Source organism: Ornithinimicrobium panacihumi, from assembly GCF_052073805.1.
Classification (GTDB): Bacteria; Actinomycetota; Actinomycetes; order Actinomycetales; family Dermatophilaceae; genus Ornithinicoccus; species Ornithinicoccus panacihumi.
On sequence record NZ_JBQGWG010000021.1, the window covers coordinates 1 to 56,136 of the forward strand.

The following is a 56,136-nucleotide window of genomic DNA, read 5'->3' on the forward strand; positions in this document are numbered from 1 at the left end:
TGAAGCGCCCCAGGTTTGATGCCGCTTCCTTTCGAGTCCGGAAGGATGCATGTCATGCCGAAGAAGATCGATCCCGAGCTGAAGGCTCGGGCTGTGCGGTTGGTGCTGGAGCACCGCAACGAGTACCCGACGATGACCGCGGCCGTGCTGGCGGTCTCCCGGCAGGAAGGAGTGGGCAAGGAATCGTTGCGGCGGTGGGTCGCCCAGGCCGAGATCGATGCCGGCGACCGGCCAGGGACCACCACGGCCGAGCAGGCGGAGATCAAGAAGCTGAAGGCCGAGAACCGGCGGCTGCGTGAGGACGTGGCCATCCTGAAGGCGGCCACGAGTTTCTTCGTGGGGGAGCTCGACCCCCGGAACCGATGATCATGGCGTTCATCGACGCCCAGCGCGCCCAGGGGCACGCGGTCGAGTCGATCTGCCGGGTCCTGCGCGAGCAGGGCCTGCAGGTCGCCGCGCGCACCTACCGGGCCTGGAAGAACAACTCCCGCCAGCCCTCGGCCCGCACGCACACCGATGCTCTGGTGATGGACCTGGTGCGCGACCTGGCCTGGACCACCAACACCCGCACCGGCGCCCGTCAGCTAGCCCCGGAAGGGCTGTACGGGCGACGCAAGATGACCGCGCTGGTCCGCCGCAGCGGCCTGCCCGACGCCTCGGCCGGGGCGGTCGACCGGGCGATGCGCGCCCTGGGCCTGTCCGGCCTCCGCCGCGACAAGGGCATCCGGACCACGATCCCCACCAAGGACGGGCGGCGCGCTGGCGACCTGTTGGATCGCGACTTCACCGCCACCTGCCCGAACCAGACCTGGGTGATGGACTTCACCTACGTCCGGGCCTGGACCGGGTGGGTGTACGTCGCGTTCGTCCTGGACGTCTTCGCCCAGCGGATCGTGGCCTGGCACGCTGCCACGACCAAGGAGGTCGACCTGGTGATGACCCCGCTGCGGATGGCGATCTGGCAGCGTGACCACGACGGGCACCCCGTCGCACCCGGCCTGATCTGCCACGCGGACGCCGGGTCGCAGTACACCTCGCTGCGATTCACCGAGCACCTGGCCCTGGAAGGCCTGCGACCCTCCATCGGCTCGGTCGGTGATGCGTTCGACAACGCCTTGATGGAGAGCGCCATCGGCCTGTACAAGACCGAGTGCATCCGCACCACCGTCTTCTGCGACGGGCCCTACAAGACCATCGCGGACGTCGAGTACGCCACCGCTGCCTGGGTCGACTGGTACAACCAGCGACGCCTCCACGGCAGCCTTGGCATGATGTCCCCAGTGGAGTACGAGAACGCCCACTACGCGACCCTCAACCGAGAGCCGCAACCCGTATAGGAGCGGCACAGAACCTGGGGCGCTTCATACCGACCTGGATGTGGGCAGAGACCCCTTCGGCAAACACCGTGGGGCCCATAACGCAGTCGGCCTCCGCAGGCGGCTACACCGTCACGGCGACCGGCCGCGTCGAGCGGTTCGTGTGGGACATGGGGGACGGGACCACCGTGGTCTGCACCACCCCAGGCACCCCGTACGAGGACCGCTTCGGTGACATGGACAGCCCGGACTGCGGGCACCGGTACACCGAACAGGGGCACCACCCGGTCTCGGCCACCTCGTACTGGGTCATCACCTGGGCAGGCATGGGCCAGTCAGGAACTATCGAGATGGACCTGGTCCGGGACGGGCAGATCGTGATGGGGGAGGCCCAGGTGCTGAGCCAGTAGGGCAGGAACGTTCGGGGAGGGGCCTCGAGCGGCGAAGCAAAGATCGGGGAGAGACGCCAATGGCGAAGAAGTTCGACACCACGGATGGCCCAGGCGGGGCCGTCGGGTCCTTGCCGCCTAACACCACACCGCCCAAAGCCGAGCCGACCGCGGTTGCGGCGCCGCCGAAGCTGCGCCGCCGGCCGTTGCTGGCCCTGGCAGGACTTGGGCTGGTGGTGATGGGGGCACTGCTGGCGGTGTGGGTGTACCTGTCCAACACCGATGCCACGAGTGCGGTGGCGGTGCGGGACACGGTGATGCGGGGGGAGACGATCAGCGCAGCGGACCTGCTGACGGTCCAGGTGACCCCGGACCCGGCCCTGGCGCTGGTGCCGGCCGCCGATCTGGACTCCTTCGTCGGCCAGCGTGCCGTCCGCGACTTGTCCGCCGGGGCGCTGCTGACCCCCGATGCGGCCGCCGAGCAGGTCGTGCCCGGGGCTGGTGAGTCCGTGGTGGGTCTGGCGCTGACGTCCGGGCTGATGCCCGGGGAACCCTTGATGGTGGGGGACCGGGTGCGGGTGGTGGCCATACCCGGCCAGGCCGGGGACCCGGCGGCGTTCGAGTCCGCGGACACCGTGTTCGGGGCCGAGGTGGTCGGCGTGGCTGCTTCGGTGGATTCGCCGCAGACGGTGGTGTCGGTCCTGGTCCCTGAACGGGACGCGGCACGGATCGCGCAGTGGGCCTCCGCGGGGCGGGCAGCGTTGGTGCTGGACAGCCGGGAGGGCGACTGAGATGGCGGTCATCACGCTGACGTCGGCCTCCGGTTCTCCGGGGGTGACGACGACCGCCCTGGGGTGGGCGCTGTCCCGTGGACGGCCCACCGTGCTGGTGGACGCCGACCCCACCGGCGGTGCGTCCATGCTGGCCGGGTACCTACGCGGACAGATGGTGCCCCCGGACGCGCTGCTGGAGCTGTGGAGGGCCCAGCAGCAGGGCCGGCTGCGGTCGGCGCTGCCGTCGCTGACCATGTCCCTGCCCGACTCCCAGGTGGGGCTTCTGCCCGGCACCCGCTCGCACGCCCAGGCGCGGGGGCTGGTCGGCCTGTGGGAGCCATTGCTGGCGGCGCTGAAGGCGTTGGAGGGCACGGGGCAGGACGTCATCGTCGACGTGGGGCGTCTGGGCCTGGCCGGGTCGCCCACGCCGTTGCTGTACGGGGCGGACCTGGCCCTGGTCGCGTGCCGGGCCGACCTGGTGTCGTTGTCCGCCCTGCGGTCGTGGCTGGCCACCCTGCACACCGAGCTCGAGGAGGTCGGTGGGACGACGTCGCTGGGCGTGGTGCTCATCGGCCCCGGTCGGCCCTACAGCGAGGCCGAGGTCGGCAAGGTCCTGGCCCCGGTGTGCGGCGGCCGGTCCCCGGTCCTGGCGTCCGTGGCCTGGGACCCCAAGGCCGCTGCCGCGTTCTCCGCCGGCGCCCAGGTGCGCCGGCTGGGCTCGAGCAAGCTCGTGGCCAGCCTGCGGAACCTCGACGACGCCGCGCGGAAACGGATCGCGAGCAACACCCACGACCTGAGCGAGGTGCGGGCATGAGCATCGAGAACTACGCCGAGCCGCCCGAGGGGACAGCCAGCTCCGACCCGACCGGACTGCCACTGTTCACCACCCCGCCCACCACGGAGAGCGCCCCCGGATCGTCCCGTGGCCGTCGACGCGGGGGATTCACCCTGAACCAGGGCACGGGCGAACATTCCAGTCCAGCCTCGGCACGTGGTGCTGCCTCCCAGCCCGAGCCGGGTCGGGGCGACAACGTCGTGCCGCTGCAGAACCGGGACGCGGGTCGGGCGGGCCGGCACGGGTGGTCCCAGGACGGCCTGGACTGGGAGCTGGTGGCCAGCCTGCGGCAGCAGACCGCGGACCGCCTGTCACAGGAAGGGACCCCGACCGGGGAGGAGGACAGGGGCGCCCAGCAGGAACGGGGACGGGCGATCATCACCGAACTGCTGGGTCAGGAGGCCACAGAGCGGCTCCGGGCCGGGGAGACCGCCTGGGACGCCGACGTGCAGAACGCCCTGTCTCGGGCGGTGTTCGATGCGGTGTTCGGGCTGGGCCGCCTGCAGCCGCTGGTCGATGACCCGCAGGTGGAGAACATCATGATCTTCGGCCACGACCAGGTCACCGTCGAGCTCACCGGCGGACGACAGGTCATGGCGGCGCCGGTGGCCGACTCCGACCAGGAGCTGGTGGACTTCCTGTCGTTCGTGGCCTCCCGCTCGGAGGTGAACGCCCGCCCGTTCTCCCCCTCCCACCCCGAGCTGCACCTGCGCCTCGACGGTGGTGCCCGGCTCGCGGCGCAGGCGTGGGTGACGCCGCGACCGCAGGTGGTGATCCGCCGCCACCGGTTGACCCAGGTGTCCCTGCAGGACCTGGTCGACCTGGGCGCGTTGACCCCGGTCGCCGCCTCGTTCCTGGCCGCGGTGGTCCGCTCGGGCCGCTCGGTCGTGGTCTCCGGCGCCCAGGGCGCGGGCAAGACCACGATGGTGAGGGCGCTGTGCAACGAGATCCCCAGGTATGAGGTCATCGGCACCTTCGAGACCGAGCACGAGCTGCACCTGCACCAGATGCCCGACCGGCACCCCTACGTCTTCGCCTGGGAGGCCCGGCCCGGGTCCGGCGAGGTCGGCCCCGACGGGTCACGGGCAGGGGAGTACACCCTGGACCAGGCGCTGCACGGCAGCTTCCGGATGAACCTGAACCGGCAGATCGTCGGTGAGGTCCGCGGCCCGGAGGCCGCGGCGATGCTCAAGGCCATGCAGTCGGGATCGGGGTCCATCTCCACCACGCACGCGGCCCACGCGGTCGGTGCGGTGGAGAAGCTGGTCACCTGCGTCATGGAGTCGGGGCAGCACGCGACCCACGACTTCGCCCTGCGTGCGGTCGCCTCCGGTGTCGACGTCGTCGTCCACGTCACCAAAGAGACCCTGCCGGCCGACGACGGGAGCGCGCAGGTGTCCCGTTTCGTCTCCGAGATCATCGCCGTCGCCCTGGGGGAGAAGCAGACCGGGTACGGGGTCACGCACGTGTTCAAGGCCGACCCCGGGTCGCCGACCGCCCGTCCGCACGTCCTGCCGGACGACTACCGAGCCCTGGCCCGGTTCGGCTTCGACCTGGCTGCGTTCGCCCAGGAGCAGGAAGGGACCGGGGTATGAGCACCGTGCTCGTCGCTGTCGCCGGCGCCCTGGTCGCCGGTGGCCTGCTCGCCCTGGGAGCCGGGCTGGCGGCCCGGCCGGTCCCCCCGGCCCGGCCACGGCGGGCCAGCACCCGGCGTGCCCGGCTGAGTCCACGCACCCGGATGCTGGCAGGCGTCGGTCTGGGCATCGGGGCCCTGGTGGCGGTGCTGACCGGGTGGGTGATCGCCCTGGTCATCGCCCCGCTGGCCCTGGCCGGTATCCCGGTGCTGCTGGCCGCGCCCCCCGCGCAGCGGGAGGTGGCGCGGTTGGAGGCGATGGAGGAGTGGGTGCGCACCGTGGCGGGCACCCTGGGCGCAGGGGTCGGGCTGGAGCAGGCGCTGCTGCGCTCCTTGCGCTCCACCCCTGAGCCGATCAAACCGGAGGTGACCCGCCTGGCAGGCCGGTTGCGTGCCCGGTGGGCCACCGAGGACGCGCTGCGGGCCTTCGCCGACGACCTGGACGACCCGACCGGGGACCTGATCGCCGCCAACCTCGCACTGGGGGCCCGCCGCCGCGGCGGCGGCCTGGCCACCGTGCTGGGTGCGCTGGCGCAGTCCGTGGGTGAGGACGTGCGCGCCCGGCGCGAGATCGAGTCCGACCGGGCCAAGCCGCGCGCCAACGCGCGCCTGATCACCGGCATCACCCTGTCGATGCTGGTCTTCCTGTCCCTGTCCGGGAACTACATCGCCCCCTACGGGACCCCCATCGGGCAGGTGCTGCTGGGCACCTTCCTGGCCATGTACGTCGGGATGCTGATCTGGCTGCGCACGATGGCCCGCGGCAAGCCGATGCCGCGCTTCATCGGCACCTCCGTGCGGGAGCGTGCGGCATGACCGCGCTACAGCTGCTGCTGGCCGCCGGCGGGCTCGTCGGCGCCGGGCTGGCCCTGGTGCTGTTCCAGCTGGCCCCGTCCCACCCCGACCTGGGACAGGCGCTGGCCCAGCTCTCCCCGGCCGGTGCCCGGGAGGCCCAGAACGCGGCCCGGGCGCTCACCCAACCCCGAGTCAAGGGCAGCGACGACGTCCGCGACGTGCTGGGTGCCTGGGGTGCCCGGCACCTGCCGGCCAGCCTGTGGGGCAGGGTGGCACCGGCCGACCTGGCCGTGCTGGGGATGACCCCGGCGCGGTTCTACGGCGAGAAGATCCTGTACGCCTTCATCGGCCTGGTCGCCGGCCCGCTCCTGTCTGCCGCGGCCATGTTCTCCTTCTCCTTCCCGGTGTACGTCCCGGTCCTGGCCACGCTGGCCCTGGCGGCGACGCTGTGGTTCATCCCGACCTACAACGTGGTCACCGACGCCCGCGACGCCCGGGTCGAGTTCGCCCGTTTCCTGGGCGCGTTCGTCGACCTGGTCGCTCTGGAGATGGCCTCCGGGTCAGGCCCGCGGCAGGCGATGGAGGCCGCGGCCGCGGTCGGCGACTCCTGGGTGTTTCGTCGGATGCGGGAGGAGCTGGCACGCACCCGCTGGTCGGGGGTCACCCCCTGGGACGCGCTGCGGCACCTGGGCAACGAGATCGACATGCCCGACCTGCACGAGCTGGCCGACATCATGCGCCTGTCCGGTGAGGACGGCGGACGCGTCTACCCCCAGCTGAGAGCCCGCGCGACCAGCATGCGCTCGGCGATCCTGTTCGCGCAACGGACCCGCGCCAACGAGGTCAGCGAACGCATGACCCTGCCGATGACCCTGCTGGGGCTCATCTTCCTGCTCATCCTCATCACCCCCCAGATGCTGCGCATGGTGGGGAGCTGATCGACACGACACGGACCAACCCGAGCCCGGCCCGACACCACACCAACCCAACGAATCCGCACCGGTATGAAGGGGAGAGCCCATGAAGAAGTCCAGCATCAACTACAGCGTCCAAGTCGCGAGCTACCCGCAGCGACTGCGCCAGGAAATCAGTAACCGCGGTGAGCGGGGGTCGTTTTCGGTGGAGGCGGTCGTCATCGCCCTGGGCCTGTTCGCCCTCGCCATGACGATCGTCGCCCTGCTGACCGCCTGGGCCACCGGCAAGCTGGCCGGCCTGAGCTGATGACCCACCGGCTCGCACCTTGGCCCCGGGGAGTGGCGCGTGTTCTGCGTGCCACGCCCCGGGACCGTGGTTCGAGCTCGGTGGAGGTCGTCGTCCTGCTGCCGCTGGTCTTCCTGCTGCTGTTCGGCATGGTGCAGGGCGGCCTGTGGTTCCACGCCCGCGCGGTCGCCCTGGGCGCGGCCACCGAGGGCGCCCGCGTCGCCGCAGCGGAGAGCTCATCGGCCCGCGCCGGGATCTCCGCAGCCACCTCGTTCATCGCCGACGCCGGCACCGGCGTCGTGCTCAACCCCGCCGTCACAGGGTCGCGGTCGGCCACCACCGCGACAGTGACCGTCACCGGGCAGGCGCAGAGCCTCATCCCCTTCCTGAACCCCTCGGTCGTCCAGTCCGCGAGCTTCCCGACCGAGAGGATCACCGGAAGCTCTCGTGGGTTCGGCATCTCGGAAGGCTGGTACGCCGGGCACTTCGCGGGTGGATGGTGAGCGTGGGTATGCAACCAAGCCTGGGTTCGCCGACTGGCAGCTGCCCAGGCCTCCGCGGAGTTGTCCGAGGTCGACCCGCACGTGGGCACGTTGAGCAGGAGGGATGGTCGCGACAGCAGGGCGCAGGTCGTTGGCGGAACGGCCGGGCTCAGTGGCATGGACAGGATGCGCGAACACCTCACCACCGAACTAACGAGCCCGATGCCAGGAGGATCAGAGGGATGAGCGTTTGGGACCTCTTCGCGTACATCGTGTTTGGTCTGGTCTTGTGCCTGGCCCTGTTCGGGTTGTGCCTGACTGCTCACCAGGCCGGCGTGTCCGCAGAGCTGCGGTGGCGGCTGCACCGTTGGTGGTGGGACCGCCGCCACGGGCGTGGTTCCTATGACCTCGTCGCCGAAGCGCGCGCTGTCCGACTTCGGGACGCGTGGGTGGTCGAGATGGAGCCCACATGGAATCCCCACAATCCGGGACGTGAGAACTTCGAGCGGTGGGAGAGGATCGTGGAAGCCTGGAACAAGATGGAGCCCACGTGGGAAGGCACCCCTGAGGACGTCGAGCGGTGGGAGCACACCCGGCGCGAAGCGGCCCTGCGCGCAAGCACCCGGGAAGAGGGTGAATGTGATGAGCGTGCGGAACCGCACCGACCGTGACCAGAGTTCAGAAGCCGTGCTGGCTGCGATCGGCATTCCCGCCTTCATGCTCTTCGTGGCCTTCCTGACGGTCGCTGGCCGGCTCCAGCTCGCGATCGCTCATCAGGCAGTGGAGTTGACTGCTGTGCCGGAACCGATGGGGTTAGGGACATGATCCGCGCGCGCAGGGCCGGGTTCGACCGGGGGTCGGTCTCGGTGGAGATGGTGATCCTGGGCCCGGTCCTGCTGTTCTTCGTCCTGGCCGTGTTCTTCGCCGGCCGGTATGCCCTGGCCCAGCAGTCCGTCCAGGCCGCGGCAGCCGAGGCGGCCCGGGCCGCCTCGATCGCCCGGTCAGCCGGGGAGGCGTCCGGTTCCGCGACCGGGGCAGCGTCGGCGTCGTTGGCCAACCAGGACGTGCGCTGCGTCACCCAGTCGGTGTCGGTGGACACCAGCGCCTTCGCGCAGGACCCCGGCACACCCGGGCTGGTCACCGCGACCGTGTCGTGCCAGGTCGACATGTCCGATCTGGCATTCCCAGGAATCCCTGGCAACCGAACCCTGGAGGCCACGATGTCTTCCCCGATCGACACCTACCGCTCGAGGCAGGGGTGAACGCGATGACCACGAACAGGGTGAGGGCTGGCCTGCGGGAGCAGACAGAGCGCGGTTCAGTGGGGGTGTTCGTCATCGTCATCGCGGCCTCGTTCCTGATCATGGTCGGGCTTGCGGTGGACGTCTCCGGGCACCTGCACGCCATGCAGGAGGCCCGCGCGACCGCCCGTGAGGCCGCCCGGGTCGGGGGCCAGCAGGTGCAGACGCCCACCGGGGTCCGTGGTCTGGGGGCGGTGGCCGACCCCGGCCAGGCCGCGGCGGCCGCGCAGGCCTACCTGGCCAGCGCCGGGATCGCCGGCTCGGCGTCCGTGACCGGCCCGGCCAGCATCAGCGTCAATGTCACCTCGGTCTACCCGACCAAGTTCCTGTCGATCGTCGGCGTGCCCAGCCTGAGTGCCACCGGCACGGCGCAGGCACGGATCACCCGGTCCGTGGGAGGAGTGGAGCAATGAGAGTCCGTCAACGCCTTCTCGGCCTGGGCGCACTGGTTGTCCTGGCCGGCATCCTGGTGGGACTGCCTGCGCTGTTGCTGGCCCTGGGCGGGAATCCGCTGCCGGAGACCCTCCCCAGCCTGGAGGAGGTCCGGAACGCCCTGTTGAGCCCCGACGACGGCACCCTGGCCCTGACCGGGGCAAAGCTGCTCGGCTGGGTGGTCTGGGCTGCCCTGAGCCTCAGCATCGTCGTCGAGGCCGTCTCGGCGCTGCGCGGCGTCCGAGCTCCGAGGCTGCCGGCCCTGTCCCTGCCCCAGTCCGGCATGCGACCCCTGGTTGTGGCCGCGCTGGCCCTGTTCATCGCCGCCCCCGGCGGGGTCGTTCCCGCGGCCACGGCGGCCCCCGGCCCGGTCAACGCGCCGGCGGTGGCGGCCACTGCCCCGGTGACGGCCGGGGTCGGCACGGCCCCCGCCCCGGTCACGGCGACTCCTGCAGTGACCACCGAGCAGGAGTCCACGAGACCCTACGTGGTGCGCCCTGGGGACACGCTCTGGTCCATCGCTGCCCAGCACCTGGGGTCCGGGCACGACTACCACCGCATCGTCGACCGCAACCCCGAGCGCCTTGCCGGTGGCGCCGACTGGGTCACCCCCGGCATGGTGCTGCAGCTTCCCGCGACCGGGGCCGGGGCAGGCACCGGCGAGCAGGCCGGCCAGGAGCAGGAGGTGGTCGTCGAGACTGGCGACACCCTCAGCGGCCTGGCCGCCGAGCACCTGGGGCAGGCCGACCGGTGGCCAGAGATCTTCGAGGCCTCCACCGGCACCGTCCAGCCGGACGGGCGACGCCTGAGCGACCCCGACCTGATCTATCCCGGGTGGCGCCTGGACCTGCCCGACATGGCCGGGGGCCAGGAGCAGGAACGGCCGGCGCCGACCACCGCGGGTGCACGGACTACCGCCGACGTCGGCACCGCCCTGGGGGCCCAGCCAGACACCCCTGACGACGCAGCCGAGCCGGAGCAGCCCGCCGTGGCGAGCCCGGCGGGTGGTGCGGCCGCCCGGTCGGGCATCACCCTGGGTGCAGCCGCGGGCGACACGTCGATCGCCGACGCCGCCGCACAGGCCGAGACTGACACCGGTGGAGATGTCGGTCGTGGCGTCGGTGGGGACGCTGCGGGGCATGGCAGAGACGCTGGGGGAGACGGCAGAGACGATGTTGCAGGCGGTGAGGAGGACACCCCTCCGGCGTGGCTGCTGGAGGGGATCGTCGGGTCCGGGGCCCTTCTGGGAGGGGCGCTGTTCCTCGCGCTGATCGTGCGCCACCGTTCCCGGTTCCGGACCCGCCGCCCCGGCCGGGCACTCGCCCCGCCGGACCCGGTCCTGGCCCCCGTGGAGAAGACGATCCAGACCCGCGGCCGGTCGGCGGCTCTCACCCTGGGGCAGCTGGACCAGGCGATGCGCCGCCTCGGTGCGGCCTGCGCCGCGACCGGAACCCCCGTCCCTCCCGTGGCGGCCGTTCAGCTGGCCCGTGACGGCCTGTGGCTGCACTTCCGGCACCCGGCCGACCTGGACGCCCCGTGGCAGGACAGCGGGGACGGGCAGCGCTGGCTCCTGCCCGCCGGCACCGCGGTCGAAGAGATAGGCCCGCTGGAGCAGGACGCTCCGGCACCGTTCCCGCTGCTGGTCTCGATCGGCGCCGGGGACGACGGGTCGGCGTGTCTGCTGAACCTGGAGGACCTGGAGGTGGCCCTGACCGGGCAGACCGAGTACGTGGACGACCTGGCCCGCTACCTGGCCGCGGAGGTCGCGGTGAACCCGTGGTCGGCCGGGGTACGGCTGGACTGCGTCGGCATCGCCTCCGAGGTCGCCCCGATGAACCCGGCCCGGGTGCGCGTCGCGGACGCCGGCGCCGTCGAGGAGCTGGTCGCCGAGGTCGTCGGCGTGATCGACCGGGTGGGGGAGGGCGACGTGCCCACCGCCCGGGTCCGCCAGGACGGTGAGGACACCTGGCCGGCCCGGCTGGTCCTGCTCGCCACCGACATTGCGGCGCCGGCGGCCACCGACCAGCTTCGCCAGCTGCTGGCCCAGCACGCCGGGAGCACGGGCGCCTCCGTGGTCGTCCGAAGTGGCACCCCCACCGCCACCGCGATGCGCATCGAGGCCACCGCCGACGGGCGGGTCCGCATCCCGGCCGCGGGTCTGGACCTGGTCGGTGTCGGCCTGACCGCCGACGAGGCGGCCGGGTGCGCCGCGCTGCTGGCGCAGTCGGACGCCGAACCGGACGTGCCGATGCCAGCCGCCCACCACGGAGAGGGGAACAGCCACGAGGAGGGGTGGCGCGACTGGACCGACCAGGCCGGCGCACTCCGCCCTGAGCACGCGACCAGCCGGGTCACGGTCGAGGAGGAGGAGACGGTGACGCTGCTGCCCGAGGAGGATGAGGTCTACGAGCAGCAGGCGGCCACCACCGCAGGAGACCTTTCGACGTTGGCCCCCCGCGTGGAGCCCGACGTCGCCCGGCAGGTCCTCGACGCCGACCCCACCCTGGACGGCGACCTGGCTGCGTGGTGGGACCCCGACGAGCGCGTCCCCCGGCTCACCCTGCTGGGCCCGGTCAGTGCCAGGACGTGGGGCAGACCGTTGGGCGAGCGCAAGGCCTACGTGACCGAGATGCTGGCCTACCTGGCGCTGCACCCGAACGGGGTCACCACCGGTCAGGTCGCCGACGCGTTCGGGATCAGCGAGGCCAAGGCCCGCGACTACATCGCCCGCTGCCGTGAGTGGCTCGGCACCGACCCGGCCACGGGGCAGCTGCACATCCCGCACGCCGCTGTCGCCCCCGCCGCCCACGCCCGGGGCGTGAACGTCTACCAGGTGCTCGGCCTGCTGGTCGACGTCGACCTGTTCCGTCGCCTCCGTGTCCGCGCGACCGCACGTGGCGGTACGGCGGGGATCGATGACCTCAAGGCTGCGCTGCGTCTGGTCCAGGGGCGCCCCTTCGACCAGCTGCGCCGCGGAGGCTGGGGCTGGCTGGTCGAGGGGGACCGGCTCGACCACCACATGACCTGCGCCGTGGTGGACGTCGCCCACGTAGTCGCCACCCACGACCTGGGGGCGGGGGACCTGGCCGGGGCACGCGCGGCCGCCGAGATCGCCTTCCTCGCCGCCCCGGAGGAGGAGATCCCCACCCTGGACCTGGTCGCGGTCACCGCACGGGAGGGCGACACCGCCGGGGCGGTCCGGCTGCTGCAGGCCGACGTCTGCAACCGCGCCGACGACCCCGACCTGCCCCCGGGCGACCTGCCCGACCGGACCCGGCGGATCCTGGACAGGCACGACTGGCTGCAGGACCGCAGACAGGTCGGCTAGCCCGCGCCCCAGGGACAGCCACGCCCACGCGACTCTCCCGAAGGAGCCACCCCCCTCTCGCGCGGGGTTGCTCCTCCGGTGACCTCGACCTCGCCGCCTGATTGCTGGTAGCCCCCACGTCTGGCCTCCGGCTCGGGGGTGGGTAGGCGTTCCGTCGTCTGGGACAACCAGACCCGGAGAGTCACCGGCGCTACACCGGCAGCCGCTGCCACGTCCCGGGGTGACGCGCCGGCGGCGATCGCCACCCTGGCCCGGGCGACCACGACCTCCCTGGCTTCCTCGAGCTGCTCCCCAGCCTCGACCAGCCGGGCGAGAGCCTGCTCGGCCCGGGCACGGTCCTGCCGCCACGCCTCCACCACGACATGACCCCGTCGGGACTCAGCGTGCCGGTGCGATGGTGGACACGCGACCGCCGGACAGCCGGGCCGCCCGGGCGACGTCCTGGCTGGGGACCCCGGCGCGGACCGCGGCACGGACGGCAGCGTCCCTGGCCTCTCGCGCGGCCTCGTGCTCCTCCGCGGCCCGGGCCAGCCTCGCGGCAGCGTCCTCGACCGCCTCCAACTTGACCCGTTCGTGCCGTGCGGTGGCCCCATGTCCATGCCCGTCAGCATATCCACCGGGCCTCCGGCGCACCCCGACCAAGGATGTCCACCCCGTTAACGCACCGGGTCGCACTCCACGTCCGGCCGGGTCCGCGAGAGGCCGCGGGAGGTCCGGGCGTCGACACGCCCCTGGGCACGCGGTACCGCGCGGCGACCGACGGCCGAACGGGACGGCAACACCGGCGGTCCCCTGTGGGACAACAGGCCAGACATGGTCAAGCGTTCTGACAGGGTCAATGTGGGGGCGTTTGGGGACGCACCCTGACCTGCGGTTCTGTGGCGCCCCTACCTGCCGGGGCGGGCCGGATGTACGTGTTTGGGGGCGGAACCGGGAGCGTTCATTCGCGACCTTCTCCTCGTGAGGACACGAGGAGAGGAGCTCGAGATGAGCCTGGCGAGGCAGCTTGGACTGGAGCAAGCGGACGGGAACCTGCTGGTATCCGCGTGTGCCCGATGGCAGGAGTGGCAGAGGGCCCACCCGGTGCTGGAGGTGTGTGACGCCCTTCCCGAGCTGCCGGGGTGGGTCCGGCAGGCGGGGCCGCAGGAGGCGAACGAGGTCCTGCTGGCCCTGGCTGAGCTCGGGGCGGCCGACGGCGGCGACGACCCGGTCGCGACGGCGGCGTTGCTGTGGCTGCTCCTGCCTGGCGCGGTCGGGGTCGCGCACGCCCTGCGGTCCGTGAGCGATCAGATCGACGAGCTCGTGGCCGGCCAGCTGTGGATCTGCGCCCGGACCGTGAGCTGGGCCAAGGGCGTCGCGGTCGCGGCGACGGTCCTGATGAACACCCGCCGGGAGGTGCTGAACGAGCTGGGCCTGTCGAAGGAGGCGCGGGCCGCCGGCTACGAGGTCCCGACGGCCGACCTGGCCTACCTGTGCGGGCGGTGGTCCTTTGCGACACCGGTCGGCACCGGCACCTCGCAGGACTCCGCAGCCGGCGAGGACGCCGCTCTGCTGCGCGGTCTGCTGGAGGACGCCATCGCCGTCGGCGTGGTGACCGGCGATGACGCCCACCTTCTGCTGCGCCTGGCGCAGGCCGCGGACACCCGGCGCGGTGGCCGGGGGCTCGGGGGCCTGCTGGCCCGTTCCACGTCCACCGACGTGGCCCGGGAGTGGGGCGTGTCCCGGGCGTCGGTGACCCGCCGCGCTGACCGTGCCCTCCGCGCGCTGCGCCAGACCTACGCCCGAGAGGGACGCGCCGCGTGAGACCCAGAACGAACCGCCGCGCTTTAGGAGTTGTGATGACCGAACCTGAGGGTGAGGCCGACGTCGAGCGGCTCCTCCAGCTGTCCACGGACGGGCCGTACCGCCTGGCCGACCTGCTGGACGCCTGCGTGGAGCACCTGCGCGCGGTGGAGTCAGCCCGGGCCGCGCTGCGGCATCTACCCCCCGAGCAGGTCCGGGCGGCCATCACCCGCCGACGTCAGCTCCTCGGGGACGGTGACAAGCCGTGACCGTGGTCAGCGTCGCCGAGCTGCGACGCGCCTGGCACGCCGTCCAGGACGGCCGGTTCCGACCCGGGTCCACCGACCTGCCGCCGCGCCGCACCGACGAGCAGGACGACGCCGGTGACGACACCAGTTGGACGCCCGGTGCGCCGGTGCTGCCGGTGTTGGGCTGCCACGGCTGCGCCGGGGCGACGACGGTTGCGGTCGCCATAGCGACCGTACTGGCGCAACCGGTGCGGGTGGTCGAGGCCAGTCGGGCCGGAACGAGCGGCCTGACCGGGTTCGCCACCGCCGAGCTGGGGGAGACCGGGTCGGGCTGGGTTCGTGGCCACCGCGACCTGCTGGTACTGGACCGGTTGCTGGACGGGTGCGCCTCACCCGACCAGGTCCCGGTCCCAGACCCCGACCCTGACCTCGACCCGCAGGACGGGCCGTTGCTGAACGTGCTCGACGCCGGATGGCCGACGGGCACCCTGGTGCGGTCCGCCGGCTGGCTCCGCTCAAGCGTGCTGGACGCCGAGGCGGTGGTGCTTGTGACCACGGCCACCGTCCCCGGCCTGCGCCGGCTCGAGGGGGTCCTGCACGAGCTCGACGCGCTCCCCGCAGGGGTGGCTGTGGCCGTCCAGGGCCCGAGACGTCGACGGTGGCCCCGCGAGGTGGCCTCCTGCATCGGCCAGCGGACCAGGTCCCTCCTCGAAGAGGGCCTGGTCGAGGTACCCCACGACCCGGGGCTGGCCGTCCGCGGCCTGGACACCTCACCCCTGCCCGGGGGCGTGCTGAGCGCCGCCACCACGATCACCCAGCTCCTGCAGCTGGCCGGCAGTTCTATCCACCACCAGAAGGGAAACCCCCAGCATGTTCACTGACGTCTCCGATGCCGGTCTGCAGGCCGCCACGTTCGTCGCCGCCGTCTGCCCCCAGGCGCCCCCGGGCGCGCAGACGCACGTCGACAACATCCTCGGCTACGTCCTGTGGGGCGTGGGCATCCTGTTCTTCCTCGGCGTCATCATCGCGGTGGCAGCGATCGCCGGCGGACGCATGTTCGGCATGCCGCACGCCAGCACCGGCGGCATCATCGGCCTCGTCATCGTCTTCATCGCCGTGATCGCCTACCTGATCCTGCCGGGGATCCTGGACGCGATGATGGGCACCGGGTGCGTCTGAGATGCCCACGACACCGCAGGCGTGGGGGCGAGGCAAGCTGCTGGCCATCCTCGCCGCAGCCCTGGGTGCAGGACTGGCGCTACTGGCCGGCCTGGGCCTGTTCATCTGGCAGGTCCTGGCCGACGAGCCAGCCCAGACGCCTGCCACGAATGACACGGCACCCTCACCGGTCGTCCTGGACGAGACCACCCTGCCGCAGGAGGGGCCTGCCCGGCGCGAACAGATCGCGGACGCGCAGATGCTGACCGTGGACGACCCACGCGCCTACCGCGAGGGGCAGGTGACCACCACGGTCGCCGAACCCCTGGGCGTCCCCTCACCGACGAGGACCGGCCCGGTGGACGTCCCCACCGGCTACCCCCAGACCCCGGAGGGTGCGGTGGGACAGCTGGCCGCGATCGACGTCGCCGTCATCCAGGCCATGTCGGTCCCGGCCACGCACGAGATCTACCGGTCCTGGTCAACCGGTGATGCCGACCCTGCGGACTGGGTGATGACAGGCAACGTCACCGACTTCCTCACCGCCGCCGGCCAGTCCGGACAGACCAAGGAGGCCGGCCTGGTCGTGACCGCGACCCCCGCCGCAGGCCAGGTCAAGGGGACCGACGGGCAGGACTGGACGGTGGCGTGCGTCCTCCTGGAGCTGCACGCACGCCTGGTGGAGGAGGCACGCGTCGCCTACGGGCACTGCGAGCCCATGACCTGGACCGGCGACCGCTGGGTGATCGACACGACCCGGCCGGTCTCCCCGGCGCCTTCGACGTGGCCCGGGACCGAGCTGGCCGCCCAGGCCGGATGGCGGCCCTGGGCCGACAACCACTGAGAGACCAGAAAGGGCCTGACTCATGTTCGGTATCCCGAACCCGTTCGAGTACCTGGCAGGCAAGGCCGTCGGCGAGCTGGCCGCCGACGTCTGGACCTCCATCATGCTGGGGATCTGGGCTGCAGGGCTGTGGTTCCTGCGCACCGTCCTGGGCTTCGTGGACGCCATCCTCACCCCCGACATCACCGCCGCCGGACCCGCCGGGCAGGTGTACCGAACCACCTTCTGGCTGGCCCTGGCCCTGGTCCTCATCCTGGCCATGGCCCAGCTGGGCCTGGCCGCGTGGCGTCGGGACGGCGCAGACCTCGCCCAGGCCGGCATCGGGGTCGCGCAGTTCGTCGTCATCTTCGCCGGCTGGATCGGGTATTGCGTGATGATCCTGGCCGCCGCCCAGGGTCTGACCCGGTCCTTGATGCGGGCCATGTTCGGGGTCGAGCTGTTCGCCCACTGGGAACCCTCCGAGGTCTTCATCATCGCCACCGAGGACGTCACCGACACGCTGCTGGCCACCGTCCTGGGGTTCATGGGCATGTTCTTGTGGCTGGCCGCGATCGGGTTCCTGCTGGTCATGCTGACCCGGGCCGGTGCGCTGCTGGTGCTGGTCGCCACCGGCCCCATCGCCGCGGCAGGCCTGGCCAGCGGGTTCTCACGGTCGTGGTTCTGGAAGTCCTTCCGGTGGTTCCACGCGGCCGCGTTCACCCCGGTCCTGGTCGCTCTGGTGCTCGGCCTAGGCATCTCGTTGACCACCGGCATCGTCGAGGGCGAAGCCGACGGGCTGGCCAAGACGATCGGCACGGCGATCCCCGGGGTGTTCCTGATCTGCATCGCCGCGTTCTCTCCGCTCGCCCTGTTCAAGCTCCTGGCTTTCGTGGACCCCGGCACCTCCTCCGGGGCTGCGATGCGCGCCGGGTACGAGGCCCAGGGTGGGTTGCGTGGTCTGGCCGGCCGGGCCGTGGGGACCTCCAACGCCGCCTCGAGCGTGGACAGTCACGGCCGCTCCAGCAGCGAGGTCTCCCAGGAGGGACAGGCCAACCAGCGGGCGGCACAGGCCACGAGCTCGTTGGCCTCCAAGGGCGGGTCCGCCATCGGCCCCGTGGCCGGTGGGATCGGCGCCGCCGTCGGGGTCGGGGTCGGGCTGATGGTCTCCGCCGGCACCCGGGGCGCGGCCATCGGCGCGGACCTGTCCAACCAGATGGGTGTCGGGCACAACACCTACGTCCCCGACTTCCAGCCGACCCGCCGCACCGCAGACCGGCACCGCCTCACCCACCCCGAACAACGCGGCGAGGACACCGGTGGTGGCGGCGGGGCCGGTGGGGGAGCGGTCCAGGCCCCACCCCCGGCGCAGACCAACCCGAGCACCGGCGCTGGGCCGCTCCCCCCGCCCAGCGGCGCAGGTGCGGCCGGTGCCGCCGGAGGATCCGGCGCCGGAGCGGCCGGAGCGGCCGCAGGAGCGGCGAAGTGATGAGTCCCTGGCCGCTGCAGCCCCGCTTTAGGAAGCGACCGACCGAAACCGCCTGCAGGAGGACCCCACGATGACCGTCTACCGCGACTACACCCGAGCCCGCATCGGCTGGTTCTTCGGCCTCACCGGCCTCCAGCTCGGTCTCCTGGCCGCAGCCGTCCTGCCGGTGGCCTGGTCGATCTCCAAGCAGGACTGGGCCGCGGTGGGCCTGTCCATCCTCCTGTGGGGGTTGCTGTTCGGTGTCGTGGCCGTCCCGGTGCGGGGCCGGTCGATGACCGGGTGGATCACCTCGACCGTGTCCCTGGCTGCGGGGACCCTGGCCGGCTGGACCAGGTTCCGGGCGCGGGCCACCACCGGGCAGGCCAGACCCCAGGAGCAGGAGCAGGCGGACCTGCCGGGGATCCTGGCCAGCGTCGTGATCCACGAGGGCCCACCGACAGGGCACTCCCATCGGCGGGTCGCGTTGATCCAGAACCACTCGACACGGACCTGGGCGGTCACCGCCTCGATCGTCCACCCGGGACTGGGCATGGCCGAGGCCGAGGACCGGGAGGTCTACGGGCAGGGCCTGACCGAGCTGCTCGACGCGGCCGTGCGGGCCGAGCTGGCCTGCGAGGTGATCTTCATGGTCCGCACCGTCCCAGAGGACGGTGCCGAGCGGGCCGACTGGGTCCGGCGCCACCGCACGGGCAACGCCCCAGCCCAGGTCACGGCGATCAACGACGACCTGCACGAGTCGCTGACCGCCGCGACCGTGCGCACCGAGCAGTACGTCACCGTCGTGGTGCCCGAGTCACGGCTGGGCAAGGTGGCCCGGGAGTACGGCGGGGGAGTCAACGGTCGCGCCAGGGCTCTGTACGCAGCGATCGCCGAGGTCGAGTCCCACCTGCGCGGCGGCCTGGGCGTCTCGAGCGTGGAGTGGCTGACCAGCCCCCAGCTGGCCCATGCGTGCCGGACCGGGTTCGCCCCAGGGGACCGGGCCACCATCATCGACGCCCTCGCGGCATCCCAGACCGACGACGACGTGTGCACCGACGTGCCGTGGGAGATGGCCGGCCCGTCCGGCGCCGACGCCGCCGTGCGGCACTACTCCCACGACGCCTGGAACTCGGTCTCCTCGACGATCAAGCTGCCGGTCAAGGGGGCCGCGATGGGGGCACTGGCCCCGGTCCTGTCGGCACACCAGGACGGGGAGCGGCGCAGCTTCATGGTCTGCTACCCCCTGGTGCCGCCGGGCCGTGCCGACCGACAGTCGGCCAACAGCGAGTTCGGTGCCGACCTGGGGCAGTCGTTGCGGGTCGCAGCACGGATGAAGCAGCGCACCAAGGACGTCGACGAGTCCGAGAAGGTGCGCCGGCTGGAGTCCAAGCTGGCCCGCGGCAACTCCCTGACCATTCCCTACGCCGTGGCCACGGTCACGGTGCCCAAGACAGTCCGGGCAGCCGAGGCCGGTCGCCGCCTCGACTCTTCTATCCGCCGGGCGGGGTTCGCCCCGCTGCGCCTGGACCTGGCCCACGACGTGGCCTTCGCCTCCTCCGTGGTGCCGATGGGCATCAGCCTGACCCGGAAGGCGGGGTGAAGCATGGGCGCCTCACGCAGTCGAGTCCGTGGTGGCCGCCGGGGGAGCACCGGGCGGGACGTGGCCCGTCTGCTGGCCGACTTCGGCCACGACGCCCCGCCGGTACCCACCCAAGTGAGGCCAGAGCGGGAGCCGCGGGTGTTCCGGCCCACCAGTCCCAGAGGACCACGGAAGACAGATCGCGGTTGGGCCCCGGCGAAAGCGCCGGTGGCGACCTGGCGGATGACCAGTGACCAGGCTCCGGCGTTCTGGCCGTTCATCCCCACCCCCGCGCTGCCCCCGACCGGGGCGCAGATGGGCATCGACGTCTCCTCCGGGGCCGCGTTCCACTGCGACCCCCTCGGTTGGGTGGTCCGGGGCGATGTGCCGATCAGCAACCCGAACATCATGTGCTTCGGCAAGCCCGGCATGGGCAAGTCCGGGACCACCAAGGCGTTCATCCTGCGGATGATGGACTTCGGGTACCGGGCCCTGATCCTGGGCGACACCAAGGACGAGTACGAAGGGGTGTGCCGGTTCCTGGGGGTCGAACCGATCGCCCTCGGCGCCGGCCTGGGCGCCCGGGTCAACCCCCTGGCCCTCGGCCCGCTGGCCCACGGCTGGGAACGGCTGGACGCCGTGGAGGCCCAGCGTCGCGCCCAGTCCGTGTTCTCCCGGTGGCTGACCCTGATCCGTGCCCTGGTCGGGTCCCAGCAGATCGGGGAGAACCTGGTCCCCTTCGGGCCCAGCGACGAGGCCGTGGTCCGCACCGCCCTGGCCGACCTGACCGGGTACGCCGCCGGCGCCACCTTCTTGACCGAAACCACACTGCCCGGGCTGTGGCACGCCCTGGACAACCCTGCCCCCGAACTGGTGGCCGCGACCCGGTTCGAGAGCACACGGCAGTTCATGGACGAGACCCGCCTGCTGCGCGACGCCCTGGGCCAGCTGGTCAACGGCGCCCTGGCCGGCATGTTCGACGCGCACACCAACTTCGACATCGACTGGCTCGCGCCGATCCAGTCCCTGTCCCTGTCCCGGCTGCCCCAGGAGGCCGTGGGCATCGCCCTGACGTGTCTGGGCTCCTGGGGCGCCGGCCAACGCGAGGTCGTCTCCAGGACCGACCAGCGCGTGGTCGTCCGTGACGAGGCGTGGCGGCAACTGCGGCTGGGGCCGGAGGCCGTCAAGGCGTTCGACGCCGACATGCGCCTGTCCCGTGGTTTCGCCGGCCAGGGCGGGGACATCCAGTACGCGGTCGCGCACAAACCTTCCGACCTGCTCTCCGCCGGCGACGAGGGCTCGGTGGCCCAGACCATCGCCCGGGACATGCTGCACCTGGCCGACATCAAGATCTTGCACGGCCAGGGCCCCAAGGTCGCAGGCGAGCTCGACGAGATCCTGGGCCTGGGTCCGTTGGCCGTGCACGCCATCACCACCTGGGCGCGGCAGGAACCGGGCCGGGCCGTGTGGCAGGTGGGGGACCGCATGTTCAAGGTGGCCACCGTCCTGCACCCCCTCGAGGCCGCACTGGCCAACACCAACACCGGTATCGAATCGGCCAGGTGAGGTGAGTGAAAGGCGCCCTCGCCGTCCTGGCCGCCCTCGCGGTGCTGCTGGGATCTCCCCTGGCCACCGCGGTGCTCGTGGCCTCGGTAGGCACGCCCGCGATGGCCGAGGAGCACCGCACCCTCTTCTGCGAGGGGACCCTTCCCGTCACCGGGGACTGGCGGCCACCGTACGAGACCGCCTACACCCAGACCTCGCAGTTCGGACAGCGCTTCCACCCGATCCACCAGGAATGGCGCCTGCACGCCGGGGTCGACCTTGTCTCCCAGCCGGCGGGCGCACCGGTGGTCGCCGCCGCGGCCGGCACGGTCACCGCGGCCGGGTGGACAGGCGGGGGAGGAAACACTGTCAGCATCGACCACGGCGGTGGCACCAGCAGCCGCTATTTGCATCTCGCCCACCCCAGTGACCTGTCCGTCGGGGACCGGGTCCACATCGGTCAACGGGTCGGCACCGAGGGGTCCACCGGCGACTCCACCGGTTCACACCTGCACTTCGAGATCCACCAGGACGGGCAACCGATCGACCCGGTGCCGTTCATGCTCGAGCGCGGTGCCACCCTCAACGGTGTCGCCGTGGCACCCTCCCCACCGCCGGGGGAGGAACCGTTGCCACCGTGGGTGCCTGAACTCCCCGAGGACGGGGAGGGTGGCATCGGGTTCGAGCTGCCCGCCCCGGGGGAGCCCCGCCAGGACTCCCTGCACAACCCGTCCCTGCCGATCCCGTCGGGAATCCAGGAGCTGTACGAGCAGGCCGGGTCGCAGTACGCGATTCCGTGGACCCTGCTGGCAGGGATCGGGATGGCCGAGACTGCCCACGGGGCCAACACCGGCACCAGCTCGGCGGGTGCGCGGGGCCTCATGCAGTTCATGCCGGCCACCTTCGCCGCCTACGGGGTCGACGGGGACGGGGACGGGCTGGCCGACATCGACAACGACGCCGACTCCGTCCACTCCGCGGCCAACTACCTGACCGCCTCCGGGGTGCACCGAGGCGAGGAGGGGGTGCGTGATGCGCTGTTCGCCTACAACCACGCCGACTGGTACGTCAACGACGTCCTGTACTACGCCCAGCAGTATGGGGGTGGATTGGTGCTGGGAGACCCGTTGCATTGTGACGGCCAGGGCGGCAACCCCGACCTGCCCCCGGTCAGCAGCGAACGGGTGGCCCAGATGCTGGCGTTCGCGGCCGGACAGGAGGGGGACTCCTACATCCTGGGCGCCGGTGGGCCCGACGCCTGGGACTGCTCCTCGCTGACCCAGACCGCGATGGCCCAGATCGGGATCACCGCCCCCCGCACCGCCCAGGCCCAGCGGGACTGGCTGGCGATGGGCAACGGGTTCCGCGTGCCCCTCGACCAGGCCCAACCGGGGGACCTGTTCTTCTTCGACTCCTACCTGGGCCCGCACACCATCGGGCATGTCGGGTTCGTCTGGGACCCGGCCACCCACACCAGCATCGAGGCCGCCAACCCCGCCAAAGGGGTCGGCTTCTTCAGCTACGAGCACGCGCTGGACAACAACATCTTCGAGATCTGGCGCCTGGGCAACATCGACGACAACCCGAAAGCACCCAGTTGAGTCCCTGGGCCGTCCTCGTCCGCTTTAGGACGCAGAACAGTTCCCCCCCGACCCGGAGATGAGGAAGCGATGCAGCAGGACAGACTCAGGAACCCGCACCCGTGGACCTACGAGATCCCCCTGGCGATCGTGCTGACCCTGGTGCTGATCGCGGTGCTGGGCGTGCACACCGGGCGGGCCGTGGCCAACCTCCTCGCCGGCGGCGGATGGGGCTGGCCCCCCGCCACCGAGCTGTTCCGCAGCCTGCCCGGACTGTGGCGCGGGGACGCCGGCGCCGGACTGACCAACCCGGGCGTCGTCGCCGAACCGGGGGCGTTGCGGGCCTGGGTGCTCATCACGGCGGCACTCAACCTGCTCGGCACTCTGGTCCTGTCCGTGGTGGCCTACCAGCGCTGGGGACCGGGCCGGCTGCGGGGCATGGCCTCCCGGACCGAGGCCGCGTCGCTGCTGGGACTGCCCCGGCTGCGTAAGCACCGCGCCGTCATCCGGCCCGACCTCTACGGAAAGGACCCGCGATGAACCTGGCCAACCCCTTCGGTCGCGGTCACCGTTTCGACCCTCGGGACGCGGGATGGAACCTTGGACGGTCCACCGCCCCCGCCGGGGTCGACCTGTGGGTGCCGTGGGACCGCACCGCCGGGGTCATCGGACCCCAAGGCTCAGGCAAGACCCTGGACCTGCTCACCCCCGCCCTGCTCGACGCACCCGGGGCTGCCCTGGTCACCCTCACCAAACCCGACGACCTGCTCCTGACGTTCACCGCCCGCTCCACCCACGGGCGTCCCTGCGTCGTGCTCGACCCGTTCGGGCTGGTGCCCGGTCTCCCGGAGCTCGTGTGGGACCCGATCGAGGGGTGCGTGGACGCGGTCGTGGCCGAGCGGCGGGCCAAGGCGTTCACCGCCGGCACCATCAAAGGTGCTGTGGCCGAGGGGTACGGGGACCAGGCCGCCCGGTTCTACGCCGCTGAGGCCGCCAAGGTCATCCAGGCCTACTTCCACGCGGCCGCGCTGACCAGCCGCACCCTGGACGACGTGCTGGAGTGGGTCGCCGACCCACGCTCCACCGTCGAACCCGCCGAGATCCTGCGCACCCACCCCCAGGCCGCCCGGTTCTGGCACGGACTGCTGCACGGGGCCCTGCACGGAGACGAACGCACCGCCGGCAACACCGTCACCACCGTGCAGCAGGCCCTGTCGTTGTTCTTCCAGGAACCGATGCGCCAGCGGTGCGTCCCCGGCCCCGGGCGACCGGCCACCAACATCGCCGAGGTCCTCGCCGGCGGCGGCACCATCTACCTGCTCGGCCGGGAAGACCCCTACGCCTCGGCCTCCCCGCTGATGACCGCCCTGGCCGAGCACGTCCTGGACACCGCCCTGGGCATGGCCCAACGGTCCGGCTGGGGCAGGTTGTGCCCGCCCCTGCTCGCCTGCCTGGATGAGCTGCCCTCCACCGCGCCGCTGCCCACCCTGCGGACCCGGATGGCCAACGAACGTGCCCTGGGCCTGTCCTTCATCTGGGCCGCGCAGACCCGCGCCCAGCTCGACTCGATCTTCGGCCAGCAGGAAGCCCGCGCCGTGCTCGGCCTGACCAACAACCTGGTGCTGTTCGGCGGGTCCAAGGACGTCGCCTTCAACCAGGAGGTCTCCGACCTCGTCGGCAAGGTCCGCGTCGGCCGGGCCACCTGGAACACCGGGCACCGCGGCGGACGCACCTACTCGGCCGAGGACATCCCCGTCCTGACCGGATCGGAGATCCGCCAAATCAAAGACCGGCACGCCCTGGTCATCTCCGAGAACGGCAAACCGGTCATGGCCCGGCTCCACCGCTGCATCGACGGTAAACCCGGCAAGCGACTCCTGGCCGACCAGGCCATGCTCCGCAAGCAGATCGGTGGCCACCGGCGAGCCACCATCACCCCCGAGGCCCGAACCACAGCAGCCCTGGCCGCGGCCCGCCAGCACGGCCTCATCACAGCGGAGTACGACCGGTGAGCACGACCCACCAGGCAGGAGAACAGGGACGGGTGCGCTACCCCCTGGCCCGGCCCTTCCCCGCCCCCGGCCCGTTGATCGTCCACGCCTACCGGGAACTCGACATCGCCCTCAACGGGGACGACGCGGCACGCAAGGCGGTCGGCCACCCCAGCAAGCTGCCCCGCCCCTGGGACCCCGGAACCCTCACCGACCCGCCCATGCGGACCGAGCTGTGGGAGTGGCTCGAGGCCGTTGTCGAATGGGTCAACAGCGAACACGTCTGGGACCCCTCCTACCTCGTCCCGCCGTGCTGGCCCGCCCACCCCCACCTGGTCCACGAGATCGCCGTCCTGGCCGACCAGCGCCGCAAAGCAGGCCAGGCCATCGCCAGCGACGCCCTCGAGGAATGGCACCGCTACGCACTGCCCGCCTTCTTCGACCGCCGCAAGACCCGACTACGCACAGCCTGCGACAGCCGCCACCACGACTGGCCAGCCCGCCCCGCCCACGTCCGCTTCCAGGACGCCCACGAGCACCGGGCCCGGCACTACACCGGCGACGTCGACCACCACCGCCAGCTGGTGCAACCCCCAGACCAGACCCAGCAGATCCCACGCCTGCACGTCGTCGACGGCCACCGGGTCGACCCCCTTACCGGTGAGGTGCACTAGGTGACAGGGTCATCGACTAGAAGAGCGCCTGGTGGATCACCTGGACTCCCGACCGGCGGCATGTGCGGATGCTGCTACTGAGGTAGCAATGTTCATCCTACCTGAGTAGGATGGATCAATGAAGGTGAGCGTGAGTCTGAGCGAGGAGGATCTCGCGGCCCTCGACCGGTACGTCGAAGAAGCTGGCCTCGAGTCGAGGTCCGCTGCCGTCCAGCAGGCCATCCGCCGCCTGCGGGACCCGCAGCTGGAGGCGGCCTATGCCGCCGCCTGGGAGGAGTGGGCCGTCGCGGGGGATGAAGACGCGTGGGCATCAGCGTCCTCGGACGGGCTCATCGATGCTGCGCGGTGAGATCCTTCTCGTCGATCTGGATCCAGTGCGCGGTAGCGAGGCCAACAAGCGGCGCCCCGCGGTGCTCGTCAGCAATGATCGGGCGAACACCATGGCGCAACGACTCGGTCGTGGAGTAGTCACCGTCGTGCCCGTCACCAGCAACGTGGAGCGGGTCTTCCCGTTCCAGGTGTTGCTGCCAGCTGACGAGACAGGACTGCGGGTGGACTCCAAGGCTCAGGCGGAGCAGGTGCGCTCGGTCGCAGTCGAGCGGGTCGGTTCTGCACTAGGCCGGGTGCCGCCTCGCCTCATGGCTGCGGTCGACGAAGCGTTGCGGCTCCATCTGCAGCTGTGACCGCCCGCCGCGCGGCAGATCCGTGCGCCTGGACGCTCCTGAGGGCTTCGGCGCCGACAGTCGCGGAGCCTGCTGCACGTGGTGTAGCTGGGGGTCACGGCCGGCCTGAGAGGCGCTGTCCGCCGCTGGGTGGTTGCCTGTGTGCCAGTCCGGCAGAAAGGCTTTGACCGACGTGGACATCAACCTGCTCCTGGCGTTGTTTGCTGGGGCGCTCTTGACCTTTGCCGCTTTCTCGACGGTGTTGCAGCGGGCCAGCTTGCCCGGGCCGCTGCTGTGCCTGTCCTTCGGAGCAGTGATCGGCCCGCACGCCTTTGATCTCATGCGGATCGAGGACTTCGGGGTGCCGACCGGGACTCTGCTCGAGCAGGCGGCCAGGATCACCCTGGCGGTGGGGCTTGCTGGCGTTGCGTTGCGCCTGCCGCACGGTTACTGGCGGGCCAATTCTCGCTGGATCGTCGCCATCATCGGCCTAGGGATGCTGCTCATGCTTGTCGTCGCCACGGGTTTGGCATGGTGGGGACTGGGAGTGCCCTTCCTGGTGGCACTGCTGGTGGGCGCGATCGTGACGCCGACGGACCCGGTGGTCACGACCCCCATCGTGACCGGATCCCTGGCTGAGGAGAAGGTGCCCGAGAAGGTGCGGCACAACCTCTCGGCCGAGAGCGGGATCAACGACGGCCTGGGATACCTGTTCGTCATGGCACCCGTCCTGCTGATCACCAAGCCGGACCAGGCGTGGCAGGAGCTGGTGACCAAGGTCCTGCTGCGGGAGGTGGTGGGCGCGGCGGTGTTCGGTGCCGTCGCGGGCCTCATCCTGGGCAAGTTGTTCATCCTGGTCCGGGACCACGGGTTGATGGAGGAGAGCTCTTACCTGGCGTTCATCGTCCCGCTCGCCCTTGTGCTGCTGGGCGGTGGCAAGTTGCTGGGCACCGACGCGCTCCTGGCCGTGTTCGTCGGTGCCGCGGTGTTCGGCCAGGTCATCCCCCAACGTGAGGAGGCTGAGGAGGACAAGGTGCACGACGCCGTGGCCCGGCTCTTCCTGTTGCCGATCTTCATCCTGCTGGGTCTAGCACTGCCCATCGGCGAGTGGGCCGGACTCGGCTGGGCGCCGGTCGTGATCCTCACGGGGACCGTCCTGCTCCGGCGGCTGGTAACGATCTGGGCGCTACGGCCCGTGCTCAAGAGTGTGCATGACCGTAGCGAGACGGTCTTCCTTAGCTGGTTCGCCCCCATCGGGGTCTCGGCGCTGTTCTACGCCACACTGGCCGAACGGCACACCGGAAACCACGACATCTTCGTCTACGCGACCTTGGCTATCACCATCTCCGTCCTCCTCCACGGCCTGACCTCCGCGCCATTCAGCGCCTGGCTGCACGCTCAGGAACCCGAGCGGCGCGAGAAGCAAGAAGAACCAGCCGGGTGACATGCCGATCGGGGACTGTCCGCCGAACGGTGTTTCTGGCCTGACACGCCTGGCTCAGCTGGCGGGGAAGGTCACCCGATGACCAAGAAGATCACGAGCGTGGGCTCGATGCCGAAGAAGGCGACGAAGAGGACCTCGCGCAGGGAGGCCGAGCAGGCCGCGGCCCTTGAGCAGGTCAAGGCGGGCCTGGCCCGTGGTGAGGACTGACCGCCCCGGCCGGGCTGCTGGAGGCGATCACCCTGTCCGCGGGCTCACGTGGTTGACGATACCCGGCGGCCCGCCTACGCTGACTGAACGTTCATACCAAGGGCCCGGCATGACTGAGGATGTTGCCAGACAGCAGACGGCGGCGGGTGCCGAGCGCATCCTTCTGGCGGCCGTCGACCTGTTCGGCCGGCACGGTGTGAAGGGCACCAGTCTCAAGACGATCGCGGTCGCCGCGGGGGTGTCGCCGCCGCTGATCGTCCACCACTACGGCTCCAAGGAGGCGCTGCGGGTCGCCTGCGACCAGCACGTCGCCCGGGTGCTGCGGACGGCCAAGACCGACACGGTCGAGCAGGGTCAGTACCCCGATCCGCTCTCGCTCATGTCCCAGCTGCGGGAGAACCGGCCCGTCGTGCGCTACCTGGCGCGGACGCTCGGCGACGGCAGCCCGCTCGTCAACGCCCTGGTTGACGAGATGGTCGCCGAAGCGGAGCGCTACACCGAGGCGGGGGTGGAGGCCGGTCTGCTGCGTCCGAGCGCCAACCCCCGAGCTCGCGTGGTGGTGCTGTTCCTGTGGTCCATGGGCGCGCTCGTCCTGCACGAGCACCTCGAGCGGCTGCTGGGGGTGTCCCTGCTGGACGGGGAGGAGCCGCCGCTGCCCTACCTGCAGGCGGTGCTGGAGATCTATGCCGACGGCGTGCTCGCCGACGGCACCTACGAGGAGCTGCGGCACTACGTCAGCAGCCAGGGCGAGCCGGACGGCTCGGAGAGGCAGGAGAGATGACCGACGTGATCGAGTCCGTGGGGCTCGTCAAGAGCTTCGGGGCGACGCGGGCGCTGGACGGTCTCGACATGACCGTGCGCGAGGGTGAGGTCCACGGCTTCCTCGGCCCGAACGGGGCGGGCAAGTCCACGACCGTCCGCCTGCTGCTGGGGCTGCTGCGGGCCGACGGGGGCACGGTGCGCCTGTTCGGCGCGGACCCGTGGCGCGAGGCTGTCCGGCTGCACCGGCGCCTGGCCTACGTCCCCGGCGACGTGGAGCTGTGGCCTCGGCTCACCGGCGGCGAGGCGATCGACCTGTTCGCCCGGCTGCGCGGCGGGCTGGACCGCCGCCGCAAGGCCGAGCTGTGCGAGCGGGAGCGGCGTTCGTAGGCTGCGGCGACGAACCGGAAGAGCAGCTGGGGGCCGGTGTTGCCCAGCGGGGCGAAGCCGATCTCGTCGACGAGGACGAGGTCGTTGCGCAGCAGGGTCTCGATGGTCTTGCCGACGGTGTTGTCGGCCAGGCCTCGGTAGAGCGTCTCGACGAGGTCGGCGGCGGTCAGGTACCGGAACCGGTGGTCGGCGAGGACGGCCGCGTGACCGGGGGGGATGAGGGTGTGGGACTGCCCGTGCTGGCCGGGCCGATAAGCGCGACGTTCTCCTTGGCCCGGATCCACTCCAGGCTGGTGAGGGTACGCCCAGGTCGGCGCCGGGATGGAGGAGGCGGCCAGGTCGAACTCCTGAACCGTCTTCAGGAGGGGGAAGGGTGTGCGGCCTTGAGGCGTGCTCGCTCGTTGGAGGCATCGCGTGCGGCGATCTCGGCCTCGACGAGGTGCGCGCAGCACCTCCTCGGGTGACCACCGTTGGGTCTTGGCCGTCACGAGCAGCTCGGGGGCGAGCTGGCGCATCGCGGCCAGCTTGAGCCGGCGCAGCCCTGCGGTCAGGCCCGCGTCCAGGCCGTGTCCAGGACCGGCGGGGTCGGGGCGCTCACGAGGACACCGCTTTGGTGGTGGGGGCGTCTCGGCCAGCGACCGCCCGGTGGCTGTGGGCAGGTCGATGACCGAGGGCGTTGCCGGCCGGGAGCGGGGTGGGCAGGCCGGTGCCGGCAGCCAGGATGGAACGCACAGCGCTGGCCTTCCACCGGCCGAACGCGGTCGCCCGTTCCAGGGCGGTGACCATCGCGGCGTGGCCGTGGGCGGCGGTCAGGGTGTTCAGCTGGGCCAGCTTGGGACCCAGGCGGGTGTGCCCGGCCCCGGCGGCACCGGTGATGAACGCCTCCGCGGCCGGGCCGAGGGAGCAGAACGCGACCTCGGCCGCGGACCGGGGGCGGATCGCCCGCACCGGTGCCGCGGGAAGGGCACCGCCGTGGTGCTCGCCGTGCACCGACGTTTCGCCCGGCGCGACGATCGGGTGCTCGGCGTGGACCACATCGGTGCCGGTGTCCAGGATCAGGACCCCGGGTGCCGTCGACGAGAACACCGACGTGGGTGCCGATGAGCCGGTTCGGCACCGAGTACCGGGCCGAGCTGCGCTTCACCGATGCCGGGCCGATGACCAGGCAGGGGCAGCGGCGTGAGCCGGTCGACCTTTCTGGCCAGCCGCTCGTCCGGGATGGGGGTGGATCTTTGGGCCTCGATCCACCGACTGACGTCGTTGAGTAGGGCGTTGTGGACCGCGTAGACAACTGGGGAGCGGGCGTAGGAGATCTCCCGACCTCGCTGTCGGGGTGTTCCACGTGCAGGCTTCCCGGGTCGTGCCGTCGCCGGCTGGGGGTCAGGTCGTGGCCGGAAGGGGTGGTCCGCAGACGGTGGCGAACAGTCGCTCCCACGCTTGCTGCCAGGGCCAGTTCGTGGCGGGGTGCAGGCGTAGCCTGCGGGCCGAGGACGCGGTGCGGGCCGTCACGGTGACCAGGGTCCGGCGGGGCGTCGCGGTGGTCGCCCGGGCCAGCTGGGGCCCGGTCAGCGTGGCCGCGGCGCGGGAGGTTGAACGCGAACACCGCGAGCACGAGCCTGGCGGCGTTGGCGGCGAACTTGCCGGAGGGCAGGTGTGCCAGGGCGGAGTTCTTCAGGTCGGCGTGGACGTTCTCGGTGACCGCGTGAGCGCCGTGGGTCTTGTCCGCCCCGACGGTGTCCAGGACGCCCGGGTCGGTGGTGGTGAAGAACGCGTGGAAGCGCCAGGTGTCGAACAGCGGGTCCTGGCCATCACCGTTCTTGGGGTTCAGTCGGGGATGTGGCGCACGACCAGGCGGCCGGGCACGTGGCGGGAGCGGGCCTGGGCGGTGAACGCGGTGAACGGGATCTCGGCGACCTCGGCCCGGGAGATCCAGGCCCCGGTGGCTTCGTCCCGGATGGCGTCGGTGTACTCGATCGGCGTCCACTCGTCCTGGTCGATGGTGGCGATCGCGGCCCGGACGTCGCTGCTCAGGCGGACGGTGACCGAGACGTCCGCGCCGGCGCGGACGGCGGCACCCATGGTGGGGTGGCCGTAGAACGCCGAGTCAGCGCGCACCAGCACCGGCCGGCTGGCCCGGGTGCTGCGCATCCTGGCCACCGTCGCCAGGGCGTCGGTGACCACCCGGCTCGCCCCGCGCGGGGAGCCGACCGAGCCCTTGCGCAGCCGCTGAGCCAGGATCACCGGGGCTTCCTGCTCGGTCGTCACGGTCGCCAGCAGCGCGTTCAACCCACGCACCCGGGCGTAGCCGAACCCGGCGCCCTGCTTGGCATACCCGTGCACCTCGATGATCGTGTCGTCGACGTCCACCACCGCGTACTCGTCCAGGCCCTTGACCACCGGGGTGGCGTGGGCCAGGTTGATCAGCACCCCGGGAGGCCACGGCATCCAGCTGGCGGACGTGGCCGAAGGTGAACGCCCGCAGGGAACAAACCCAGCGTCGAGGGGGCGTAACAGGCGGAGAAACCTTCTTCATCGCGCCGTGACGCAGCAGCGCCATGTCATCGATGCTGTCCGCGCCGGTGACCATGCCGCCCACCAGCGCGCACACCTTCGCTCCTGCGTTGGCGCCCTTGTCGGTCGGCACGCTCATCCGCTGCTGCGCCAGCTCACCCAGCCCGGCCCGCTCGGCCAGCGCGATCACCGGCACCAGCCCCGCGGCCGACACCAAGTTCGGGTCATCGAACAGCGCGGAGTCGGCCGCGAACCTGTGAGAGAGTTTCATCCCAGAGATGCCCTTCCGGGGTGGCAGTTTGGAACCGTCCCAAGTCCCAATCTCCCAGCACGGCTGGGCATCTCCTCGTTAAGGCACGCTCACAAGCCCCAGGTCATTGGTGGATCGAGGCTTAGTGGACAGCGGCGTTGACCTCCCCGCGCGCCACGTCGCCGCACAAGCGTTGGGGCACCAGTCGGGCAGGACCCGGGCGGCGCCCACGGCCAGGTCGTCCCCGGGCCCGGCGTGCTCGAGCAGCAACGGCAGGGTCAGGTCGTGCTTGCCGTAGCGGAGCAGGTTCTCCACGACGCCCTTGGAGGCGGGGTCCGCCGCCTCGCAGAAGTCCGGCTTTAGCCGGACGTAGTTGCCCGGTGAGCACTATCGGTTGGCGACCGCGCCACCCTTCAAGCACGCCCATCCGATCGGCTAGCACCACCAGGGAGGAGCCGCCGAGGAGTTCGAAGCACTTGGCGAGCATCCCACCGTCCCGGCCTCCCATCGGCAGCGAGGCTGACGAACCGGCACGACCCTGATCTTCTTCTCCGCCGTGATCACAGGTGTTCGTCCTCTGGGTGATCTCCTGACAGGATTATGCCGCTCATGCCCTCATAACGGCCGGTGAAGAAGTCTGGAACGCGACACGCCTTCCGTCGGCCTACCGGACCCGGGCTATCTGACCGGTGTGGCCTTTCCCGTGGTTGTCAGGGCTGCTTGCACCCTCACCTGACGTTGTCGTGCACCAATCTGGAGGACTCCACTTCGACGCAACACGTAGACGCCCGGAGCGCGTTCGCCGTCGCGACGACTGTGTCAGGCCGGTGACTCCTCGGTTTCGGTGTCGGTCCAGCGGCGGTTCCAGCGGTCGATAGCGAGGAAGACGTGCTCGAGGTCGCGCCCCATGTCGGTCAGCTCATAACGCGGGCAGCCGTCCTTGAGCCGGTGGGTGACCACACCGGACCGGCACAGCTCCTCGAGCCGCTGGCTGAGCAGACGCGAGGACAGGTGCGGGACCATGTCGAGCAGGTCGGAGAAGCGGACCGGACCGTCGAACATCGGCCGCAGGATCGAGGCCGTCCAGCGACGCCCCAGGAACTCGATCGACTCCTGGAACCTGGGGCAGTGCCTGGCGTCCAACTCTTCGCTCACCACCATCACAGGATTGCACCACTAACGACACAGGCTGTACGTTATGTATGGTAACTACCTTTGGTAATCGACTGGGAGAGGGGTCGTCATGGAGTGGCTAGTGCTGGTTGGGCGGCTGCTGTTCGCCGTTCTGTTCCTGGGCAGCGGGGCGGGGCACCTCACCCAGACTCAGATGATGGCCGGGTACGCCCAGAGCAAGGGTGTGCCGTGGGCCCGCGCTTCGGTCCTCGGCAGCGGCGTGCTGATCGTGGTGGGTGCGCTGATGGTGCTGCTGGGTGTGTGGGCAGACCTCGGCGCGCTTCTGCTGGTGGTCTTTCTGGTTCCGACCGCGGTCTTGATGCACGGCTTCTGGGGCATCACCGACCCACAGAGCAGGCAGATGGAGCAGACGCAGTTCCTCAAGGACCTCGCTTTGGCCGGTGCGGCACTGATGCTGTTCGCGTTCTTCGCCACCAGCCCCGACCTTGGGCTGACCCTCACCGACCCGCTCTTCGACGGTCTGTTCGACTGATTCTTTGCACGGCCCTGCCGAAGCGGCCGGGGCCACGCCCGCGCACCACCGTGCCCGATCCGCATACCCAGCTCGACCAGCAGCGCTGGCCCGAGCGCGCGGGAGCAGCTGGCGGCCGCGCTGTTCGTCCTCCCTGGTGCGGCGATCAGAGCCGGCTGGGCAGATCTGCACCCCATCATCGCCGGGCTCGGTCTGATCCCGGACGCCATCGTCATGCTCTACGCGCCGCGCGACGAGAACGATCTCGGCGTGGTGGCCGACCCGGCGCCCGTCCCGAAGCAGTCTGGAGACACTCACCGGACTCGGGCCGACCTCCGCAGGTCGCCGAAGGAGCCGCGTCCTCACCCCCGCCTGGCGTTGGCCACAGGGCGCCGTGCCGGGCCGCGGGTGGCCGTCTACCGCATCCCAACCGCCTCGGGACGGGACGTCTCCTCGCTGTCCTGACGTCGGGCGAGCATCTGGAGAAGGCGGTCGCCCTCGACGTCGAGGTCGGGCAGGATCCGGTCCAGCCATCGCGGCAGCCACCAGGCCTTGTCGCCGAACAGCGCCATCAGCGCCGGGGTCAGCGTGATCCGCACCAGGAATGCGTCGATGAGGATGCCGATCGCGAGCGCGAAGCCGATCTGCTTGATCATCACGTCGTGGGTGAAGATGAAGCCGGCGAACACAGACACCATGATCACCGCGGCCGCGACGACCACTCGGCTGGCCTGGTCGAAGCCGTGCACCACGCTGGCCTTGCCGTGGTAGCCGTGCACGTAGGACTCCCGCATCGAGGAGACCAGGAACACCTGGTAGTCCATCGCTAGCCCGTACAAGATGCCGGTGACGATGACCGGGATGAAGCTCATCAACGGCCCGCCGGTGTCGATGCCCACCAGCCACCCGAGCCAGCCCCAGGAGAACACCGCGGTGGTCACTCCGAAGGTGGCCAGGATGCTGAGCAGGAACCCGACGGTTGCCTGGACGGGAACGACGATGGACCGGAAGACCACCAGCAGGATCAGCAGCGACAGGCCGACGATGACGGCCAGGTAGACAGGTACGACCTCGGCGAGTCGGTCGGACATGTCGATGCCGATCGCGGTGAAGCCGGTGACACCCACCACGACGTCGTACTCCTGAGCGATGGCCGAGGTCGGAGCCCTAAGCGCCTGAACGAGGTCGGCGGTGGCGTCGTCGTCGGGTCCGGAGGTGGGAATGACGCTGAGCACGGCCATCGCGCCGTCCTGGCTGGTGCCGACCGGCATCGCGGCCACGATGTCGTCGCGTTGCTGCATGTGCTGGGTGACGGCGCCGAGGGTCTGCGGATCGACCGCAGTGCCGTCGGCGGACTCGACGGTCACGAGCAGCGGACCGTTGAAGCCCTCGCCGAAGCCACGGGTGACGGCTTCGTAGCTCTGTCGGGCAGCGGTGTCGGTGTTGGCGGTCGCGCCGCTTGGCAGGCCCAGGTTCATGCTTGTCGCGGGGATCGCCGCGAGGCCGAGGACGGCGACGACGCCGAGGATCACCGGCCAGCGGAACCGCACCACGGCCTTGACCCAATGGTCCGCGACACTATGTGTTTGCTCCTCCCGCCGGGTGTTGCCCTTCTGTCGGGCCTTGGCCGAGACGATCCGCTCGCCGATGAGTCCGAGGAGGGCCGGCAGCAGGGTCAGCGCGATGAGAACGGCGAGCAGCACAGTGCTCGCCGCCACCAGGGCCATCGTGGTCAGCATGGAGATCCCGATGACGGTGAGCGCGACCAATGCCACTATCACGGTCAGGCCGGCGAAGAGCACCGCGCTGCCGGCGGTCCCGACCGCTCGTCCGGTGGCCTCGCGGGCCGCCAGGCCACGGTCGATGATCAGCCGCCTTTGCCGGTTGACCACGAACAGCGCGTAGTCGATGCCCACGGCCAGGCCGATCATGAGCGCCAGCACCGGGGTGGCATTGTTCATCTCCACCAACGTCGACAGCGCGAACGCCGTCCCGACGCCCACGCCCACGCCCACCAGCGCGGTGACCAACGGCAGCCCGGCAGCGACCAGCGAGCCGAGTGTCAGCACCAGAACCACCGCCGCGACACCCAGTCCGACGACCTCCGCCGCACCGACCGGGATCTCGATGGCCTTCAGCGACTCGCTGGGCAGCACCCGCAGGCCAGTACCCTCCTCCTCGGCGCTCTCGACCACCTCGAGCACCGCGGAGACCTCCTCGGCGGTCAAAGACGTGGAAGGGACCGTGAACTGGAACTGGAACAGCGCCACCGGTGCCTGCGTGGAGACCAGCACACCCGGGACCGGGGTGCCGTCGACCATCAGCGGCTGGTACGGCGGCGGCTCTGCACCCGGCTGGGGAGGCGTCGGCGGGGCCTCCGCCACCGGGGACCCCGGCTCGGTGGCGGGCTGAGCCGGGCCGGGAGCGGCCGGCTGCCCCTGGGCCGCGATCAGGTCGGCGGGGTTGACGACCTGCTCCAGGTCATAGACCTCCTGCACCGTTCCCGCGATCACGGCCATCCGCTCCGGGGTGTCCAACCGCTGGCCGTCGGGCACGGTGAAGACCACGCTGGCCTGGCCGCCCGAGGCCTCCGGAAGCTCCTCGACGACTCGGTCCAGGACCTGCTGGGCCTCGGTGTTGTCGATCTTCATCTCCGAGGTGACCTTCACCCCGTTGACCGCCAGGGCAACCACCACCGCGGCGAGCACCAGCACCCAGCCGATGATGAACGGCCAAGGGCGGCCGTAGGCCCCTCGGCCGAGGCGGTACAGGAACGTGGACATGCGGTTCTCCTAAGAAAGTAGCGGGCGCGCGGGTTAGAAGCCGGTACGAAGGTGCTTGAAGGCGACGTCGAGGAACTCGTCGAACTCCATCGACCCCCGGCGGCGCGTCGCCGTGTCCCCGGGCAGGCGGACGTCGACCAGTCCCTCCAGCGCCGAGGAGACCATGCCGTAGAGTGCACCGAAGAGCAGGGAGACGTAGGTCGGCGGGTACCGATCGGAGGCCACCAAGAGCAGCCGCTGCTCAGCCTCCAGCCGCATCCGGTGCTGGACGTTGTGGACGTACGGTTCCAGCGACGGGAACTCCCTGGAGAGCCTGATGACCTCACGCATCCGTGAGAGGGTCTCAGTGGTCAGCTGCAGCTGCAGTACGGCGTGGATCGCGTCGAGCAGCGAGACGTCACCCGGCACGTCCTTCAGCGCCTCTGCGGCCGCCTCCATGCCGGAGTACGCCACCGAGGCGACCGCCGCCTCCTTGCAGGCGTAGTGGTTGGCGAACGTGCGGCGTGAGTACCCTGCCCGCTCCACCACGTCCTCGATCAGGAAACCGTCCAGGCCACGTGTCTTCGCCAGCTCGAACGCGGCCTCGGCCAGCGCCTGCGCCGTCGCCTCACGCTTGATCTCACGCAGCCCGGGTCGTGTCACGCACCAAGCATGTCAGGTGATTGCCCAAACGGCAAAATGACCCAACGGGCAACCAGGGCCGCCGAGCCCACAGGGACGGGCCCCCACCCAGCAGGTCGACCTGCAGGCTCAGATGGTCGCCGTCCTCGACGAGCTCGGATTGACCGTCCTGGTCACCACCGTCCCCGGCCTGTCTGCGGTCGGCGCCGCGGCGATCCTGGCCGAGACCGGCGACCTGTCCCGGTTCACCTCCGCAAGGGCGGTGGTCAAGCACGCCGGCCTCGCCCCGCGCGAGCGGATGTCCGGCACCTTCACCGGCAGAGCGAGGCTCACCGGCGCCGGCCGCCCTGGCCTGCGGACCGCCGCCTGGCGGGCGGTGTGGGGATGTCTGCAGACGAACAAGGTCTACGCCGCCCGCTACCGGCACCTGACCACCCGGGAGACCAACAGGCTGAAGCCGACCCAGGCGCAGACCATCATCGCCTCGGCGATCCTGCGCCAGCTGCACGCCGTGGTGGTCCACCGCCGGGCCTGGGACCCTGCCCTGGCCACCGGCACCACCAAGACCGAGGGGCCGCTCGTGGCCGCCTGACCCGAGCACGTCGCGCGAGGCGTTCGCGCGTCACCAGCAGGGCCGGGGCGAGCCTTCTGCGGCATTGAGAACCACCACCGGTATCACGACGGACATCAAGGGCCGCCCCGGCCCGTCGTCACCGAACCCGATCACACGCTGTTGAGCCACCAAGCTCCATTACCGCTATGCAGGGACGACGACGGGCCACACGGGCACCGGCCCCCTTGACGTACAACGCCTCACGCTGATGGTCGGACGCTACGCGTTCACAGCGGCATGAGCGGGTATCGCAGCCCAGGCGATCTATGACTCAGTGAGTGCCATGAGCAGCGGGCGAACGATGGCCTCGTACTGCCGACGATCGAACGTCAACGAGACGACGGGCTGCTCCTGCTCTGCCAGGTCGAGCGGCTCATAGTCGACCTGCCATGCGATATCGCGCCACTCGACCAGGGCCCGCGAGACCAGGAGCTCGGCGGTCAGCGCACGGCAGTTCAGATCGAAATCTGTACTGCAGACAAGCAGAGGAACCCGACCGTCGGACATGATCGTCCACTCTCGTTCCACCGGCTCACCGAGGATTGCGCGAAGGTAGTCGGCCTGGTACTCCCGCGCGGCGTACTCGTTCTCAATCGGCGTCACTTCCCCAGCGACATCACCAGTCGGCCACGCAACGACCTTACGCAGCGGAACGCCGTCCACCGTCCATTCGAGGTAAGGGAACTCCCGCGGGACAAACTTCCGGCGAAGCCAGCCAACCTTCTCCTCGACGTTCTCTACGACGACATCGGGCGCCGTGCCGAGCACGGAAATCGGGCGTTCCACGCTATGAGTCTCGCAGGTTGCGGCGACCGCTCATCGGCGGATCCGGTCTGTCACGAGCCTCTCGAAGCGCGCCCTCGCCGTGCTGAACGCCCGCAGCAGCGCGCCGAGCTTTGAACCACTGGGGCATCGGGGGTCATCGTCCGGGACCGGCGGGACGGCGACAAGGCATGTTGGCGGCGGCCCGCTCGGTCTCTGGACGTGCAGGCCTTGCGGGTGCCGCGTCCCTTGGCCGGGGCGTGCTGTCCGTGGGTGGAGCGATAACGGCGAGGCGGTAGCGCAGCGCCTGCGCAGGGCGGGCTGAGACCAACGGCTCGTCGGTGACGCTGGCCCGGGCCAAGGCCTGGACGTCGTGGCCTTCGTCGTGCAGGTGTTGCATGACGTTGGCCAGGGCCGGCCAGTCCTCCTGGGCGGTGAGGCGGGCGTCGAGCCGGTCGGCGAGGGGAGCCCAGTGCTGTTCGGGTGCCTGCCGGGCGGCCGCTTCGAGCCGGACACGCACGTCGCGGGCGTTGTCGAGCTGTCGGGTGGCGACCGCGTGGGGGTCGTCGTGCCAGGCGCGGACGGCCTGGTGCAGGGCCCGGCGGGTGGTCTCGTCGTCTATGTCGAGCTGGTCGGCGATCTCGGTGCAGGTGCGGTCCCAGCTGGACGGGTCGGCGGTGGCCAGTACCCGGGCCGCCGGCTCGAGCGCCTTGTCGACGGGCAGGTTGGTCAGCCGCTCCTCCAGCAGGACCTCGGCCAGGGGGGAGGAGCCCAGGATCGCGTTGGTGACAGCGTCGGCGCCCTGGTTGTGGAGCATGGCTGCGGGGTCGGTGCCCTCGGGCAGGGGCGTGTGGAAGGTGGGGACCTTGTGCTGGGCGAGGAGCCAGTGGGCACGTTCGGCGGCCATGCGACCGGCCAGATCGGCGTCGGTGGCCACGATGACCGGGCCGCCGAGCTGGGCCAGCTGCGCGGCCTGGTCATCGGTGAGTGCGGTGCCCAGCGGAGCGAGGCCGACGTACATACCTCTGGTGGCGAGGGTGATGGCGTGGGCGTCCATCGGGCCCTCGACGAGCACCGGTGTGGCCCCGGTCGCCAGGAGGTTGGCGTCGGCGCCGTAGAGCTGGTGGCCCTTGGAGAACAGGGGCGTGGTGGGGGTGTTGAGGTACTTGGGACCGGCGTGCGGGGTGTCATCGGTGATGGAGGGGTTGCGGCGGCCGACGAACCCGAGCACCTGCCCGTTGGTGTCGGTGATGGGGAAGACGGCGCGGTCGCGGAACCGGTCGATGAGGCGGCCGTCCTTGGTGGTGGTGGCCAGCCCGGTGGTCTGCAGCTCGGTGTCGGTGACGCCCTGGACGCGAAGGTGGTCGGCCAGCCGGGTCCACCCGGGCGGGGCGTACCCGGGGCGCACGTTCGGGTGGCCGGCGACGTCCTGGCCGAACCGGTCGGTTAGGTAGGCGCGTGCCCAGCCACCGGCGGTCAGCTGCTGCTCGTAGTAGTGCAGCGCCATCGCGTTGACCTGCGCCAGCCGCTGCACCGGGACGGGTGAATCCTGCGCCTGCACCGCGCGGTCGTAGGCCCGCTGCAGGTCGGCTTCGGTCGGGTCCAGCGGCCCCATGAGCCGGCGGTACTGCGCCGCCAGGGCAAGCCCGGCGTTCACCTGTGCGAGGTTGAGGTCGTCGTCCCGGTCCGTCTGGTCGGTGGCGGGGGAGGCGGTGAGCGTGTCGAGGTAGTCGCGGTACTCGGCGTCGGTGGCCTGCACCGAGAGCGGGTGCGGGTCGACGGCGGTCTCGCCCGGCCCGGGCTCGTCGGCCTGGGGCCCGACGTCGCGGTGCAGGTGGGTCGGGTCGTCCAGGAGGGTGCTGATGGTCCAGGTCATGGCCGCGGCGTTGTCGACATCGGCGCCGGGTGCGGGGGCGGTGGCAGCGAGGTCGTCCAGGGACCAGCCGCGCTGCAGGGCGTGGTCGACGGTGGTGACCAGCGCCGGCCACCAGGTGCTGGTCTGCATCGCCTGGGCCCGGTGCTCCCCGAGCGTGCTGGTCAGGGTCGGCACCCACGCGGTGGACAGGAGCTGGCCGGGCCCGGCGGTGGTGTCCACGGCCGGGGCCAGGTGCTGCGCGACGCGCCACCACAGCGCGGCCGCGGCGTGGTCGTCCGGCAGGGCCCGGGTGCCGGCTGCGTCGCGGACCAGGGCAGCGGCGTCGATCCCGGCCCGGGTGGCGGCGGCCAGGCGCTCGGCCAGGACCGGGGCGAAGGCGTCCTTGACCGCCCCCGGCGCGACCTCGGACAGCAACGGACCCCACTCGGCCAGGGCGGGGGAGCGGTCGCCCTGGATCTGGGACCGGAGCTGGCGTTGGTAGGTCGCTGCGGCCTTGGAGGCGTGGGCCGGGCCGGTGGGGCGCAGGTCGGTGGCCTCGACCTGGTTGGCGGCCCGCCAGACGGCGACAGCTGCGAGCACCTCATCGGCCGGGCGAGCAGTTCCTTGTGCCGCCCACTCGGGGGTGGGCGCGGTGACCGCGTGTTCGGCGACCTCGGTGGCGAGGTCGGTGACGCGCTGGGCGCGGGCGGCCAGGTAGGGCCCCCAGGTCGGGTCGCTGCCCAGGGTGGTGGCGGGGATGCCGGGGATCCACGGCAGCGGCCCGGTGGCGGTGTTGCGCATCCCAGTGTCGTCCAGGCGCCAGTCGAGCACGGCGGCGGGGTCGGCGGCGGTGTCGACCTCCCGCGCGGTGACCGCGCCGGTCAGCACCTGGACCGGGTCGCCTCCACCGGCGGCGATGAGGGTCAGGTGCGCCCGCAGGGTCGGCCACGCCGGCGCGCCGGTCATGCCGGGGACGAGACGGTTGGCGGCCTCGTCGAGGCGCCGGAGGCGCTCGGTGCCGACCGTGGCGGCCGCAGCGGTGTAGAGCGCGTCGACGTACCGGGCGGTGGCCTGGCCGAGCAGGACGGCTGGGTCGTCGGCCTCGCGCACCAGGGTGGAGGCCGAGGCCGGTGCCTCGTCCCGGGCCAGGATGGCCTCGAGCAGGTCGGTGGCGGTGCGCGGGCTGACCGTGTCCGGCTTGGCAGCGTCGTGCTCGTCGCCGGTGCCGACGACCTCCAGGTAGACGTGGTTGGCGTCCCGTCCGCGGGTCATCATCGTGTACAGCTGTTGGCGAGACTCCTGGCCGGTGGCCAGGCCGTGGGTGACGTCGACCGACACCCCCTGGGCGGTGTGCACGGTGGAGGCGTACCCGAGCTCGACGTTGGCCGCGACGTAGTCGGCCGGTAGGGCGATCTTGCGGGCGGTGCGGGTGTGCTGCAGGACCAGGGCGCCGGCGTCGTCGGTGTCGAGCACGGTCCACCGGTCACCGTTCTTGACCCAGTCGGTGGGTGCGGTCTGCAGGCGGCGGTCGTTGCGACGGGTGATGACGGTGTCCCCGACCGAGGCGTGGTTGCCGTCGGACAGGGCGACCTCGTCGGCGGGCCGGGGTGCTCCCTCCAGGCGGTGGTCGCGGGCCCGCTGGTTGAGCTCGGCGACCAGCTCCCGGGTGGGGGCGAGCATGATCGCGTCCTTGCCGCGGGCCCGGTCGGCGGACCAGGCACCGAAGACGTCCTCGGTCATGGTGGCCAGGTCACCGACGTGCACCCGCCCGGCGTCGAGGTAGAACCCCAGCGCGGAGGGGCGACCGTCGCGCAGCTCCAGGGAGGCGCCGCCCTCGGCGACCCCGGTGAAGCGCATCAGCTCGGTCAGGTGCAGGGCACCGTGGGTGGCGCGGATGTCGCGAAGCACCCCGCCGGCGCCGACCGCGGCCAGCTGCTGGTCATCCCCGACCAGCCGCACCGAGGCGCCCCGGGAGGTGATGAACTCCACCGCCTTGTCCAGGGACAGGGTGTCCACCATCCCGGCCTCGTCGATGACCACCAGGGCCCGTTCGTCGATGTCCCTGGCCCAGGGTGGCAAGTGCTCGGGGTCGTGCTCCAGGTGCCAGACCAGCTTGGCCAGGGTGTCGGCCTGGGTGTCGGCGTTGTCCCGCAGTACGGCTGCGGCCGCGGCGGACGGGGCGAGCCCGACGACGGTCCCGCCGGAGGACTCCCAGGCCCGGGCCAGGGCACGCATGGCGGTGGTCTTGCCCGACCCTGCGGGAGCGATCGCCAGCTGAAGCCGCGCCCCCGAGGTCGCCATGCCCTTGACCAGCGCGGCCTGCCCGGCGTTGAGGTGTACCCCGTTGGCGACCGACTCCAGCAGGGCCACGTCAACGTCCTGCTCGCAGGCGCGGCGCCCGTCCGTGACTCCTGCTGCGGTGACCAGCCGTTGCTCGGCCTGCAGGACCGCGGTGGAGGTGAACAACTGTGACCCGGCGACGGTGTAGACGCTGGCCCCGTCGGCCCGGCGCAGCGGTTCCGGTTCGACGATGGGATCGGCCTTGGCCGAGTTCATCGCCTTGCTGCGTGCCAGCGCTGCCTGCGTGAGTTGCTCGACCAGGTCCTCGACCCGCTCCAGTGGGACGTCTGCGGCGCGGACGCGCCGCTGGGCCTCGGCGCGGACGTGCCACACCTGCCAGGTGGACCGGGACCCTTGCACGGTGTCGACCACGCGCGCTGCGGTCCGCTCCACCCACGCCTCGTCGACCCGCTCGCCGAGCCCGTGGGTGCGGGCACCGGACAGGGCCGTGTCCACCATCGAGGCCAGGCCGTCCTGGTCACCGAGGACGGCCAGGGCTTCGGCCCGCCATGTCTGCCGCTGCTCGGCCTCGGAGCGGGGTTCGTGCTTGGCGTCGCGGGTTTCCAGGGTGGCCTGCTGCGCCAGCTGGATGGATTCCACCGGGGTGGGCGGTCGACCGTGCTGTGCCTGGAACGCCTGCGCCAGCTCGCTGCGCCGCGCCTGGATGCTGGCACGCCGGGTCGACCACGCCTGGTTGAGCCGGTCGTCGACACCGACGATCTCGCGCACCGGCCGCTTGCGGGCCTCCGGCCCTGTGGTCGGGGTCCTGGGGGCGAAGGTGAGGCCCAGTGGGCGCAGGTGCTTCTCCAGGGCCGTGTTGTACGCCTCGGAGGCGGAGACGGTCGCCTTGTGCAGCAGCCGGCTGTCCAGGGAGAGCCACCGCCCGTCAGCCACGGTCTGCACCTTGTTCGCCACGGCGACGTGGGTGTGCAGGTCCGGGTCCCCGGCCCGGGAGTCGCGGTGGGTGAACGCCGCGGCGACCAGACCGCGCACGTCCACCTGCTGCACGCCGTCCTTACCGGTCCGGGTGAACAGGGCGTGCTTCTCGATGTAGCCCAGGGCGTCCCGGACCGCAGCCTGGTGCGCGGCCTCGATCTGCAGGGCCAGGGGACGGTCGGCCACCGCCCACAGCGTGGAGACCGACTTCACCGGGGAGAACGTCAGGTCGAACCCGGCCACGGCGGTGGTCCGCGGCCGGGACTGCTTGGCGATGAGCCCGGCCAGCTCCCGCTCGTCGAACGGGTCGCGGCCGTGCTCGGCGCGGAACATCTCCAGGGCGACCTGGGTGCGGATGCTCGCGCGTTCCTCCACGGAGATCGGGTGGTCCACCGGCAGCCCGAGAGCCTTGTTGTGCTTCTCGAACCGGCGCGCCACCTCGATGCGGAACGGGGTCACGTCGTCGCGGCCGCCGTACACCCGGAACGGACGGCCCAGGCTCTGCCCGGACTCATCACCCAGCGGGTGCTCCCCGGTGCCGAATAGGCGGGTCATGTGCTCGGCGGTGACCTCCTCGCCGGCGGCCAGGCCGGCGATCCCGGCCATGCCGGCGCCGACCCACACGCCGGGAGCCTCGCCCTTGGCGGTGTAGTAGCTGCCCAGCCCGCTGTGGCCGACCTCGGTGGCGTCCTGCCGGGCGACCTGCCGGGTCAGGTAGTCATAGCCCGACCCGGCGGTCAGCCGGTGGATCGTCATCGCCATACCTATACAAAGCGGAGATCCGAGGCTCAGGGACTCATTTCCGGGCAACTTTCTGGTCACGATCTGGCAGAGACGCGACCCCGGAACGGCGGTCCCGCCAGACGGGACTGGTCACGGTCGGTCCGGGAATGCCAGAGGTGTGTGGGACATGAGCGGTGCGGTTTCAGTCAGGCTCAGCGTCGTTCTCGATCATGCTCAGGGTCCGTTTGGGTCGGGCTCGGTGTCGGTGTCGGTGCGGGGTGGGGCTCGGCGCTGCTGGTCTGAGGGTGATTGGTCGGGGGTGAGTCCCTGGGCGGGGGTGGTCCGCTTTAGGTGGTGTCCGGAGGTTCTTTGTAGATCGAGGAAAGGTGCACTGTGATGCAGAAGCAGACGGTGAGGCAGCTGGCGCGGGCGCGTGCTCGGGAGGCTCGGGCGAAGGTGGTCCAGGAGCAGGCGAAGCGGGAGCGGCGGCTGGCGAAGTGGGGCGAGGCGGTGGCCGTGGCGCTGGCTGAGCGGGACGCGGTGGTGAGCGACTGCGAGCAGCGAGCAGGGCGGGCGCTGCGGTCGTTGATCGAGGAGGAGGGGCTGAGCACGCAGGAGGCGTTGGTGTGGTGCGGGGGTGGCACGCTGAAGGGACGGGAGGTCTACCGGCTCATCCGGGGCGTGGTCGACGAGGACGAAGGCGGCACCGGCGATGATGCGGATCAGGGCGAGGAGCAGGGCGGCGCCGCTGGGGCTGGTGAGGACCAGGGCGATGAGCGGGGCGAGGGGCCGCCCGATGTTGCGCCAGCCTCGACGTGGGGGGGTGAGAGCATGCCGGGGTGAGTGCGCGGCGGTTGTCGGCGTCCGAGCTGGCGGGGGTGGCGGCGGCGCTGGGCTTCCTGGGCACGGTGAACCGTTGGCGGGAGAAGGTCATGCGCGTCGAAGGTTTGGAGCGCTGGTGGTGGACGGGCCCGATCAGTGGGCGCGGGCACGGGCGGTTCTGCTTCGCGCCGGGGCGCGTCATCATCTCGCACCTGGTTCGCCTTCAGGCTGGAGCAAGGGGGCCGCAGGTGCTAGACCGGCAGTGAGACCTGCAGCCTTACGCCTCGAAGGATCTTTGCACAAGGACGCCTCGCGCGCTGCTGCCGGTGCGGGGCATGACCTGCGGGTAGTTCCGTCGGGGGAGGGTTGATTGAGTCTGCGTGCTGGGGCCCACCTCCGACTACACGTGGCCGGAAGCCGTGCCCCAGGTAACGCAAAGAGGCCGGTGGCACGCGCTCGAGCACGGCTGCAGCCCGGTGAGACGGTGGTGAGACCACGCTAGCTCCCCGCAGGTCAGGACGCCGGCGATCGGAGATGGTGTCCGATGCACCCAGTGCGGCCAGTTGGATGGTTGGCCACGGGTGTTGGCGGCTCTGTCGGGCGTGTCAGGCAAGATGAGTCGGACACCGAGGGGAAGGAAACCATGCCTCCGAAGATGAAGGCGCAACCGAAGAGCCTGGAAGTGACGCTGTGGGAAGCCGCAACGGCGCTGCGGTCATCCATGGACGCGGCCGAGTACAAGCACGTCGTCCTCGGTCTGATCTTCCTCAAGTACGTCTCGGACACGTTCGTGGTCCGCCAGGAGCAGCTCAAGCGGCTCGTCGACGACCCCGGCTCCGAGTACTTCATGCCCACGCCTGAGGCCAAGCGGTCCGTCCTCGAGGACCGTGACGAGTACACCGCCGAGGGAGTCTTCTGGATCCCCGAGGGTCACCGGTGGGAGGACCTGCGCAAGGCCGGTAAGCAGGCCGACATCGGCACGCGCATCGACAAGGCCATGGAGGCCATCGAGCGGGAGAACCCCTCGCTCAAGGGCGTCCTGCCGAAGAACTACACCCGCCAGGAGCTGAACGCCGAGATGCTCGGCGGGCTCATCGACGTCTTCTCCCGACAGGACCTCGCTGCCGAGGAGCACAAGGACCTGGACGTGCTCGGCCGGGTCTACGAGTACTTCCTCGGCAAGTTCGCCGGCGGTGAGGGCAAGCGCGGCGGACAGTACTACACCCCCCGATCCGTGGTTTCCCTCCTGGTGGAGATGCTCCAGCCGTACCACGGCCGCGTCTACGACCCCGCGTGCGGCTCCGGCGGCATGTTCGTGCAGGCCGACAAGTTCGTCCGCGCCCACGGCGGCGTCCACGCCGACATCTCCGTCTACGGGCAGGAGAGCGTCCCGACCACGTGGCGCCTGGCGAAGATGAACCTGGCCCTGCGCGGCATCGAGGCCAACCTCGGCCCGGAGTGGGGCGACTCCTTCCACGCCGACAAGCACCCCGACCTGCGAGCCGACTACGTCATCGCCAACCCACCGTTCAACCAGGACGACTGGAAGGGCGAACTGCTGCGCAACGACCCCCGCTGGAAGTACGGCACCCCGCCGGCCGGCAACGCCAACTTCGCCTGGATCCAGCACATGCTGCACCACCTCGCGCCGACCGGGACGATGGCGACCGTCCTGGCCAACGGGTCGCTGTCCAGCCAGCAGGCCGGCGAGGGTGAGATCCGGCGTAGCATGGTGGAAGCGGACCTCGTCGAGTGCATCGTCGCCCTCCCGCCGCAGCTGTTCTTCGGCACCCAGATCCCCGTCTGCCTGTGGTTCCTCACCAAGAACAAGGCCGGCATCCCCAACGGCACCAGGACCCGCAACCGCAAGGGCGAGACCCTCTTCATCGACGCCCGCCAGGTCGGGCACATGGAGACCCGCACCGTCCGCGCGTTCAGCGAGGACGACGTTCTGCGGATCGCCGACACCTACCACTCCTGGCGCGGCTCCGAGACCAGCGCAGGCCAGACCTACGAGGACGTCCCCGGGTTCTGCAGGGCGGTCCGCACCGACGAGATCGAGGAGCACGACTTCGTCCTGACCCCGGGCCGGTACGTCGGCTCGGAGGCCATCGAGGACGACGGGGAGCCCCTCGGCGAGAAGATCACCCGCCTCACCACCGAGATTCGTGACGGCTTCGAGAGGCGCAGCGAGCTGCAGGCGCGGGTGCTGATGGCGCTGGACTCGCTGGTGGTGAACGGTGAGTGAGCGACGTGTGGTGCGGCTCGGAGATGTCGTGGATCTGCTGACCGGCCACCCCTTCAAGAGCGCGGGCTTCAGCACCGACCCTGACGACATTCCCCTCCTGCGTGGCGACAACGTGGCGCAAAGGTACGTCCGCTGGGACGGAGTGAAGCGGTGGCCCAGCGAGCTCGCCGAGGAGCTTGAGAGATACCGTTTGAGGGCTGGTGACGTCGTACTTGCCATGGATCGCCCATGGATCGAGGCCGGCCTCAAGGTGGCCGACGTCCGAGCAGACGGGGCGGGAGCCCTCCTGGTTCAGCGGGTGGCCCGACTGCGTGGTTCGCAGATGATCGATCAGGGCTATCTGAAGTGGGCGTTGTACTCCCCGGAGTTCACCTCGCATGTCCTTTCGGTGCAGACCGGTTCGACCGTGCCCCACATCAGTCCTGCGCAGATTCGCGAGTTTCTTGTACACCTTCCTCCCCTCGACGAGCAGCGCCGCATCGCCGCGGTCCTCGGCGCGTTCGACGACCTGATCGAGACGAACCGTGCGCTCACGGCGTCGCTCGAACTTCAAGCGCGGCAGGCCGCCTCCAAAGCCCCCTCGCTCGTGGAGCTGTCGTCCGTCGCGCGGGTGGCCGAGACTCGCCAACTGAAGCCGAGCGGGCTTGTCGAGCACTACTCACTTCCTGCTTTCGACAACGGGGCGACCCCTGAGTACGTGGATGGCACTCTGATTCAAAGCAACAAGCTGACGGTCCGCGAGCCCTCCGTACTGGTGTCGCGCCTCAACCCGAGATGGGAGCGGTGCTGGCTGGCCTTCCCGGGGGAGAACGCTGTCGCGTCCACAGAGTTCGTCCCATTGCTTGGCCTGGGCGTTCAGATCGAGGAACTGTGGGCCGTGACCTCGGCTCCCGCCTACTGGAGCCAGATGCGTGAGCGGGTGACGGGAACGACTGGCAGTCATCAGCGTGTCGACAAGTCTGCCTTGCTGGACCTGCTGGTGCCGGACGTGCGTCGACTTCCGGAGCCGGTCCGCAGTGGGATCACTGCGTTGGTGCGTACGGCGTCACAGATGCGGAGTGAGATTGCTGACCTGACCCGCACACGTGACGAGCTGCTGCCGCTGCTGATGTCTGGTCGGGTTCGTGTCGAGGGCGTGGAGGGGATGGTCTGATGGCGATCGTGACCGAGGACGGGTTGGAGTGGTGGGTCCTGGAGATCTTGGCCGAGCTGGGCTGGGCGACGGTCCATGGACCGGATATCGCGCCGGGCGAGGTCGCGGCGGAGCGGTCGGACTACCGTGAGGTCATCCTGGAGCGACGGCTGGAGGCCTTGGTCGCCCGTCTGAACCCTGACCTGCCGGCGGACGCGGTGGCTGACGTCGTGGCGACGGTGCGGCGGGCGGAGTCTCCGGCGGTCGAGTCGGAGAACTGGCGTGCCTACCGCTTTCTGATCGAGGGCGTCCCGGTCGAGTTCCACGGCCCTGACGGGTCGTTGCGCTCGGCCCGGGCGCGGCTGGTCGACTGGGACGACCCGGGCAACAACGACCTGACCGCGGTGAACCAGTTCAGCGTCGAGGGCCCGAAGAAGACCCGCCGGCCGGACGTGCTGCTGTTCGTGAACGGGTTGCCGATGGCCCTGTTCGAGCTGAAGCGGCCGGGCCAGCAGTACGCCACGGTCAGCGGTGCGTTCAACCAGGTGCAGACGTACCGCAGCCAGATCCCTGACGTGTTCAAGTGGAACCAGGTCACGGTCGTCTCCGACGGGACCGAGGCGATGGCAGGGTCGTTCTCCGCCCCGTGGAACCACTGGGCCGACTGGAAGACGATCGACGGGGTCACCCGCGAACCCCACAATGCCGACGGGCACCGCATCCCGCCGGTCGAGGTACTCACCCGGGGCATGTTCGAGCCGGCCATCTTCTTCGACCTGTGCCGCAACTTCGTCGCCACGTTCGGCGAGGGCGTCGACACCCGCAAGGCCGTGGCGAAGTACCACCAGTACTGGGCGGTGAACAAGGCGGTCGACTCCACCCTGGAGGCGGTGGAGACCGACGGCAAGATCGGTGTCGTCTGGCACACCCAGGGGTCGGGCAAGTCGCTGGAGATGGCCTACTACACTGGAAAGGTCATGCGGCACCCCGGCATGGAGAACCCGACCATGGTGGTGCTCACGGACCGCAACGACCTGGACGACCAGCTGCTGGACGACACGTTCGCCTCGTCCAAGCCTGGCTCGCCGCTGCCGGAGCAGCCTGTGCAGGCCGACTCGCGGGCGCACCTGAAGGAGCTGCTGACCGGCCGCGAGTCCGGTGGCATCATCTTCACCACGATCCAGAAGTTCGGGCTGACCAGGGAGGACAAGGAGGCCGGGCGCAAGTACCCGACCCTGTCCGAGCGCACCAACGTTGTCGTCATGGTCGACGAGGCGCACCGGTCCAACTACGACCTGATCGACGGGTTCGCGCGCAACGTCCGCGACGCCCTGCCGAACGCGTCGTTCATCGGGTTCACCGGCACTCCCATCGACGAGAAGGACCGGTCCACGGCCGAGATTTTCGGGGAGTACGTCGACGTCTACGACATGACCCAGGCCATCGAGGACGGGGTCACCGTCAAGGTCTACTACGAGGGTCGTCTGGCGAAGGTCGAGCTGCCGGCAGAGGCCCGTAAGGAGATCGACGAGGAGTTCGAGGACGCGACCGTCGGGTCCGAGGAGGAGATCGCCGAGACCCTGAAGACGAAGTTCTCCCGCGTCGAGGCCATCGTCGGGTCCGAGAAGCGGCTCAAGCAGCTCGCCGCCGACATCGTGGACCACTGGGACGCCCGCAAGGAGACCCTGGCCGGCAAGGGCATGATCGTCACGCTGTCGCGCCGGATCGCGGTCGACCTCTACAACGAGATCATCGCCCTGCGCCCGGACTGGCACAGTGACGAGGACTCCGAGGGTGTCGTCAAGGTGGTCATCACCGGGGACGCGACCGACCCGGCACGGTTCCAGCCGCACATCCGCAACAACGAGCAGCGCCGGGCGTTGAAGGCGCGGGCGTCGGACCCGGACGACCCGTTGGAGCTGGTGATCGTGCGGGACATGTGGCTCACCGGCTTCGACTCCCCGCCGATGCACACCATGTACGTCGACAAGCCGATGCGCTCCGCCGGGCTGATGCAGGCCATCACCCGGGTGAACCGGACGTTCAAGGACAAGCCGTCCGGTCTGGTCGTGGACTACATCGGCATCGCGGAGGACCTCAAGTCCGCGCTGGCGACCTACACCGACCGGGACAAGAAGGGTCGGGCTATCGGCGAGGATGTCCGCAAGACCGCCATCCCGGAGATGCTCGCCGAGCACAGTGTCGTCTCCGACCTGCTGCACGGCGTGGACTGGGTCACCATCCTGGGCAGCGGGGAGGCCAAGGCGTTCGTCTACGCGGTGACGGCGACGGTGGACCACCTCCTGGAGGCCCACCGCGAGCACGAGGACGCCTCCGAGGGTGGTGAGGGGGAGTTCGACGGGGACGGCGAGAAGACACCCAGCCCCAAGAAGCGGTTTATGGCCCACGCCAGCCGTCTCAAGCGGCTCTTCACCCTGGTCCCCACCTCCGACGAGGCGACGGCGATCCGCGACGACGTGGAGTTCTTCGACGCCGTCCGTCAGGCCATCGCCAAGATCGAGGCCGCCGACCGCAGGCCCGGCGAGGACGCCGAGCTGGACACCGCCGTGCGGCAGATCGTCAGCCAGCACGTCTCCGGCGGCGGCGTGATCGACATCTTCGCCGAGGCCGGCCTGGCGCGACCCGACATCTCGCTCATCGACGACGACTTCCGGAAGAAGTTCGAGGAGTCGGACCAGAAGAACCTGCAGCTGGAGGCCGTCAAGCGGCTCATCCAGAACGAGGTGCGGGTCATCGGCAGACGCAACGTCGTCGCTGGCAAGAAGTTCTCCGAGATGCTCACGGCGGCGCTCAACCGGTACCAGAACCGCTCTATCACCGCGGCCCAGGTGATGTCCGAGATCGTCGAGCTGGCCAAGCAGATGAAGCAGCAGCGCGAGCGAGGGCAGCACACCGGTCTCACTGAGAGCGAGATCGCCTTCTACGACGCCCTCGCAGACAACGAGTCCGCCAAGGCAGTCATGGCCGATGAGACGATGCAGCAGATCGCGCACGAGCTGGCCGAGATCGTGCGCCGGGACGCCAAGACCGACTGGAACGTTAAGGAGACCGTCCGCGCCAAGCTTCGGACCAGGATCAAGCGGCTCCTGCTCAAGCATGGTTACCCGCCGGATAAGGAGCCGGCAGCCACCGAGCTGATCATCCACCAGGCCGAGGTCCTGGCTGAGGCTGGGGAGTGAACAGAAGGACTGGGACACGAAGCGTTACGGCCACCTACACGTTCCCTTTGCCCGCCGTCGAGAACACAGATGCATGCCAGGGGCCGAGATGGGTGAGGCCGACGGTAGGGTTGCCCAACGACGTCGAGAAGCCGCTGTAGGGGGATCACGACGATGCCCAACCGTTCAACACAGCCCACCGTGGCGACGGTGCCCCTTCTGTTGCAGGAGTGGTCGCCGCTGAACGATCTGAGGCCGGACGAGGTGACGCTCGGATCAGCCAGACGGGTCATGTGGGTGTGCTCGGTGTGCTCACGACACTGGCAGGCTATGGTTTCCAACCGGCACTACCGCGGGTCGGGGTGTCCAAGCTGCGCGCAGGCGGCCAGGCGTCGTCCCAGGAGTGATCTGAGCGCGCTGCAGGTCGCGCCCCGACTGGCCGCGGAGTGGGTGCCCGAGCTCAATCCCGGTATCGACCTCACCTGGTATGCGCCCCACTCCAAGACCCTGGTGGTCTGGCGCTGCCCTGACTGCGGCCATCAGTGGACCAGCCGAATCGCCACCCGGGTGGCGAAACACACCGGCTGTCCCCGCTGCACCGCCGCCGCACGCCGGGGCCGACGTCGTGGTCGGCGGCGGTAAGCGCAGCCAAGCCCGGTCGTCGGGGCCGCCTGAGCGCCAGACGGCCCACTGGAAGTCGGCGAGGGAGCAATGTCCGCCTCGCACAAGAGTTCGATACCGTGGCGTCATGGCGGGCGGTATGTACGGCCGGCGCGGTCCTGGGGTTCCCCTGCGGGACCGCGGTCCAGGCATGCCCCTCTCTCCTGCTCCACTCTCATTGCCCCCTGTCCCGCGGGCACCCTCACGGACACGGCATGCTTGGGCGCGTCTCCAGCCGGGAGGGGACGAAGTAGAGGCGCTGGTGGTCAGCTGGCAGGGCACTCCTGATGGGTGGGTGGCCTGGGTGGTCTGCGCTGCCCAGGAGGATGAGGTGGTGACTGTGCTGCTGCCTGCCGCGCAGCTGCGGCCGGCCCTCTGAATCGGTTGTCTGCTGCGGGTGAGTCCCTGAGCTGATCTGGGCCGCTTTGGGGAGTAGGGAGTCCGGGCCTGTGGCCGGACACCCCTGACCCAGGAGGTGGCCATGATCTGCGAACCGTGTAGGCCTGTCCATGAGTCGGCGGACTGCATCGACTCCAAGGCGGGGCGGCAGTACCCGTGGAGGCACTGCGCCTGTCAGCACCGGGCTCGTGCCGAAACGACCGCTACCGCCGCCGAGGCTGAGTCGCAGGAGCGTCCAACTGAGGAGCGATGAGCAGAGATTCCCTCAGGACGTTCGCGTCGCGGGGTGGGCGGGAGACTTCGCGGCTCTGGCTGCCCCGTCGAGTCCTGGTCTCGGCGCGCACGTGGGGTCCCGGCGCTGCAGGACGGGCTCGCCCGTGCCTCCCGACGGCTCGAGGACGTCGACTGGCCCAGCGGGGCGGTCAGTGGCCACCGGGTCGAGGACCGGCGGGCTTTGCTTCGGGAGGTCGCCGATCAGTGTGAGGTTGCGGCCGCGCAGGGTTTGGACACGCCCGGCGGGGCGCCAGGAGGCGCAGGCGCGCCAGGTGAAGGAGAAGTGGGCCAAGGAGGGCACGGACGGAGTGCGGCACAACGCAGGAAGCACCAGTCTCAGCGGTCCGTCGTACTGAGCACTGCCCGCGCCACCGGCGGCCCGTCCCCGACGACTCGGTGCCGGTGCTGCAGTTGGGGGTGTCGTAGCCGCACGGCGCGGTCCCGGGTGTGGTCGTCGGTGTAGGTCCCGTCCAGCAGGTCGGCGTAGACCCCGGCCAGGTGGTGCTGCAGGAGGTACTGGTCACCGACCTGGGCGCGGGCACGGTCCCAGGACCGGATGGCCCACCACGTGGTGAGCGCCACGGCCAGGACGAAGGTGGAGACGTACATGGCAGGGTCCTCGGTGGTCCCCAGCCAGATCCCCACGCCGGCGTGGATGACCAGGCACGCCACCATCACCCGGTGGCTCAGGAAGGTCGCGGCGATGCCCCACATGATGGCGATCCACGTGATCCAGACCTTCCACGGGGCCAGCATGACCATCGCGGCCGGGTCGTGACGGGTCAGCCCGGAGCGCATCACTCCCATTTCGTGCGTGATGACCGCCGCTGCCTGCTGCGGTCCCAGCTGTCCTGACCAGAGTGCGTCGATCATGCCTCTGCTCACCACGACGGTCCGCCGGCCGAGCGCGGTGACGTCCACCTGCTGGCCGGGACCCACCAGCAGCGCCATCTGCTGCGGTGGGACGCCGTGTCGCAGCAGGACCTCGGCCACCGGCGCCAACGTGTGCCGCTGGTGCAGCCGGGGTGCCCGGGCACGCAGGAAGACGCGCGCCAGCCATCTCTCCCCAGCCTCGGTGTCGGCAGCCGCGGCCAGCACGGTCACGGCCAGCAGGGTCAGGGCCGCGGGGCCGTACCGGCCCAGCTGACGGACCGGGCCGTACCAGCCCAGCGCCAGCTCACCGATGACCAACCACATCGGGGCACTCATCAGCATCGGCACGACCAGGGCTCTGGCCCGTGCCCGCCTCGCCCTGCGCACGGTCATCGCTCCACCTCCACCTGACCCACCACTGCTGTGACGTCCAGCGACTTTCGGGTTGGTGAGTCCCAGGCCTTCCGTTCCCCGCTTTAGGGGTCATGAACAGCGTGCCCGCTACCACCGACAGGCCACAGGACTTGTCCACAGGCCGACCTGGCGGCCCCGTTGTCCACAGGCGAGGCGGGGCCGGCCACACCCCCTCCTGGACGACGTAGCCATGAACCGAACACCCCGCACGAGATCACCGAAGGAGATCACTGCCATGCCCGACACGACACCCGAAGCCGCCCGCGTCCTGGTGCGCATGCACCAGCTGCTGTCGCAGGCCGGGGACGAGGCCGACCGGCGGGCCCGCCGAAGCCGTGACCTGGACACGGTGGCGCTGGCCAACAACCTGACCTACGCCAAAGACCAGGTCTTCCACCTGGTGCCTGCACCGTGTCGAGGCGCGCTCCTGGACCGACCGGAGCCTGACGGGGCCGAGCCTGTCGACCTGGCCCGTCGGGCCGAGGAGCTCAGCCGGACCGAACCGGTCCACGACTTTCCCCCGGGCGTCGCGTCCGTCGTTCAGCTCCTCATCGACACGGTGCGGGAGTTCTCATGAGCCGGCGCCGCCAGCCCTCGATCTACCCACCCAGCGCCGGTGAGCTGATGGACCGGGCGAACATCCTGGCCCGCGACCTGCTGTACGAGGCACCCGAGCGGGACGGCCGGGCGATGCTCCGGGCCTGGGGTGAGGTCGTCGAAGGAGCCAGTGAGCTGTGGCACCAGCTTCCGCAACGCTCGGACCAGCCGGGCACCGGCCGGGACGTCATCGACCAGCTCGAACGCTCGGCCAGAACGCTGCACCGCTCAGCCGGCGGTGGCATCGATGTCGACCCCACCCTGCAGGAGATCGGCCAACTGTTCACCCAGGCGGCCGACCTGATCGCCCGCAGCGGCGTCATCGAGCGCCACGAGCCGCTGTGGTGAAGCGCCCCAGGTTTGATGCCGCTTCCTTTCGAGTCCGGAAGGATGCATGTCATGCCGAAGAAGATCGATCCCGAGCTGAAGGCTCGGGCTGTGCGGTTGGTGCTGGAGCACCGCAACGAGTACCCGACGATGACCGCGGCCGTGCTGGCGGTCTCCCGGCAGGAAGGAGTGGGCAAGGAATCGTTGCGGCGGTGGGTCGCCCAGGCCGAGATCGATGCCGGCGACCGGCCAGGGACCACCACGGCCGAGCAGGCGGAGATCAAGAAGCTGAAGGCCGAGAACCGGCGGCTGCGTGAGGACGTGGCCATCCTGAAGGCGGCCACGAGTTTCTTCGTGGGGGAGCTCGACCCCCGGAACCGATGATCATGGCGTTCATCGACGCCCAGCGCGCCCAGGGGCACGCGGTCGAGTCGATCTGCCGGGTCCTGCGCGAGCAGGGCCTGCAGGTCGCCGCGCGCACCTACCGGGCCTGGAAGAACAACTCCCGCCAGCCCTCGGCCCGCACGCACACCGATGCTCTGGTGATGGACCTGGTGCGCGACCTGGCCTGGACCACCAACACCCGCACCGGCGCCCGTCAGCTAGCCCCGGAAGGGCTGTACGGGCGACGCAAGATGACCGCGCTGGTCCGCCGCAGCGGCCTGCCCGACGCCTCGGCCGGGGCGGTCGACCGGGCGATGCGCGCCCTGGGCCTGTCCGGCCTCCGCCGCGACAAGGGCATCCGGACCACGATCCCCACCAAGGACGGGCGGCGCGCTGGCGACCTGTTGGATCGCGACTTCACCGCCACCTGCCCGAACCAGACCTGGGTGATGGACTTCACCTACGTCCGGGCCTGGACCGGGTGGGTGTACGTCGCGTTCGTCCTGGACGTCTTCGCCCAGCGGATCGTGGCCTGGCACGCTGCCACGACCAAGGAGGTCGACCTGGTGATGACCCCGCTGCGGATGGCGATCTGGCAGCGTGACCACGACGGGCACCCCGTCGCACCCGGCCTGATCTGCCACGCGGACGCCGGGTCGCAGTACACCTCGCTGCGATTCACCGAGCACCTGGCCCTGGAAGGCCTGCGACCCTCCATCGGCTCGGTCGGTGATGCGTTCGACAACGCCTTGATGGAGAGCGCCATCGGCCTGTACAAGACCGAGTGCATCCGCACCACCGTCTTCTGCGACGGGCCCTACAAGACCATCGCGGACGTCGAGTACGCCACCGCTGCCTGGGTCGACTGGTACAACCAGCGACGCCTCCACGGCAGCCTTGGCATGATGTCCCCAGTGGAGTACGAGAACGCCCACTACGCGACCCTCAACCGAGAGCCGCAACCCGTATAGGAGCGGCACAGAACCTGGGGCGCTTCA

The 56,136-nt window shown here is 70.6% G+C and carries 50 protein-coding genes, 3 pseudogenes and 2 other annotated features; of the genes and pseudogenes, 43 read left to right on the top strand and 10 right to left on the bottom strand.

Annotation, left to right across the window (positions count from 1 at the left end; genetic code table 11):
* Positions 1 to 54 precede the first annotated feature (54 nt).
* The 14 genes from ACTMMA_RS14935 to ACTMMA_RS15000 all read left to right on the top strand — a co-directional run bounded on the left by ACTMMA_RS14935 (position 55) and on the right by ACTMMA_RS15000 (position 12,484).
* A protein-coding gene (locus tag ACTMMA_RS14935) for an IS3 family transposase (RefSeq protein ID WP_441189664.1) occupies positions 55 to 1,337 on the top strand; the annotation gives its coding sequence in 2 pieces (ribosomal slippage) (positions 55 to 328 and positions 328 to 1,337; 1,284 coding nt in all).
* Positions 324 to 458: a sequence feature (AL1L pseudoknot), on the top strand. (Overlaps the previous gene by 135 nt.)
* 68 nt (positions 1,338 to 1,405) lie before the next feature.
* Positions 1,406 to 1,726 (top strand): hypothetical protein, encoded by a 321-nt coding sequence (locus tag ACTMMA_RS14940; protein ID WP_441190919.1) that lies wholly within the window; start codon positions 1,406 to 1,408, stop codon positions 1,724 to 1,726.
* 218 nt (positions 1,727 to 1,944) lie between these two features.
* A complete protein-coding gene (locus ACTMMA_RS14945; RefSeq protein ID WP_441190920.1) occupies positions 1,945 to 2,496 on the top strand; it encodes an SAF domain-containing protein in 552 nt (183 codons plus the stop codon).
* 1 nt (position 2,497) lies between these two features.
* Positions 2,498 to 3,292 (top strand): CpaE/TadZ family protein, encoded by a 795-nt coding sequence (locus ACTMMA_RS14950; RefSeq protein ID WP_441190921.1) that lies wholly within the window; start codon positions 2,498 to 2,500, stop codon positions 3,290 to 3,292.
* Positions 3,289 to 4,908: a TadA family conjugal transfer-associated ATPase gene (locus ACTMMA_RS14955; RefSeq protein WP_441190922.1), complete on the top strand. Its 1,620-nt coding sequence runs from the start codon at positions 3,289 to 3,291 to the stop codon at positions 4,906 to 4,908. Before ACTMMA_RS14950 ends, ACTMMA_RS14955 begins: the two co-directional genes overlap by 4 nt.
* A complete protein-coding gene (locus ACTMMA_RS14960; protein WP_441190923.1) occupies positions 4,905 to 5,762 on the top strand; it encodes a type II secretion system F family protein in 858 nt (285 codons plus the stop codon). The genes ACTMMA_RS14955 and ACTMMA_RS14960 overlap by 4 nt, the downstream gene beginning before the upstream one ends.
* On the top strand, positions 5,759 to 6,679 hold the full coding sequence (locus tag ACTMMA_RS14965) for a type II secretion system F family protein (RefSeq protein ID WP_441190924.1): 921 nt from the start codon (positions 5,759 to 5,761) through the stop codon (positions 6,677 to 6,679). The genes ACTMMA_RS14960 and ACTMMA_RS14965 overlap by 4 nt, the downstream gene beginning before the upstream one ends.
* Positions 6,680 to 6,761: 82 nt before the next feature.
* Positions 6,762 to 6,962: a hypothetical protein gene (locus ACTMMA_RS14970; protein WP_441190925.1), complete on the top strand. Its 201-nt coding sequence runs from the start codon at positions 6,762 to 6,764 to the stop codon at positions 6,960 to 6,962.
* Positions 6,963 to 7,042: 80 nt separating this feature from the next.
* Positions 7,043 to 7,444: a TadE/TadG family type IV pilus assembly protein gene (locus ACTMMA_RS14975; protein ID WP_441190926.1), complete on the top strand. Its 402-nt coding sequence runs from the start codon at positions 7,043 to 7,045 to the stop codon at positions 7,442 to 7,444.
* A 221-nt stretch (positions 7,445 to 7,665) separates the two neighbouring features.
* Entirely contained in the window at positions 7,666 to 8,094 is a 429-nt protein-coding gene (locus ACTMMA_RS14980) for a hypothetical protein (protein ID WP_441190927.1), read from the top strand.
* Positions 8,066 to 8,248 (top strand): hypothetical protein, encoded by a 183-nt coding sequence (locus ACTMMA_RS14985; RefSeq protein WP_441190928.1) that lies wholly within the window; start codon positions 8,066 to 8,068, stop codon positions 8,246 to 8,248. The genes ACTMMA_RS14980 and ACTMMA_RS14985 overlap by 29 nt, the downstream gene beginning before the upstream one ends.
* Positions 8,245 to 8,685: a TadE/TadG family type IV pilus assembly protein gene (locus ACTMMA_RS14990; RefSeq protein WP_441190929.1), complete on the top strand. Its 441-nt coding sequence runs from the start codon at positions 8,245 to 8,247 to the stop codon at positions 8,683 to 8,685. Before ACTMMA_RS14985 ends, ACTMMA_RS14990 begins: the two co-directional genes overlap by 4 nt.
* 5 nt (positions 8,686 to 8,690) lie before the next feature.
* Positions 8,691 to 9,137: a pilus assembly protein gene (locus ACTMMA_RS14995; RefSeq protein WP_441190930.1), complete on the top strand. Its 447-nt coding sequence runs from the start codon at positions 8,691 to 8,693 to the stop codon at positions 9,135 to 9,137.
* Positions 9,134 to 12,484 carry a LysM peptidoglycan-binding domain-containing protein gene (locus ACTMMA_RS15000; protein WP_441190931.1) on the top strand — a complete coding sequence of 1,117 codons (3,351 nt, stop codon included), beginning with the start codon at positions 9,134 to 9,136 and terminating at the stop codon, positions 12,482 to 12,484. The genes ACTMMA_RS14995 and ACTMMA_RS15000 overlap by 4 nt, the downstream gene beginning before the upstream one ends.
* Before the next feature lie 378 nt (positions 12,485 to 12,862).
* Here ACTMMA_RS15000 and ACTMMA_RS15005 read toward each other — a convergent pair whose 3' ends face one another.
* Positions 12,863 to 13,045: a hypothetical protein gene (locus tag ACTMMA_RS15005; protein ID WP_441190932.1), complete on the bottom strand. Its 183-nt coding sequence runs from the start codon at positions 13,043 to 13,045 to the stop codon at positions 12,863 to 12,865.
* A gap of 522 nt (positions 13,046 to 13,567) precedes the next feature.
* Between ACTMMA_RS15005 and ACTMMA_RS15010 the strand changes: the two genes are divergently transcribed.
* The 18 genes and pseudogenes from ACTMMA_RS15010 to ACTMMA_RS15095 form a co-directional block, all read left to right on the top strand.
* Positions 13,568 to 14,287 (top strand): hypothetical protein, encoded by a 720-nt coding sequence (locus ACTMMA_RS15010; RefSeq protein WP_441190933.1) that lies wholly within the window; start codon positions 13,568 to 13,570, stop codon positions 14,285 to 14,287.
* A 35-nt stretch (positions 14,288 to 14,322) separates the two neighbouring features.
* Positions 14,323 to 14,535: a hypothetical protein gene (locus tag ACTMMA_RS15015; protein ID WP_441190934.1), complete on the top strand. Its 213-nt coding sequence runs from the start codon at positions 14,323 to 14,325 to the stop codon at positions 14,533 to 14,535.
* The gene (locus tag ACTMMA_RS15020; RefSeq protein WP_441190935.1) at positions 14,532 to 15,395 is read left to right on the top strand and encodes a hypothetical protein; all 864 of its coding nucleotides are present in this window, start codon (positions 14,532 to 14,534) and stop codon (positions 15,393 to 15,395) included. The genes ACTMMA_RS15015 and ACTMMA_RS15020 overlap by 4 nt, the downstream gene beginning before the upstream one ends.
* Positions 15,385 to 15,693 (top strand): hypothetical protein, encoded by a 309-nt coding sequence (locus ACTMMA_RS15025; RefSeq protein WP_441190936.1) that lies wholly within the window; start codon positions 15,385 to 15,387, stop codon positions 15,691 to 15,693. Before ACTMMA_RS15020 ends, ACTMMA_RS15025 begins: the two co-directional genes overlap by 11 nt.
* 1 nt (position 15,694) lies before the next feature.
* Entirely contained in the window at positions 15,695 to 16,516 is an 822-nt protein-coding gene (locus ACTMMA_RS15030) for a hypothetical protein (RefSeq protein ID WP_441190937.1), read from the top strand.
* 22 nt (positions 16,517 to 16,538) lie between these two features.
* Positions 16,539 to 17,981, top strand: a complete 1,443-nt coding sequence (locus ACTMMA_RS15035) for a TrbL/VirB6 family protein (RefSeq protein WP_441190938.1) — start codon at positions 16,539 to 16,541, stop codon at positions 17,979 to 17,981.
* Positions 17,982 to 18,051: 70 nt separating this feature from the next.
* Positions 18,052 to 19,560, top strand: a complete 1,509-nt coding sequence (locus tag ACTMMA_RS15040) for an SCO6880 family protein (protein ID WP_441190939.1) — start codon at positions 18,052 to 18,054, stop codon at positions 19,558 to 19,560.
* 222 nt (positions 19,561 to 19,782) lie between these two features.
* On the top strand, positions 19,783 to 21,105 hold the full coding sequence (locus ACTMMA_RS15045) for a putative type IV secretion/conjugal transfer ATPase (protein WP_441190940.1): 1,323 nt from the start codon (positions 19,783 to 19,785) through the stop codon (positions 21,103 to 21,105).
* Positions 21,106 to 21,110: 5 nt separating this feature from the next.
* Complete coding sequence (locus ACTMMA_RS15050) at positions 21,111 to 22,685, top strand: peptidoglycan DD-metalloendopeptidase family protein (protein WP_441190941.1); 1,575 nt, start codon at positions 21,111 to 21,113, stop codon at positions 22,683 to 22,685.
* A gap of 69 nt (positions 22,686 to 22,754) precedes the next feature.
* Complete coding sequence (locus ACTMMA_RS15055) at positions 22,755 to 23,204, top strand: hypothetical protein (protein ID WP_441190942.1); 450 nt, start codon at positions 22,755 to 22,757, stop codon at positions 23,202 to 23,204.
* The gene (locus tag ACTMMA_RS15060; RefSeq protein WP_441190943.1) at positions 23,201 to 24,676 is read left to right on the top strand and encodes a type IV secretory system conjugative DNA transfer family protein; all 1,476 of its coding nucleotides are present in this window, start codon (positions 23,201 to 23,203) and stop codon (positions 24,674 to 24,676) included. The genes ACTMMA_RS15055 and ACTMMA_RS15060 overlap by 4 nt, the downstream gene beginning before the upstream one ends.
* Positions 24,673 to 25,329, top strand: coding sequence for a hypothetical protein (locus ACTMMA_RS15065; protein WP_441190944.1), 657 nt, complete (start codon positions 24,673 to 24,675; stop codon positions 25,327 to 25,329). The genes ACTMMA_RS15060 and ACTMMA_RS15065 overlap by 4 nt, the downstream gene beginning before the upstream one ends.
* Positions 25,330 to 25,447: 118 nt before the next feature.
* A complete protein-coding gene (locus tag ACTMMA_RS15070) occupies positions 25,448 to 25,678 on the top strand; it encodes a ribbon-helix-helix domain-containing protein (protein WP_441190945.1) in 231 nt (76 codons plus the stop codon).
* The gene (locus ACTMMA_RS15075; protein ID WP_441190946.1) at positions 25,665 to 26,012 is read left to right on the top strand and encodes a type II toxin-antitoxin system PemK/MazF family toxin; all 348 of its coding nucleotides are present in this window, start codon (positions 25,665 to 25,667) and stop codon (positions 26,010 to 26,012) included. Before ACTMMA_RS15070 ends, ACTMMA_RS15075 begins: the two co-directional genes overlap by 14 nt.
* A 172-nt stretch (positions 26,013 to 26,184) precedes the next feature.
* Positions 26,185 to 27,435, top strand: a complete 1,251-nt coding sequence (locus ACTMMA_RS15080; RefSeq protein WP_441190947.1) for a cation:proton antiporter domain-containing protein — start codon at positions 26,185 to 26,187, stop codon at positions 27,433 to 27,435.
* Between the two features lie 78 nt (positions 27,436 to 27,513).
* Positions 27,514 to 27,674: pseudogene (locus ACTMMA_RS15085) on the top strand (IS256 family transposase); the annotation flags it as partial.
* A gap of 77 nt (positions 27,675 to 27,751) precedes the next feature.
* Entirely contained in the window at positions 27,752 to 28,423 is a 672-nt protein-coding gene (locus ACTMMA_RS15090; RefSeq protein ID WP_441190948.1) for a TetR/AcrR family transcriptional regulator, read from the top strand.
* Positions 28,420 to 28,776, top strand: a pseudogene (locus ACTMMA_RS15095) (ATP-binding cassette domain-containing protein); the annotation flags it as partial. The gene ACTMMA_RS15090 and the pseudogene ACTMMA_RS15095, both read left to right, overlap by 4 nt.
* On the opposite strand, the gene ACTMMA_RS15100 reads toward ACTMMA_RS15095, so the two are convergent.
* The 4 genes and pseudogenes from ACTMMA_RS15100 to ACTMMA_RS15115 form a co-directional block, all read right to left on the bottom strand.
* Positions 28,659 to 29,306, bottom strand: a complete 648-nt coding sequence (locus ACTMMA_RS15100; protein ID WP_441190949.1) for an ATP-binding protein — start codon at positions 29,304 to 29,306, stop codon at positions 28,659 to 28,661. The pseudogene ACTMMA_RS15095 and the gene ACTMMA_RS15100 overlap by 118 nt on opposite strands.
* 79 nt (positions 29,307 to 29,385) lie before the next feature.
* The gene (locus ACTMMA_RS15105) at positions 29,386 to 29,877 is read right to left on the bottom strand and encodes a hypothetical protein (protein WP_441190950.1); all 492 of its coding nucleotides are present in this window, start codon (positions 29,875 to 29,877) and stop codon (positions 29,386 to 29,388) included.
* A 294-nt stretch (positions 29,878 to 30,171) separates the two neighbouring features.
* Positions 30,172 to 31,573, bottom strand: a pseudogene (locus tag ACTMMA_RS15110) (IS1380 family transposase).
* Between the two features lie 798 nt (positions 31,574 to 32,371).
* Positions 32,372 to 32,707, bottom strand: a complete 336-nt coding sequence (locus tag ACTMMA_RS15115; protein ID WP_441190951.1) for a winged helix-turn-helix transcriptional regulator — start codon at positions 32,705 to 32,707, stop codon at positions 32,372 to 32,374.
* 88 nt (positions 32,708 to 32,795) lie between these two features.
* Between ACTMMA_RS15115 and ACTMMA_RS15120 the strand changes: the two genes are divergently transcribed.
* Both ACTMMA_RS15120 and ACTMMA_RS15125 read left to right on the top strand, forming a co-directional pair.
* On the top strand, positions 32,796 to 33,218 hold the full coding sequence (locus ACTMMA_RS15120; protein ID WP_441190952.1) for a DoxX family protein: 423 nt from the start codon (positions 32,796 to 32,798) through the stop codon (positions 33,216 to 33,218).
* Between the two features lie 144 nt (positions 33,219 to 33,362).
* Entirely contained in the window at positions 33,363 to 33,662 is a 300-nt protein-coding gene (locus tag ACTMMA_RS15125; protein WP_441190964.1) for a hypothetical protein, read from the top strand.
* Here the strand turns inward: ACTMMA_RS15125 and ACTMMA_RS15130 are convergent.
* Both ACTMMA_RS15130 and ACTMMA_RS15135 read right to left on the bottom strand, forming a co-directional pair.
* The gene (locus tag ACTMMA_RS15130; RefSeq protein WP_441190953.1) at positions 33,614 to 35,980 is read right to left on the bottom strand and encodes an MMPL family transporter; all 2,367 of its coding nucleotides are present in this window, start codon (positions 35,978 to 35,980) and stop codon (positions 33,614 to 33,616) included. The two genes, ACTMMA_RS15125 and ACTMMA_RS15130, sit on opposite strands and share 49 nt — an antisense overlap.
* A gap of 33 nt (positions 35,981 to 36,013) precedes the next feature.
* Entirely contained in the window at positions 36,014 to 36,622 is a 609-nt protein-coding gene (locus tag ACTMMA_RS15135; RefSeq protein ID WP_441190954.1) for a TetR/AcrR family transcriptional regulator, read from the bottom strand.
* A gap of 112 nt (positions 36,623 to 36,734) precedes the next feature.
* Here ACTMMA_RS15135 and ACTMMA_RS15140 point away from each other — a divergent pair, with 112 nt between their 5' ends.
* Positions 36,735 to 37,193 (top strand): transposase, encoded by a 459-nt coding sequence (locus tag ACTMMA_RS15140; protein WP_441190955.1) that lies wholly within the window; start codon positions 36,735 to 36,737, stop codon positions 37,191 to 37,193.
* Positions 37,194 to 37,478: 285 nt separating this feature from the next.
* Here the strand turns inward: ACTMMA_RS15140 and ACTMMA_RS15145 are convergent, their stop codons facing one another.
* Both ACTMMA_RS15145 and mobF read right to left on the bottom strand, forming a co-directional pair.
* Positions 37,479 to 38,000, bottom strand: a complete 522-nt coding sequence (locus ACTMMA_RS15145) for a hypothetical protein (protein ID WP_010149313.1) — start codon at positions 37,998 to 38,000, stop codon at positions 37,479 to 37,481.
* Between the two features lie 133 nt (positions 38,001 to 38,133).
* Positions 38,134 to 43,863, bottom strand: coding sequence for a MobF family relaxase (gene mobF, locus ACTMMA_RS15150; protein WP_441190956.1), 5,730 nt, complete (start codon positions 43,861 to 43,863; stop codon positions 38,134 to 38,136).
* Between the two features lie 363 nt (positions 43,864 to 44,226).
* Between mobF and ACTMMA_RS15155 the strand changes: the two genes are divergently transcribed.
* From ACTMMA_RS15155 to ACTMMA_RS15175, 5 genes are all read left to right on the top strand, one after another.
* Entirely contained in the window at positions 44,227 to 44,673 is a 447-nt protein-coding gene (locus ACTMMA_RS15155; protein WP_441190957.1) for a hypothetical protein, read from the top strand.
* Positions 44,674 to 45,307: 634 nt separating this feature from the next.
* Positions 45,308 to 46,900 (top strand): class I SAM-dependent DNA methyltransferase, encoded by a 1,593-nt coding sequence (locus ACTMMA_RS15160; protein ID WP_441190958.1) that lies wholly within the window; start codon positions 45,308 to 45,310, stop codon positions 46,898 to 46,900.
* 10 nt (positions 46,901 to 46,910) lie between these two features.
* Positions 46,911 to 48,053 carry a restriction endonuclease subunit S gene (locus ACTMMA_RS15165; RefSeq protein WP_441190965.1) on the top strand — a complete coding sequence of 381 codons (1,143 nt, stop codon included), beginning with the start codon at positions 46,911 to 46,913 and terminating at the stop codon, positions 48,051 to 48,053.
* A complete protein-coding gene (locus ACTMMA_RS15170) occupies positions 48,053 to 51,232 on the top strand; it encodes a type I restriction endonuclease subunit R (protein WP_441190959.1) in 3,180 nt (1,059 codons plus the stop codon). The genes ACTMMA_RS15165 and ACTMMA_RS15170 overlap by 1 nt, the downstream gene beginning before the upstream one ends.
* Positions 51,233 to 51,385: 153 nt before the next feature.
* Positions 51,386 to 51,853, top strand: a complete 468-nt coding sequence (locus tag ACTMMA_RS15175) for a zinc-ribbon domain-containing protein (protein WP_441190960.1) — start codon at positions 51,386 to 51,388, stop codon at positions 51,851 to 51,853.
* Positions 51,854 to 52,879: 1,026 nt separating this feature from the next.
* On the opposite strand, the gene ACTMMA_RS15180 is transcribed toward ACTMMA_RS15175, so the two are convergent.
* Positions 52,880 to 53,809 (bottom strand): hypothetical protein, encoded by a 930-nt coding sequence (locus ACTMMA_RS15180; RefSeq protein WP_441190961.1) that lies wholly within the window; start codon positions 53,807 to 53,809, stop codon positions 52,880 to 52,882.
* A 256-nt stretch (positions 53,810 to 54,065) separates the two neighbouring features.
* Here ACTMMA_RS15180 and ACTMMA_RS15185 point away from each other — a divergent pair, with 256 nt between their 5' ends.
* The 3 genes from ACTMMA_RS15185 (at position 54,066) to ACTMMA_RS15195 (ending at position 56,109) form a co-directional block, all read left to right on the top strand.
* Positions 54,066 to 54,407 carry a hypothetical protein gene (locus ACTMMA_RS15185; protein WP_441190962.1) on the top strand — a complete coding sequence of 114 codons (342 nt, stop codon included), beginning with the start codon at positions 54,066 to 54,068 and terminating at the stop codon, positions 54,405 to 54,407.
* Positions 54,404 to 54,775, top strand: coding sequence for a hypothetical protein (locus ACTMMA_RS15190; RefSeq protein ID WP_441190963.1), 372 nt, complete (start codon positions 54,404 to 54,406; stop codon positions 54,773 to 54,775). Before ACTMMA_RS15185 ends, ACTMMA_RS15190 begins: the two co-directional genes overlap by 4 nt.
* A 51-nt stretch (positions 54,776 to 54,826) precedes the next feature.
* A protein-coding gene (locus ACTMMA_RS15195; RefSeq protein ID WP_441189664.1) for an IS3 family transposase occupies positions 54,827 to 56,109 on the top strand; the annotation gives its coding sequence in 2 pieces (ribosomal slippage) (positions 54,827 to 55,100 and positions 55,100 to 56,109; 1,284 coding nt in all).
* Positions 55,096 to 55,230, top strand: a sequence feature (AL1L pseudoknot). (Overlaps the previous gene by 135 nt.)
* Positions 56,110 to 56,136: the final 27 nt, after the last annotated feature.

What these genes read in the sequence shown, in the direction of transcription:
- ACTMMA_RS14945 (WP_441190920.1), top strand. Translation starts at nt 1,945, where the DNA reads ATGGGGGCACTGCTGGCGGTGTGGGTGTACCTGTCCAACACCGATGCC.
- ACTMMA_RS14950 (WP_441190921.1), top strand. Translation starts at nt 2,498, where the DNA reads ATGGCGGTCATCACGCTGACGTCGGCCTCCGGTTCTCCGGGGGTGACG.
- ACTMMA_RS14955 (WP_441190922.1), top strand. Translation starts at nt 3,289, where the DNA reads ATGAGCATCGAGAACTACGCCGAGCCGCCCGAGGGGACAGCCAGCTCC.
- ACTMMA_RS14960 (WP_441190923.1), top strand. Translation starts at nt 4,905, where the DNA reads ATGAGCACCGTGCTCGTCGCTGTCGCCGGCGCCCTGGTCGCCGGTGGC.
- ACTMMA_RS14965 (WP_441190924.1), top strand. Translation starts at nt 5,759, where the DNA reads ATGACCGCGCTACAGCTGCTGCTGGCCGCCGGCGGGCTCGTCGGCGCC.
- ACTMMA_RS14970 (WP_441190925.1), top strand. Translation starts at nt 6,762, where the DNA reads ATGAAGAAGTCCAGCATCAACTACAGCGTCCAAGTCGCGAGCTACCCG.
- ACTMMA_RS14980 (WP_441190927.1), top strand. Translation starts at nt 7,666, where the DNA reads ATGAGCGTTTGGGACCTCTTCGCGTACATCGTGTTTGGTCTGGTCTTG.
- ACTMMA_RS14985 (WP_441190928.1), top strand. Translation starts at nt 8,066, where the DNA reads ATGAGCGTGCGGAACCGCACCGACCGTGACCAGAGTTCAGAAGCCGTG.
- ACTMMA_RS14990 (WP_441190929.1), top strand. Translation starts at nt 8,245, where the DNA reads ATGATCCGCGCGCGCAGGGCCGGGTTCGACCGGGGGTCGGTCTCGGTG.
- ACTMMA_RS14995 (WP_441190930.1), top strand. Translation starts at nt 8,691, where the DNA reads ATGACCACGAACAGGGTGAGGGCTGGCCTGCGGGAGCAGACAGAGCGC.
- ACTMMA_RS15000 (WP_441190931.1), top strand. Translation starts at nt 9,134, where the DNA reads ATGAGAGTCCGTCAACGCCTTCTCGGCCTGGGCGCACTGGTTGTCCTG.
- ACTMMA_RS15015 (WP_441190934.1), top strand. Translation starts at nt 14,323, where the DNA reads ATGACCGAACCTGAGGGTGAGGCCGACGTCGAGCGGCTCCTCCAGCTG.
- ACTMMA_RS15025 (WP_441190936.1), top strand. Translation starts at nt 15,385, where the DNA reads ATGTTCACTGACGTCTCCGATGCCGGTCTGCAGGCCGCCACGTTCGTC.
- ACTMMA_RS15030 (WP_441190937.1), top strand. Translation starts at nt 15,695, where the DNA reads ATGCCCACGACACCGCAGGCGTGGGGGCGAGGCAAGCTGCTGGCCATC.
- ACTMMA_RS15035 (WP_441190938.1), top strand. Translation starts at nt 16,539, where the DNA reads ATGTTCGGTATCCCGAACCCGTTCGAGTACCTGGCAGGCAAGGCCGTC.
- ACTMMA_RS15040 (WP_441190939.1), top strand. Translation starts at nt 18,052, where the DNA reads ATGACCGTCTACCGCGACTACACCCGAGCCCGCATCGGCTGGTTCTTC.
- ACTMMA_RS15045 (WP_441190940.1), top strand. Translation starts at nt 19,783, where the DNA reads ATGACCAGTGACCAGGCTCCGGCGTTCTGGCCGTTCATCCCCACCCCC.
- ACTMMA_RS15055 (WP_441190942.1), top strand. Translation starts at nt 22,755, where the DNA reads ATGCAGCAGGACAGACTCAGGAACCCGCACCCGTGGACCTACGAGATC.
- ACTMMA_RS15060 (WP_441190943.1), top strand. Translation starts at nt 23,201, where the DNA reads ATGAACCTGGCCAACCCCTTCGGTCGCGGTCACCGTTTCGACCCTCGG.
- ACTMMA_RS15070 (WP_441190945.1), top strand. Translation starts at nt 25,448, where the DNA reads ATGAAGGTGAGCGTGAGTCTGAGCGAGGAGGATCTCGCGGCCCTCGAC.
- ACTMMA_RS15075 (WP_441190946.1), top strand. Translation starts at nt 25,665, where the DNA reads ATGCTGCGCGGTGAGATCCTTCTCGTCGATCTGGATCCAGTGCGCGGT.
- ACTMMA_RS15090 (WP_441190948.1), top strand. Translation starts at nt 27,752, where the DNA reads ATGACTGAGGATGTTGCCAGACAGCAGACGGCGGCGGGTGCCGAGCGC.
- ACTMMA_RS15100 (WP_441190949.1), bottom strand. Translation starts at nt 29,306, where the DNA reads ATGCGCCAGCTCGCCCCCGAGCTGCTCGTGACGGCCAAGACCCAACGG.
- ACTMMA_RS15120 (WP_441190952.1), top strand. Translation starts at nt 32,796, where the DNA reads ATGGAGTGGCTAGTGCTGGTTGGGCGGCTGCTGTTCGCCGTTCTGTTC.
- ACTMMA_RS15130 (WP_441190953.1), bottom strand. Translation starts at nt 35,980, where the DNA reads ATGTCCACGTTCCTGTACCGCCTCGGCCGAGGGGCCTACGGCCGCCCT.
- ACTMMA_RS15140 (WP_441190955.1), top strand. Translation starts at nt 36,735, where the DNA reads ATGGTCGCCGTCCTCGACGAGCTCGGATTGACCGTCCTGGTCACCACC.
- mobF (WP_441190956.1), bottom strand. Translation starts at nt 43,863, where the DNA reads ATGACGATCCACCGGCTGACCGCCGGGTCGGGCTATGACTACCTGACC.
- ACTMMA_RS15155 (WP_441190957.1), top strand. Translation starts at nt 44,227, where the DNA reads ATGCAGAAGCAGACGGTGAGGCAGCTGGCGCGGGCGCGTGCTCGGGAG.
- ACTMMA_RS15160 (WP_441190958.1), top strand. Translation starts at nt 45,308, where the DNA reads ATGAAGGCGCAACCGAAGAGCCTGGAAGTGACGCTGTGGGAAGCCGCA.
- ACTMMA_RS15170 (WP_441190959.1), top strand. Translation starts at nt 48,053, where the DNA reads ATGGCGATCGTGACCGAGGACGGGTTGGAGTGGTGGGTCCTGGAGATC.
- ACTMMA_RS15175 (WP_441190960.1), top strand. Translation starts at nt 51,386, where the DNA reads ATGCCCAACCGTTCAACACAGCCCACCGTGGCGACGGTGCCCCTTCTG.
- ACTMMA_RS15180 (WP_441190961.1), bottom strand. Translation starts at nt 53,809, where the DNA reads ATGACCGTGCGCAGGGCGAGGCGGGCACGGGCCAGAGCCCTGGTCGTG.
- ACTMMA_RS15185 (WP_441190962.1), top strand. Translation starts at nt 54,066, where the DNA reads ATGCCCGACACGACACCCGAAGCCGCCCGCGTCCTGGTGCGCATGCAC.
- ACTMMA_RS15190 (WP_441190963.1), top strand. Translation starts at nt 54,404, where the DNA reads ATGAGCCGGCGCCGCCAGCCCTCGATCTACCCACCCAGCGCCGGTGAG.